Annotated in this window: 50 protein-coding genes (2 of these 50 only partly in view); 10 read left to right on the top strand and 40 right to left on the bottom strand. The window is 70.2% G+C overall.

Translation table 11 applies throughout. The features are described 5' to 3' along the window. The 9 genes from H6927_05750 to H6927_05710 all read right to left on the bottom strand — a co-directional run. Positions 1-509 carry the 5' portion of a hydroxymethylglutaryl-CoA lyase gene (locus H6927_05750; GenBank protein MCP5217600.1) on the bottom strand. It extends 400 nt beyond the left edge of the window, so the window shows 509 of its 909 coding nt (coding positions 1-509); the start codon lies at positions 507-509; the stop codon falls past the left edge of the window. A 29-nt stretch (positions 510-538) separates the two neighbouring features. Beyond that, the gene (locus H6927_05745; GenBank protein ID MCP5217599.1) at positions 539-2,575 is read right to left on the bottom strand and encodes an acetyl/propionyl/methylcrotonyl-CoA carboxylase subunit alpha; all 2,037 of its coding nucleotides are present in this window, start codon (positions 2,573-2,575) and stop codon (positions 539-541) included. 119 nt (positions 2,576-2,694) lie between these two features. Next, the gene (locus tag H6927_05740; GenBank protein ID MCP5217598.1) at positions 2,695-3,444 is read right to left on the bottom strand and encodes a DUF4126 domain-containing protein; all 750 of its coding nucleotides are present in this window, start codon (positions 3,442-3,444) and stop codon (positions 2,695-2,697) included. A 115-nt stretch (positions 3,445-3,559) separates the two neighbouring features. Then, positions 3,560-4,345, bottom strand: coding sequence for an enoyl-CoA hydratase/isomerase family protein (locus H6927_05735; GenBank protein MCP5217597.1), 786 nt, complete (start codon positions 4,343-4,345; stop codon positions 3,560-3,562). Further along, the gene (locus tag H6927_05730) at positions 4,342-4,854 is read right to left on the bottom strand and encodes a DinB family protein (GenBank protein MCP5217596.1); all 513 of its coding nucleotides are present in this window, start codon (positions 4,852-4,854) and stop codon (positions 4,342-4,344) included. The genes H6927_05735 and H6927_05730 overlap by 4 nt, the downstream gene beginning before the upstream one ends. Before the next feature lies 1 nt (position 4,855). After that, positions 4,856-5,257 (bottom strand): PIN domain nuclease, encoded by a 402-nt coding sequence (locus H6927_05725; GenBank protein ID MCP5217595.1) that lies wholly within the window; start codon positions 5,255-5,257, stop codon positions 4,856-4,858. Then, a complete protein-coding gene (locus H6927_05720; GenBank protein ID MCP5217594.1) occupies positions 5,244-5,564 on the bottom strand; it encodes a type II toxin-antitoxin system VapB family antitoxin in 321 nt (106 codons plus the stop codon). Before H6927_05720 ends, H6927_05725 begins: the two co-directional genes overlap by 14 nt. Positions 5,565-5,603: 39 nt before the next feature. Then, positions 5,604-7,226 (bottom strand): methylcrotonoyl-CoA carboxylase, encoded by a 1,623-nt coding sequence (locus H6927_05715; GenBank protein ID MCP5217593.1) that lies wholly within the window; start codon positions 7,224-7,226, stop codon positions 5,604-5,606. 52 nt (positions 7,227-7,278) lie between these two features. After that, positions 7,279-8,961 (bottom strand): AMP-binding protein, encoded by a 1,683-nt coding sequence (locus tag H6927_05710; GenBank protein ID MCP5217592.1) that lies wholly within the window; start codon positions 8,959-8,961, stop codon positions 7,279-7,281. A 128-nt stretch (positions 8,962-9,089) separates the two neighbouring features. On the opposite strand from H6927_05710, the gene H6927_05705 reads away from it, so the two are divergent. Continuing rightward, positions 9,090-10,172, top strand: coding sequence for an AraC family transcriptional regulator (locus H6927_05705; protein ID MCP5217591.1), 1,083 nt, complete (start codon positions 9,090-9,092; stop codon positions 10,170-10,172). Here H6927_05705 and thiE read toward each other — a convergent pair. The 24 genes from thiE to H6927_05585 form a co-directional block, all read right to left on the bottom strand. After that, entirely contained in the window at positions 10,139-10,828 is a 690-nt protein-coding gene (thiE, locus tag H6927_05700; GenBank protein MCP5217590.1) for a thiamine phosphate synthase, read from the bottom strand. The two genes, H6927_05705 and thiE, sit on opposite strands and share 34 nt — an antisense overlap. Before the next feature lie 20 nt (positions 10,829-10,848). Further along, positions 10,849-11,673, bottom strand: coding sequence for a hydroxyethylthiazole kinase (gene thiM, locus H6927_05695; protein ID MCP5217589.1), 825 nt, complete (start codon positions 11,671-11,673; stop codon positions 10,849-10,851). A gap of 23 nt (positions 11,674-11,696) precedes the next feature. Next, positions 11,697-11,882: a hypothetical protein gene (locus H6927_05690; protein MCP5217588.1), complete on the bottom strand. Its 186-nt coding sequence runs from the start codon at positions 11,880-11,882 to the stop codon at positions 11,697-11,699. Positions 11,883-11,913: 31 nt separating this feature from the next. Further along, positions 11,914-12,837: a UDP-3-O-acyl-N-acetylglucosamine deacetylase gene (locus H6927_05685; GenBank protein MCP5217587.1), complete on the bottom strand. Its 924-nt coding sequence runs from the start codon at positions 12,835-12,837 to the stop codon at positions 11,914-11,916. A 115-nt stretch (positions 12,838-12,952) separates the two neighbouring features. Continuing rightward, positions 12,953-14,188 carry a cell division protein FtsZ gene (gene ftsZ, locus H6927_05680; protein ID MCP5217586.1) on the bottom strand — a complete coding sequence of 412 codons (1,236 nt, stop codon included), beginning with the start codon at positions 14,186-14,188 and terminating at the stop codon, positions 12,953-12,955. Positions 14,189-14,360: 172 nt separating this feature from the next. Beyond that, positions 14,361-15,590, bottom strand: a complete 1,230-nt coding sequence (ftsA, locus tag H6927_05675; GenBank protein MCP5217585.1) for a cell division protein FtsA — start codon at positions 15,588-15,590, stop codon at positions 14,361-14,363. A 33-nt stretch (positions 15,591-15,623) separates the two neighbouring features. Beyond that, positions 15,624-16,412: an FtsQ-type POTRA domain-containing protein gene (locus H6927_05670; GenBank protein ID MCP5217584.1), complete on the bottom strand. Its 789-nt coding sequence runs from the start codon at positions 16,410-16,412 to the stop codon at positions 15,624-15,626. Beyond that, entirely contained in the window at positions 16,409-17,380 is a 972-nt protein-coding gene (locus H6927_05665; GenBank protein MCP5217583.1) for a D-alanine--D-alanine ligase, read from the bottom strand. The genes H6927_05670 and H6927_05665 overlap by 4 nt, the downstream gene beginning before the upstream one ends. A gap of 5 nt (positions 17,381-17,385) precedes the next feature. Beyond that, positions 17,386-18,810: a UDP-N-acetylmuramate--L-alanine ligase gene (locus tag H6927_05660; GenBank protein MCP5217582.1), complete on the bottom strand. Its 1,425-nt coding sequence runs from the start codon at positions 18,808-18,810 to the stop codon at positions 17,386-17,388. Further along, entirely contained in the window at positions 18,807-19,880 is a 1,074-nt protein-coding gene (gene murG / locus H6927_05655; protein MCP5217581.1) for an undecaprenyldiphospho-muramoylpentapeptide beta-N-acetylglucosaminyltransferase, read from the bottom strand. Before murG ends, H6927_05660 begins: the two co-directional genes overlap by 4 nt. Continuing rightward, positions 19,877-21,067 (bottom strand): putative lipid II flippase FtsW, encoded by a 1,191-nt coding sequence (ftsW, locus tag H6927_05650; protein MCP5217580.1) that lies wholly within the window; start codon positions 21,065-21,067, stop codon positions 19,877-19,879. Before ftsW ends, murG begins: the two co-directional genes overlap by 4 nt. Positions 21,068-21,138: 71 nt before the next feature. Then, positions 21,139-22,668, bottom strand: a complete 1,530-nt coding sequence (locus tag H6927_05645) for a UDP-N-acetylmuramoyl-L-alanine--D-glutamate ligase (GenBank protein ID MCP5217579.1) — start codon at positions 22,666-22,668, stop codon at positions 21,139-21,141. 4 nt (positions 22,669-22,672) lie between these two features. Further along, positions 22,673-23,851: a phospho-N-acetylmuramoyl-pentapeptide-transferase gene (locus H6927_05640; protein MCP5217578.1), complete on the bottom strand. Its 1,179-nt coding sequence runs from the start codon at positions 23,849-23,851 to the stop codon at positions 22,673-22,675. After that, positions 23,841-25,262 carry a UDP-N-acetylmuramoyl-tripeptide--D-alanyl-D-alanine ligase gene (gene murF, locus H6927_05635; protein MCP5217577.1) on the bottom strand — a complete coding sequence of 474 codons (1,422 nt, stop codon included), beginning with the start codon at positions 25,260-25,262 and terminating at the stop codon, positions 23,841-23,843. Before murF ends, H6927_05640 begins: the two co-directional genes overlap by 11 nt. Next, positions 25,259-26,764 carry a UDP-N-acetylmuramoyl-L-alanyl-D-glutamate--2,6-diaminopimelate ligase gene (locus tag H6927_05630; GenBank protein MCP5217576.1) on the bottom strand — a complete coding sequence of 502 codons (1,506 nt, stop codon included), beginning with the start codon at positions 26,762-26,764 and terminating at the stop codon, positions 25,259-25,261. The genes murF and H6927_05630 overlap by 4 nt, the downstream gene beginning before the upstream one ends. 1 nt (position 26,765) lies before the next feature. Then, a complete protein-coding gene (locus H6927_05625) occupies positions 26,766-28,502 on the bottom strand; it encodes a penicillin-binding protein 2 (protein MCP5217575.1) in 1,737 nt (578 codons plus the stop codon). After that, positions 28,499-28,795 (bottom strand): cell division protein FtsL, encoded by a 297-nt coding sequence (gene ftsL, locus H6927_05620; protein MCP5217574.1) that lies wholly within the window; start codon positions 28,793-28,795, stop codon positions 28,499-28,501. Before ftsL ends, H6927_05625 begins: the two co-directional genes overlap by 4 nt. Beyond that, positions 28,792-29,829 carry a 16S rRNA (cytosine(1402)-N(4))-methyltransferase RsmH gene (gene rsmH, locus H6927_05615; GenBank protein MCP5217573.1) on the bottom strand — a complete coding sequence of 346 codons (1,038 nt, stop codon included), beginning with the start codon at positions 29,827-29,829 and terminating at the stop codon, positions 28,792-28,794. Before rsmH ends, ftsL begins: the two co-directional genes overlap by 4 nt. Positions 29,830-29,839: 10 nt before the next feature. Then, positions 29,840-30,268 (bottom strand): division/cell wall cluster transcriptional repressor MraZ, encoded by a 429-nt coding sequence (mraZ, locus tag H6927_05610; protein ID MCP5217572.1) that lies wholly within the window; start codon positions 30,266-30,268, stop codon positions 29,840-29,842. Positions 30,269-30,614: 346 nt separating this feature from the next. Then, positions 30,615-31,943, bottom strand: coding sequence for an ATP-dependent protease ATPase subunit HslU (gene hslU / locus H6927_05605; GenBank protein ID MCP5217571.1), 1,329 nt, complete (start codon positions 31,941-31,943; stop codon positions 30,615-30,617). A gap of 83 nt (positions 31,944-32,026) precedes the next feature. After that, positions 32,027-32,572: an ATP-dependent protease subunit HslV gene (gene hslV / locus H6927_05600; protein MCP5217570.1), complete on the bottom strand. Its 546-nt coding sequence runs from the start codon at positions 32,570-32,572 to the stop codon at positions 32,027-32,029. A gap of 58 nt (positions 32,573-32,630) precedes the next feature. Then, on the bottom strand, positions 32,631-34,352 hold the full coding sequence (locus H6927_05595) for an STAS domain-containing protein (GenBank protein MCP5217569.1): 1,722 nt from the start codon (positions 34,350-34,352) through the stop codon (positions 32,631-32,633). 33 nt (positions 34,353-34,385) lie between these two features. After that, on the bottom strand, positions 34,386-34,880 hold the full coding sequence (gene dksA, locus H6927_05590; GenBank protein ID MCP5217568.1) for an RNA polymerase-binding protein DksA: 495 nt from the start codon (positions 34,878-34,880) through the stop codon (positions 34,386-34,388). A 408-nt stretch (positions 34,881-35,288) separates the two neighbouring features. Beyond that, positions 35,289-36,341 carry a GTP-binding protein gene (locus H6927_05585; GenBank protein ID MCP5217567.1) on the bottom strand — a complete coding sequence of 351 codons (1,053 nt, stop codon included), beginning with the start codon at positions 36,339-36,341 and terminating at the stop codon, positions 35,289-35,291. Positions 36,342-36,537: 196 nt separating this feature from the next. On the opposite strand from H6927_05585, the gene H6927_05580 reads away from it, so the two are divergent. Then, positions 36,538-37,983, top strand: a complete 1,446-nt coding sequence (locus tag H6927_05580) for an aldehyde dehydrogenase family protein (protein MCP5217566.1) — start codon at positions 36,538-36,540, stop codon at positions 37,981-37,983. Between the two features lie 40 nt (positions 37,984-38,023). Here H6927_05580 and H6927_05575 read toward each other — a convergent pair whose 3' ends face one another. From H6927_05575 to ruvA, 7 genes are all read right to left on the bottom strand, one after another. Beyond that, complete coding sequence (locus H6927_05575; protein ID MCP5217565.1) at positions 38,024-38,977, bottom strand: tyrosine recombinase XerC; 954 nt, start codon at positions 38,975-38,977, stop codon at positions 38,024-38,026. 91 nt (positions 38,978-39,068) lie between these two features. Further along, positions 39,069-39,737 carry a DUF484 family protein gene (locus tag H6927_05570; GenBank protein ID MCP5217564.1) on the bottom strand — a complete coding sequence of 223 codons (669 nt, stop codon included), beginning with the start codon at positions 39,735-39,737 and terminating at the stop codon, positions 39,069-39,071. Positions 39,738-39,762: 25 nt separating this feature from the next. Continuing rightward, positions 39,763-40,680 (bottom strand): diaminopimelate epimerase, encoded by a 918-nt coding sequence (gene dapF / locus H6927_05565; protein MCP5217563.1) that lies wholly within the window; start codon positions 40,678-40,680, stop codon positions 39,763-39,765. Between the two features lie 37 nt (positions 40,681-40,717). Next, positions 40,718-41,779, bottom strand: a complete 1,062-nt coding sequence (gene ruvB / locus H6927_05560; GenBank protein ID MCP5217562.1) for a Holliday junction branch migration DNA helicase RuvB — start codon at positions 41,777-41,779, stop codon at positions 40,718-40,720. Continuing rightward, the gene (locus H6927_05555; protein MCP5217561.1) at positions 41,776-43,227 is read right to left on the bottom strand and encodes a trypsin-like peptidase domain-containing protein; all 1,452 of its coding nucleotides are present in this window, start codon (positions 43,225-43,227) and stop codon (positions 41,776-41,778) included. Before H6927_05555 ends, ruvB begins: the two co-directional genes overlap by 4 nt. A gap of 16 nt (positions 43,228-43,243) precedes the next feature. Beyond that, on the bottom strand, positions 43,244-43,594 hold the full coding sequence (locus H6927_05550; GenBank protein MCP5217560.1) for a hypothetical protein: 351 nt from the start codon (positions 43,592-43,594) through the stop codon (positions 43,244-43,246). 31 nt (positions 43,595-43,625) lie between these two features. Then, positions 43,626-44,204 (bottom strand): Holliday junction branch migration protein RuvA, encoded by a 579-nt coding sequence (gene ruvA, locus H6927_05545; protein ID MCP5217559.1) that lies wholly within the window; start codon positions 44,202-44,204, stop codon positions 43,626-43,628. Positions 44,205-44,320: 116 nt separating this feature from the next. Between ruvA and H6927_05540 the strand changes: the two genes are divergently transcribed. From H6927_05540 to H6927_05505, 8 genes are all read left to right on the top strand, one after another. Then, entirely contained in the window at positions 44,321-45,268 is a 948-nt protein-coding gene (locus H6927_05540) for a PhoH family protein (GenBank protein MCP5217558.1), read from the top strand. A gap of 327 nt (positions 45,269-45,595) precedes the next feature. Beyond that, positions 45,596-51,514: an excinuclease ABC subunit A gene (locus H6927_05535; protein ID MCP5217557.1), complete on the top strand. Its 5,919-nt coding sequence runs from the start codon at positions 45,596-45,598 to the stop codon at positions 51,512-51,514. Between the two features lie 155 nt (positions 51,515-51,669). After that, the gene (locus tag H6927_05530) at positions 51,670-52,557 is read left to right on the top strand and encodes a c-type cytochrome (protein ID MCP5217556.1); all 888 of its coding nucleotides are present in this window, start codon (positions 51,670-51,672) and stop codon (positions 52,555-52,557) included. Between the two features lie 184 nt (positions 52,558-52,741). Further along, entirely contained in the window at positions 52,742-52,966 is a 225-nt protein-coding gene (locus tag H6927_05525) for an antitoxin MazE family protein (protein MCP5217555.1), read from the top strand. Next, entirely contained in the window at positions 52,963-53,289 is a 327-nt protein-coding gene (locus H6927_05520) for a type II toxin-antitoxin system PemK/MazF family toxin (GenBank protein MCP5217554.1), read from the top strand. Before H6927_05525 ends, H6927_05520 begins: the two co-directional genes overlap by 4 nt. Positions 53,290-53,314: 25 nt before the next feature. Beyond that, a complete protein-coding gene (locus tag H6927_05515; protein ID MCP5217553.1) occupies positions 53,315-54,430 on the top strand; it encodes a uroporphyrinogen decarboxylase in 1,116 nt (371 codons plus the stop codon). Between the two features lie 310 nt (positions 54,431-54,740). Then, positions 54,741-56,858, top strand: coding sequence for a primosomal protein N' (gene priA / locus H6927_05510; GenBank protein ID MCP5217552.1), 2,118 nt, complete (start codon positions 54,741-54,743; stop codon positions 56,856-56,858). A gap of 91 nt (positions 56,859-56,949) precedes the next feature. Continuing rightward, positions 56,950-57,045, top strand: the 5' portion of a protein-coding gene (locus H6927_05505) for a hypothetical protein (GenBank protein MCP5217551.1). It continues 285 nt past the right edge of the window; only the first 96 of its 381 coding nucleotides appear in the window; it begins with the start codon at positions 56,950-56,952; its stop codon lies beyond the right edge, outside the window.

Below are 57,045 nucleotides of genomic sequence, written 5' to 3'. Positions count from 1 at the left end.
CCGATGCCCTTCATCAAGCCGGCCAGGTAGGCCACGCGCTCGGGCGCGATGTCGCCCTCGTAGGGGCAGCCCACCGAGCAGCTCATCGAGCCGCGCACGGCCACGCCCCTGGCGTGCGCGGCCTGCACCACCGGGGCAAAGCGCTCGATGCTCTCGGCGATGGAGCAGTTGATGTTCTTCTGGCTGAAGGCTTCGCTGGCGGCGCCGAAGACGCAGATTTCATCGGGCCGGTCGAGCAGCGCCGCCTCCAGGCCCTTCGTGTTCGGCGTCAGCACCGAGTAGCGCACGCCCGCGTCGCGCGCAATGCCGCCCATCACCTCGTGGTTGTCGGCCATCTGCGGCACCCACTTGGGGCTGACATAGCTGGTGACCTCGATCTCCTTCAGGCCGGCGGCCTGCAGGCGCGCCACCAGCTCGATCTTGGCGGCGGCCGGCACGGGCTGCTTCTCGTTTTGCAGCCCGTCGCGCGGGCCGACGTCGATGATGCGGACTTGGGTGGGCAATGGCATGGCAGGCGATGGAAGTTCAAGTGTCGATGTTAGGCGCTTTGGCGATCGGCGGCCGTCGCCAGGCGCAACAGCTCGGCGCCCTCGGGCACCTGGTCGCCCGGCGCGTACAGCACCTCGCCCACCACGCCGTCCTGCGGCGCGGCAATGGTGTGCTCCATCTTCATGGCCTCCATCACCGCCAGCGGCTGGCCCTTGCTGACCTTGTCGCCGGCCTTGACGGCGATGCTGACCACCTTGCCGGGCATGGGCGCCGTCAGGCGACCGCCCTCGCCCGCGCCTTCGCCGGCACTGGCCAGCGGGTCGAGCTCGGCGATCTGCGTGGCGCCGTCGTCGCCAAAGACATGCAGCACGTCGCCGCGGCGAAACACGCGCACCACCTGGCGGCGGCCCCGGTAGCGCAGGTCGATGGGCGCATCGGACCCGCCGCCCTGCGGCATGAAGTCGAGCGCGGCGGCGGGCGCGTCGCCCACCTGCAGGCTCAGGCCATTGTCCAGATAGCGCAGCTTGGCCACCACGTCCTGGCCCTGGTAGTCGAAGTCGATGCGGCGCGAGGCCACGCCGTGCGAGCGAAAGCCGTCGCGGCGCGAGAAGGGATCGCTGGTCTGGCTGGCGCGCTCGGCCAGCACGGCGTGGGCGGCGGCGGCAGCGGCGGCCAGCTCGGCGCCCAGCGGGTCCTGGTGGAACAACCGCTCCTGCTCGCGCGCGATGAGCGCGGTGTCCAGCTGCGCCTGGCTGAAGGCCGGCGTGGCCAGCACGCGGCGCAGAAACTGCACGTTGGTCTGCACGCCCACGATGTGCGTTTGCGCCAGCGCGGCGTCCAGCAGGCCCAGCGCCTGCTCGCGCGTGTCGCCATGCACGATCAGCTTGGCGATCATCGAGTCGTAGAAGGGGCTGATGGCGTCGCCCTCGCGCACGCCGTCGTCCACGCGGGTGGGGCCGATGGCAAAGGCGGTGTGCGGCGGCTTGCGGTACACGTGCAGGGTGCCGGTGGCGGGCAGGAAGTCCTTGTCGGGGTTCTCGGCGCAGATGCGCGCCTCGATGGCGTGGCCGTGGATGCGCAGGTCGTCCTGCGTGCAGGGCAGCGGCTGGCCGGCGGCCACGCGCAGCTGCCACGCCACCAGGTCCTGCCCGGTGATGGCCTCGGTCACCGGGTGCTCGACCTGCAGGCGGGTGTTCATCTCCATGAAGTAGAACTTGATCTGCTCGGGATGAGCGTAGCCGCCCGGCTGCTCGGCGATGAACTCCACCGTGCCGGCGCCCACGTAGCCCACGGCGCGCGCGGCGGCCACGGCGGCCTCGCCCATTTGCTGGCGCAGCGCGGGCGTCATGCCGGGGGCCGGGGCTTCCTCCAGCACCTTCTGGTGGCGGCGCTGCACCGAGCAGTCGCGCTCGAACAGGTAGACGTAGTTGCCCTGCGTGTCGCCAAAGACCTGGATCTCGATGTGGCGCGGGCGCTGCACGTATTTTTCGACCAGCACGGCGTCGTTGCCAAAGCTGTTGGCCGCCTCACGCTGGCAGGACGCGAGCGCGGCGGCAAAGTCCTCGCTGCGCTCCACCGCGCGCATGCCCTTGCCGCCACCGCCCGCGCTGGCCTTGATCAGCACCGGGTAGCCGATGCGGTCGGCCTCGCGCTGCAGCAGCGCCGGGTCCTGGTCCTCGCCCTGGTAGCCGGGCACCAGCGGCACGCCGGCGGTGGCCATCAGGCGCTTGGATTCGGCCTTCAGGCCCATGGCCCGGATGGCGCTGGCCGGCGGGCCGATGAAGACCACGCCCGCATCCGCGCAGGCGCGGGCAAAGGCCTCGTTCTCGCTCAGAAAGCCATAGCCCGGGTGGATGGCCTGCGCGCCCGTGGCCTTGGCCGCGTCGATGATGCGCTGCCACTGCAGGTAGCTGTCCTTGGGCGCGTTGGCGCCGATGTGCACGGCCTCGTCGCAGGCCATGACGTGCTTGGCATGGGCGTCGGCGTCGGAATAGACGGCGACGGTGCGGATGCCCAGGCGGCGCGCGGTGGCGGCCACGCGGCAGGCGATTTCGCCGCGATTGGCGATCAGTATTTTTTTAAACATGGCGCCCTCCGCGGCTCATCGCCTGCTGCACGCTTCGCGTGCCAGGCAATTTGGCAAGCCCGCGCTGCGCGCGAACGCCGCGGTTGGCAATCAGAATCTTGGTGAACATCCCGTTTTCCTCATGGGGTTGATTGAGCCGGCACCGGCGTGCCGAAAAAAGCCTGCAGCTTGCGCCACGCCATCTTCAAGAACTTGAACAGCACCACCAGCAGCAGCACCGACACCAGCAGCATCACCGCCAGCGCCACGCCAAACGCCAGCGGGTGCTGGGTGGCCAGCCACAGCACGGCCACGCTCAGCCCGTCTTCGAAAAACGAGGCCAGCCAGTTGGAAAAAGGCTCGGGGCTGGTGTTGATGGCCGCGCGCGTGGTGGCCTTGGTGGCAAACGAGGTGGCGGCCAGCGAGCCGCCCAGCAGGCCGGCCACCAGGCCCATGGTGGCCGAGTCGGCGCCAAACACGCCGGCAGCCAGCAGCGCGCCGGCGGGGATGCGGATGACGCTGTGCACCGTGTCCCACAGGCTGTCCACCCACGGAATCTTGTCGGCAAAAAACTCCACCAGCATCATGAAGCCGCTGGCCGCCAGCACCGCCGGATGCGCCAGCAGGTGCAGGCCGGCGGGCAGCGCGATCCAGCCGGCCGCGCCCATGGCCCCGGTCAGGAACATCACCGCGTACAGCCGAAAGCCGCTGGCCCAGCCCAGCGCGGCGGCCAGCGCCACCAGGCTGGGCATGTCCATCTTGGCCGTCGCCTGGCTGACGGCATCGCCCACCTGCCCGGCGGCGCTGCCCACGGCCGCGGCGGTGGCGGCATCGGGGTGGATGCCCATGCCGTGCAGCCACTGGACGAAGGTCTGGATCAGGTCCTGCATGCGCGTGCCCCTTCAGGCAGGTCGCCCCGTCCGCCTGGCCACATCACCGAAAACTATATTTTTCATAGCATGTTGGGCTTAATTTATGCGGGCCAAAAGGTCAAAACGATCAAAATCACGAATTCAGCCACGCCGGCTTGCGCTTTTGCAGAAAGCTCTGCACGCCTTCCTTGCCCTCGTCGCTGGCGCGGATGTCGGCAATGCCCTCCACCGTGCGCTCGATCAGCAGGCGCGTGATGTCGCGCCCGGCCACGTCCTGCACCAGCTTCTTGCATTCGCGCACCGCGCCCGGGCTGGCGCTGGTGAGGGCGCGCACGATCTCGCCGACCTTGCCGTCGAGCTGCTCGGCCGGCACCACCTCGTGCACGAAGCCCATGTGCAGCGCCTCGGCAGCGCCGAAGCGCTCGGCCGTCAGGAACCAACGGTGCGCCGCGCGCGGCCCCATGGCGCGAATGACGTAGGGGCTGATGGTGGCCGGGATCAGGCCCAGCTTGACTTCGCTAAGGCAGTAGTGCGCGCTGTCCACGCTGACGGCTACGTCGCACGCCGCCACCAGGCCCATGCCGCCGGCGTACACGTCGCCCTGCACGCGCGCCACCGTGGGCTTGGGGCATTCGTAAATGGTGCGCAGCATGAAGGCCAGCTGGGCGGCGTCGGCCAGGTTTTCCTCGCGGGTGTAGTCGGCCATGCGGCGCATCCAGTTCAGGTCTGCCCCCGCGCAAAAGGCAGGGCCTTCGGCGGCCAGCACGATGGCGCGCACGTCGGCACGCTCGCCGAGCTGGACGAAGGCCTCGGACAGCCGGGCGATCACCGCGTCGTTGAAGGCGTTGCGCACCTCGGGGCGGCTGAGCGTGACGGTGGCGACGTAGCTGTCGACGTCGATGCGGATGTCGGATGTCATGGCTTGGCTTGCTCCTGCTGCAGCATGTAGATCAGATCGAGCTCGGGGCAGGGCTGGCCCATGGCCGTGAGCGCCGCCGTGATCTGGCCGCGGTGGTGTGTGCCGTGGTTGAACACGTGGGCCAGGGTGGCGGCAAAGGGCAGCGACACCGCCACGCCCCGGGTGGTGACGTAGTCCAGCGTGCCGTCCAAGCGCTCGGCGGGCCAGGTTTCGATCAGCGGCTGCCAGCGCGCGGCGCCCTCCAACAGCCGCCGCGCCAGCCGCACGCGATCGGGTTCGGCTTCGTCGTCCAGCGCCGTCCGGGGCGAAACGCCTTCCGCAAAGCGGCGGAACCACAGCAGGTGCTCGCCCACGAGCAGATGATTGAGCGTGCCGTGAATGCTCTTGAAGAACAAGCCGGCGTCACGCCGATAGTCCGCTTCGGGCAGCGCGGCCACGGCATCCAGCAGGCGCCGGGTGGCCCAGGCGTTGTAGCGCGCCAGGGTGCTGAAGTAATCCGCCCCATTCATGTCAATGCCCCCACACGCGCAGGCCGCGGTACGCAGCCAGGGCGTGAAAATCACGGTCGCTGTGCAGCAGCAGGTAGCCGTTTTCGATGCAGAACGCGGCCACCAGCACGTCGATGCTGCTGCGAATGGTGATGCCGCGCGCGCGCAACTGGCGGTAGTGCTCGGCGGCAGCCTGCGCGATGCCCTCGCCGCCGCAGGGCTCGACGCTGAGCGTGAGCAGCAGCAGGCGCGCCTGGCGTAGCGTGCGCTCGTCGCGAAAGCCGCGCAGCACCTCGTACAGCACCAGGTCAGGCACCACCAGGCGGGTGTGGCCGTCATCCAGCAGGCGGCGCAGCTCGGCCCGCGCCGCCGTGTCACGCGCGTTGAAGAAGTCGATCCAGACGCTGGAGTCAACGACCAGCACGGCGCGTTGCCTTGTTGGTGGGCGCGGGTTTGGCGCGCGTGCGGGTCACGGGATAGGTGGGCTGCGGCTCCTGCACGGTCAGCAGGCGCGCAGGCTCGCCACCCTGATCGACGGCGGGCTTGGTCCAGTCGATGGCTTCGTCGCCCTCCCACTTGAGCTTGCCTTCCCACTTGAGGATTTCGCGGTAGGCGGCCTGGCGTGCCAGCAGGCGCAGGCCCGCCTCCACCGTCTCTTTCTTGGTGGTGTAGGGGCCCGCCTGCATGGCCTTGACGAGCAAGTCGTCATCGATATCGATGTTGGTTCGCATGATGTGTATAAAATCTTATTTACGAACACATCATACACATTACATGCGGAAAACGCCAAACCGGACGTCATCGATCGGCGCGTTCTGCGCCGCCGACAGGCCCAGCGCCAGCACGCGGCGCGTGTCGGCGGGGTCGATGATGCCGTCGTCCCACAGGCGCGCGGTGGCGTAGTAAGGGTGGCCCTGGTGTTCGTACTGCTGGCGGATCGGGGCCTTGAAGGCTTCCTCTTCCTCGGCCGGCCATTGACCGCCCTTGGCCTCGATGCCGTCGCGCTTGACGGTGGCCAGCACGCTGGCAGCCTGCTCGCCGCCCATCACGCTGATGCGCGCGTTGGGCCACATCCACAGAAAGCGCGGGCTGTAGGCGCGCCCGCACATGCCGTAGTTGCCGGCGCCGAAGCTGCCGCCGATGATGATGGTGAACTTGGGCACGTTGGCCGTCGCCACGGCGGTGACCAGCTTGGCGCCATGGCGCGCGATGCCTTCGTTCTCGTACTTGCGGCCGACCATGAAGCCGGTGATGTTCTGCAAAAAGACGAGCGGGATCTTGCGCTGGCAGCACAGCTCGATGAAGTGCGCGCCCTTTTGCGCCGATTCGGAAAACAGGATGCCGTTGTTGGCCACGATGCCCACCGGCATGCCCTCGATGTGCGCGAAGCCGCACACCAGCGTGGCGCCGAAGCGCGCCTTGAATTCCTGGAACTCGCTGCCGTCGACGATGCGGGCGATGATCTCGCGCACGTCGAAGGGCTTGCGCGCATCGGTCGGGATCACGCCGTGCAGTTCCTCGGCGGCGTACCGGGGCGCCACGGGCGGCTGCAGCGCGCCGGCGCGCGTCTTGGTGTGGTTCAGGTGCGCCACCACCTCGCGCGCCAGCGCCAGCGCGTGCGTGTCGTTTTGCGCCAGGTGGTCGGCCACGCCCGACAGGCGCGTGTGCACGTCGCCGCCGCCCAGGTCCTCGCTGCTGACCACCTCGCCGGTGGCGGCCTTGACCAGCGGCGGGCCGCCCAGAAAGATGGTGCCCTGGTTCTTGACGATGATGGTCTCGTCGCTCATGGCCGGCACGTAGGCGCCGCCGGCCGTGCACGAGCCCATGACGACCGCGATCTGCGCGATGCCCTGCGCGCTCAGGTTGGCCTGGTTGTAGAAGATGCGGCCGAAGTGGTCGCGGTCGGGGAAGACCTCGTCCTGGTTGGGCAGGTTGGCGCCGCCCGAATCGACCAGGTAGATGCAGGGCAGGCGGTTCTGCTGCGCGATCTCCTGCGCGCGCAGATGCTTCTTGACCGTCATCGGGTAGTAGGTGCCGCCCTTCACCGTGGCGTCGTTGCAGACGATCATGCAGTCCACGCCCGACACGCGGCCGATGCCGGCCACCAGCCCCGCCGCCGGCGCCGCGTCCGAGCCGTCGCGGTCGGGGTACATGTGCAGCGCGGCCAGCGGCGCGATCTCCAGGAAGGGCGTGCCCGGGTCCAGCAGCATCTGCACGCGCACGCGCGGCAGCAGCTTGCCCCGGTCCATGTGCTTCTTGCGCGCAGCCTCGCCGCCGCCCTGCCCGGCCTTGGCCACCTGCGCGTTCAGGTCGGCCACCAGCGCGCGCATCGCGTCGGCGTTGGCCTGAAAGTCGGCCGAGCGGGGATTGAGCCTGGATTGAATGACGGGCATGGATGACCTTTACTATGAATTGAATAGCTTTCCGCGCTTGTTTTATGCCGGCTCAAGCCGTTTTTTGCTCGGAAATCCCAAGCTCGCGCACCATTGCCTCGCGAATCTTGAACTTCTGGATCTTGCCCGTCACCGTCATCGGAAATGCGTCGACGAACCGGATGTAGCGCGGCACCTTGTAGTGTGCGATCTTGCCCTTGCAGAAGGCGCGCACCTCGTCTTCGTCCAGCGACTGGCCCGGCTTGGCGATGATCCAGGCACACAGCTCCTCGCCGTACTTCGCATCGGGCAGGCCCACCACCTGCACGTCCTGCACCTTGGGGTGGCGGTACAGAAACTCCTCGATCTCGCGCGGATAGACGTTCTCGCCGCCGCGGATCACCATGTCCTTGATGCGGCCGACGATGTTGACGTAGCCGCCCTCGTCCATGGTGGCCAGGTCGCCCGTGTGCATCCAGCCCTCGGCGTCGATGGCCTCCGCCGTGCGCGCCGGGTCTTCCCAATAGCCCTGCATCACCGAATAGCCCTTGGTGCAGAACTCGCCGCGTTCGCCCACCGGCACGATCCGGCCGCTGTCGGGGTCGATGATCTTGATCTCCAGGTGCGGCTGCACCAGCCCGACGGTGGACACGCGCTTGTCCAGCGGGGTGTCGGTGCTGCTCTGGCAACTGACGGGCGAGGTCTCGGTCATGCCGTAGGCGATGGTCACCTCGCCCATGTTCATCTCGGACTGCACGCGCTTCATCACCTCGATCGGGCAGGGGCTGCCGGCCATGATGCCGGTGCGCAGGCTGGAAAGGTCGAACTCCTTGAAGCGCGGGTGGTCCAGCTCGGCGATGAACATGGTGGGCACGCCGTGCAGGCCGGTGCATTTTTCGTCCTGCACCGTCTGCAGCACCGACAGCGGCTCGAACGCGTCGTTGGGGTAGACGATGCAGGCGCCGTGCGTCAGCACCGCCAGGTTGCCCAGCACCATGCCGAAGCAGTGGTACAGCGGTACGGGGATGCACAGGCGGTCGCGCTCGGTCAGCCGCATCGCCTCGCCGATGAAGAATCCGTTGTTCAGGATGTTGCGGTGCGTCAGCGTGGCGCCCTTGGGAAAGCCGGTGGTGCCGCTGGTGAACTGGATGTTGATGGCGTCCCGGTTGTGCAGCAGGCGCGCCACCTGCGGCAGGCGCGCGTCTTGCGGGTCGCCGGTCTTCATCAGATCGGAAAAGCGCATGAAGCCCGGCTCCTCCGCGCCCTCGCCCGCCACGTCGATCCAGATCGCGTGCTGCAGCTGCGGCAGGGCCTGCGCGGCACGCAGCTCGCGCAGCATGCCCAGGTAGTCGCTGGTCTTGAAGCGCGGCATGGTGACCAGCGCCTTGCAGCCCACCTTGTTGAGCGCGTATTCCACCTCGGCCGTGCGGTAGGCCGGGTTGATGTTGACCAGCACCAGCCCCGCCTTGGCGGTGGCCAGCTGCATCAGCACCCATTCGGCGTTGTTGTGCGACCAGATGCCGATGCGGTCGCCCGGCGCCAGGCCCAGCCCCAGCAGCGCGCTGGCCAGGCGATGGGCCTCGGCCTGCAGCGCGCGGTAGGTGTAGCGGCGCTGCTGGTGCACGGCCACCAGCGCCTCGCGCTCGGGGTGGCGCGCCACCATGTCGTCGAAGAAGGCGCCGATGGTCTGCTCGATCAGCGCCGGGCTGGTCGCGCCCTGGGCGTAACTCTGGGTGAAGGTTTTCTGGGTACTCATGATGCTTGTCTCCACTCGGCTTGGCGCGCGCGGTTCATCGTACGCGCGACTTGCGCAGGTCGGCCGCAGCTTACGCCGCCCAGGCCGCGGGTGAAATGACAAAATGGTTGCAAATCCAGCCATCGTTCATGACGTCACTCCATCGATCGGGGGCCACGCCCGGCACCGCGGCACACGCCGGCACGCCCATGGCATTCGTCCAGGCCATCGTTCAAGCCTACGTGCAGCGCGGCCTGAGTGCCGATGGCGCCCTGGCCAAGGCACAAATCACGACACCTGTCGGGACACGCGAGGCCACCGAGGCCGAGTGCGTCAGCGCCCTGCAGTTCGAGCGCCTGTGCTTTGCCGCCATGCAGGAACTGGACGACGAGGCGCCGGGGTGGTTTCACCGCCGCCTGCCCTGGGGCAGCTACGGCATGCTGGCGCGCGCCTCGCAGGGCGCGCCCACGCTGGGCGTGGCGCTGGCGCGCTGGTGCCGCCACCATGGCCTGCTGACCTGCGACGTGCAGTTGCGCCTGGCGGTGGCCGGCGAGCGCGCCAGCGTGCAATTGGCCGACCGGCTGCCGGCCACGGCGCCGCGCGAGTTCGCCCTGCTCTCGCTGCTGCGCAACGTGCATGGCCTGGCCTGCTGGTGGATCGACTCGCGCATTCCGCTGCAGTCGGCCGAGTTTCCCTTTGCCGCGCCGCCGCACGCCGCGGTCTACGCCACGCTGTTTCCCGGCCCGGTCGTGTTCGACGCGCCCGCGGCCGCCCTGCGTTTCGACGCCCGCTACCTCGACCTGCCGCTGCGCCGCGACAGCGCCGCGCTCGACCAGATGCTGCATCGCGCCCTGCCGTTGATGGTGCGCCCTTACCGGCGTGACCGCCTGCTGGCGCTGCGGGTACGCCAGCTGCTGCAGGCCGACCTGGCGCACACCGCCGAGTCGCTGGCGGCCGCGCTGGCGCTGTCGCCCCGCAGCCTGCACCGGCAGCTGGCGACCGAGGGCGTGGCCTTGCAGGCCATCAAGGACGAACAGCGCCGGGCGCGCGCCGTCGAGCTGCTGCAGCGCAGCCAGCGCCCCATCAAGCAGATCGCCCTTGAAGTGGGCTTTGGCAGCGACAAGAGCTTTGCCCGCGCCTTCCGGCTCTGGACCGGGCAGACGCCCGAGGCCTGCCGCCACGGCAGCCGCGTCGAATCTCAGGGCAACGCGCCACCCGCGAACGCCGCGTAGAGCGCGCTGGCCGTCGCCTGCGGATCGGCCGCGCAGCAAATGGCCGACACCACGCACACCCCGGCCACCCCGCTGCCGCGCAACAGGGCCGCGCGCGCCACGTCGATGCCGCCGATGGCGACACTGGGCAAGCCGGCCTGCGCGGCCAGGGCGCGCACACCGTCCAGGCCCAGGCCCGCGCCGGCGTCCGGCTTGGTGGCCGTATCGAAGGCGGGCGAGAGGCCAATCAGATCGACCCCTCCGCAGGCCCGCGCCGCCGCGCACTGCGCCGCGGTGGCGGCCGACAGGCCGAGCAGCGGCCCCGGGCCCAGAACCCGCCGCACCTCGGCCACCGGCCAATCACCCTGGCCGACGTGGATGTGCACGTCCCGGCCTTCGTCCAGCAGTTGCCGCGCCACCGCCACCCGGTCGTTGACGACCACCGGCACGCGCCGCCCGCTGCCGCGCGTGGCGGCCTGCACGGCCGCCAGCACCTGCCGCGTGAGCTGCGCGAAGGCCGCGTCGTCCAACGCCTTGTCGCGCACCTGCACGATGCCCGCGCCACCGGCCACCGCCGCCGCCACCGTCTGCGCCACCGTGCGGCCGGCACGCGCGCACAGGCCGGTGTCGGTGACGAAATACAGGCGGGGATCGATCCCGCTCCAGCGCGCGTCCATGGCCGGGTGCGCCTTGCTGCTCAGATCGTCAGCGCCTCAACCTGCACGTCGACGCGCGCCAGGTCGCTGGCGCGCAGCGCATGCAGCGCATCGACAAACGCCACCTGGAAGCTGCCCGGCCCCGCCGCCTGCGCGCCGGCCGCCGCCACCGTAGCCGCCCAGTCTCCCGCCCGCCGTTCGCCGCCCAGGGCGCGGCCCGCCGCCAGGTAGGCCACGACCAGCGCGCCCAGCGAGCAGCCCATGCCGACCACCTTGGGCATCAGCGCATGGCCGCCGCCGATGCGGGCGATGCGCACCTGCGCGCCATCCACGGCCACCACCGCGTCGCGCGCGCCCGACACGGCCACCACGCCGCCCGTGGCCTGCGCCAGGCGGATGGCCGCCGGCAGCACGGCATCGACCTCGTCGGTCGAGTCCACGCCACGGCCCCCGGCACCGGCACCCGCCAGTGCCGCGATCTCCGACGCATTGCCGCGCACCACCGTGGGCCGCGCCGCGGCGGCCTGCCGGATCTTGAGGGTGCGAAAGGCCACCACACCCACGCTCACCGGGTCCAGCACCCAGGGCTTGCCCGTCTCGCCGGCCACGCTGATCGCGGCATCCGCCGCCAGCAGCTGGTGGTTGCTGGCGGTGCCCAGGTTGATGAGGATGCCGTCGGCCACGCCGGCGAACTGCGCCGCATCGGCCTCGTGGTCGATCATGGCCGGCGCGGCGCCCGCCGCCAGCAGCACGTTGGCGCTGAACTGCTGCACCACCGTGTTAGTGATGGCCTGCACCAGCGGCGCCGAGGCAAGCAGACGGGCGTGCAGGGCCGGCAAATCGAGCGGGAAAGGGGTCGAGTTCATGTCAAAAAAAGGATAGGCGCCGGTCACGTGCGTGGCCACAGCTGCTGCACGAACAACACGGCAAAAAAGCCGAAGACCACCAGCAAGGTCCATTTCAGGATCAGCCAGCCGCGCTGGCGATGCCGCTGCTGGCCCGTGAGGGCGAACAGCCCGTAGCTGACGGCGGCGGCCAGCAGGGCCAACAGGACCAAGAAGCGAAACAGCGCCACGGCAGTTCAGGCCGGCCGATGCGCGCGCGCCCTACCAGGCCCGCGCCAGCTCGGCAAAGCCCGCCGGCGCCTGGCGCGCGTGCTCGAAACTGACCAGCTCCCAGGCATCGGCCTGCGCCAGCAGGGCGCGCAGCAACTGGTTGTTGAGCGCGTGGCCGGATCGAAAGGCGCTGTAGGCCGCCAGCATGGGGTGGCCGATGCAGTACAGGTCGCCAATGGCATCCAGGATTTTGTGCTTGGCGAACTCCTCCGCATAGCGCAGGCCGTCGGCGTTGAGCACCTTGGTGTCGTCCATCACGATGGCATTGTCCAGCCCGCCGCCCAGCGCCAGGCCGTTGGCGCGCATGGTCTCGACGTCGCGCGAGAAGGCGAAGGTGCGCGCGCGCGCGATGTCGCGGCTGTACCGACCCGAGCCCATGTCGAACGCGACGCGCTGGCCGGTGGCGTCCACCGCCGGGTGGTGAAACTCGATCTCGAAGCTGAGCGTGAAGCCGTGGTGCGGCGTGAGAAGCGCCCACTTGAGCTGCTCGCCCTCGCCCTCGCGCACCTCGATGGCCTTAAGCACCCGCAGGAATTTCTTGGGCGCCTTCTGCAGCTCGATGCCCGCGCTTTGCAGCAGGTAGACGAAGGACGAGGCCGAGCCGTCGAGGATCGGCACCTCCTCGGCGGTGATGTCGATGTACAGGTTGTCCAGGCCCAGGCCGGCGCAGGCCGACATCAGGTGCTCGATGGTGCGCACCTTGGCGTCGCCGCGGGAGATGGTGGAGGCCAGGCGCGTGTCGGTCACCGACTGCGCATTGACGGGGATGTCGACGGGCTGGGGCAGATCGACACGGCGAAACACGATGCCGGTGTCGGGCGGCGCGGGGCGCAGCGTCAGCTCCACCCGCTCCCCGCTGTGCAGGCCCACGCCCACCGCGCGGGTCAGGGCCTTGAGGGTGCGTTGGGCGAGCATAGAGGGCTTATTTTAGTTTTGTAGCCCAGCGCGTGCTGGATGGCTCCGAAGGCCGCGGAGCAGGCCATGCGTGTGGCCCCTGGCCGGGGTTTCCCCGGCCAGAGGGCGAGCCCAATCAATCTGCCTGCTTGCGCAGGAAGGCCGGGATCTCCACGTCGTCCATGCCGCCCGAGGACAGGGCATCGACGCGCGCCGCGGCGTGGCTGCGGTCCATGGTGCGCGGCGAGGTCCACACGCGCGGCACGATGGCCGGGTCGTAGCCCGCCTGGCCACCGGCCATGCGCGTGCCGGTCGGCGCGGCGGCCATGCCAGCCATCGTGAAGGGCACGTTGTCGGTGCCGGTGCGCAGGCCGCCCTGCACCACGGTGATCGGCTGGCGCCGGCCGGCGCCATGGCGCGACAGGCCCGTCGCCACCACCGTCACGCGCAAATCGTCGCCCAGCGCGTCGTCGTAGGCGGCGCCGTAGACCACGTGGGCATCGGGCGAGGCGTACTCGCGAATGGTGCGCATGGCCGCCTGCGACTCGCTCAGCTTGAAGCTGCCCTTGGCCGCGGTCATCAGCACCAGCACGCCCTTGGCGCCCGACAGGTCGATGCCCTCCAGCAGCGGGCAGGCCAGGGCCTGCTCGGCGGCGATGCGGGCGCGGTCGGGGCCGCTGGCGGTGGCCGTGCCCATCATGGCCTTGCCGGGCTCGCCCATCACGGTGCGCACGTCCTCGAAGTCGACGTTGATGTGGCCGTAGTCGTTGATGATCTCGGCGATGCCGCCGACGGCGTTCTTGAGCACGTCGTTGGCCTGGGCGAAGGCCTCGTCCTGGGTGATGTCGTCGCCCAGCACCTCGAGCAGCTTGTCGTTGAGCACGACGATCAGCGAATCGACGTTGGACTCCAGCTCGGCCAGGCCGGCCTCGGCGTTGGTCATGCGCCGGCCGCCCTCCCAGTCGAAAGGCTTGGTGACCACGCCCACGGTGAGGATGCCCATGTCCTTGGCGATGCGCGCGATGACGGGCGCCGCGCCGGTGCCGGTGCCGCCGCCCATGCCGGCGGTGATGAACAGCATGTGCGCGCCGCGGATGGCCTGGCGGATGTCGTCGGCCGCGGCCTCGGCGGCCTCGCGCCCCTTGTCGGGCTTGCTGCCCGCGCCCAGGCCGGTGGCGCCCAGCTGGATGATGGACTGCGCCAGCACGCGCGACAGCGCCTGAGCATCGGTGTTGGCGCAGATGAACTCCACGCCCTGCACGTGGCGCTCGATCATGTGGTCGACGGCGTTGCCGCCGCCGCCGCCGACGCCGATGACCTTGATCTGGGTGCCCGAGTTGAAGCTCTCGGTTTCAATCATCTCGATGCTCATGATGTACTCCTTAACGTGCCTGCAGTTGCCTTGGAAAAACGATTTTTTTGAATAAAACTGATAGATGCCTAGCGAACCCCTGGGTGCGCCGCCCCTCACGAGGGCGGCACCGTACTCGGCCAGGGCGGGGGAATGGGGGGCACCAGGGCGCCGTGCTTGGGTCGGTGCATGGTCAGAAGTTCCCCACGATGAATTCCTTGATGCGGCCCAGGGCCGACTTCATGGTGCCGGCCTTTTGCGCCACCTTGAAGCCGCGCAGGCGCGCCAGCCGCGCCTCCTCCAGCAGGCCCATGACGGTGGCCGAGCGCGGCTGGGCCACCATGTCGGACAGCGCGCGCGAATACTTGGGCGCGCCGCGGCGCACGGGCTTGAGGAAGATGTCCTCGCCCAGCTCGACCATGCCGGGCATCACCGAGCTGCCGCCGGTGATGACCACGCCGGAGGACAGCACCTCCTCGAAGCCCGAGTCGCGGATCACCTGCTGCACGAGCTGGAAGATCTCTTCCACGCGCGGCTCGATCACGCCGGCCAGCGCCTGCTTGGACAGCAGGCGCGGCGTGCGGTCGCCCAGGCCCGGCACCTCGACCTGGGTGTCGGCCTCGGCCAGCAGCTGCTTGGCGCAGCCGTGGGCCACCTTGATGTCCTCGGCGTCCATGGTGGGCGTGCGCAGCGCCATGGCGATGTCGCTGGTGATCAGGTCGCCCGCGATCGGCACCACCGCGGTGTGGCGGATGGAGCCGCCGGTGAAGATGGCCACGTCGGTGGTGCCGGCGCCGATGTCCACGCACACCACGCCCAGCTCGCGCTCGTCGTCGGTCAGCACGGCGTGGCTGGAGGCCAGCGGGTTGAGCAGCAGCTGGTCCACCTCCAGCCCGCAGCGGCGCACGCACTTGACGATGTTCTCGGCCGCGCTCTGCGCGCCGGTGACGATGTGCACCTTGGCCTCCAGGCGCATGCCGCTCATGCCCACGGGCTCGCGCACGTCCTGGCCGTCGATGATGAATTCCTGCGGCTCGACCAGCAGCAGGCGCTGGTCGCTGGAGATGTTGATGGTCTTGGCGGCATCGACCACGTGCATCACGTCCGAGGGCGAGACCTCCTTGCTGCGCACCGCCACCATGCCGCTGGAGTTGAACCCGCGAATGTGGCTGCCGGTGATGCCGGTGTAGACGCGGCCGATCTTGCAGTCGGCCATCAACTCGGCCTCCTTCAGGGCCTGCTGGATGCTGGCGACGGTGGCGTCGATGTTGACCACCACGCCGCGCTTGAGCCCATGGCTGGGCGCGCTGCCCAGGCCCGCCAGGCGCAGATCGCCGCCGGGCAGCACCTCGGCCACCACCACCATGATCTTGGCGGTGCCGATGTCCAGCCCGACGATCAAATCCTTGAACTCTTTTGCCATTGTTCTACCTGTCGTTGCCCGTTTGCCGCCGTCTCAACGTTTCGCGCGTGGGTCGGCCGCCTGCATCGTGGTGACGCCGCGCAGGCGCAGCGCGTACCCTCCCACGTGGCGCAGGTCGGCCGTCTCGATGTCCGCCACCGTGCGCTGGTGGCGCGCCGCCACCTCCCGGGCCGTGGTGGCGAACTGGGTCAGGCGCTCCGCCAGCACCGGCTCATCGCCCTGGCCCAGCTCGATGGCCGCGCCGCTGGCCAGGGTGGCGTGCCAGTGGCCGCGCGGCTCCAGCTCCAGGCTGTCGATCGTGGTGTCCAGCGGCGCCACCAGGGGCCCCAGCGCGCGGTACATGGCCAGCACCGCGGGCGCCTGGCCCTCGGGGCCCAGCAGCGTCGGCAGGTCCGAGTCGGCGCCGTCGAAGTCGGCCACCTCGAACACCTTGCCCTGCCCGTCGACCAGGTGCGTGTCGCCCTCGCCCCATTGCGCCACCGGCACGTATTCGTGCAGTTGCACCGCCAGGTGGTTGGGGAACTCGCGCCGCACGGTGGCCTGGCGCACCCAGGGCACCTGCTGGAACGCCGCCTGGACGGCGCCCAGGTCGAGCGTGAAGAAGTTGCCCGACAGGCGCGGCTCCACGCTGGCGCGCAGGCTGGCGCGGCTGACGTGCTGGGTGTCGCCCGTCACCGTGATCTGGCCGATGGTGAACATGGGGCTGCGCAGCACCCACCACAGGCCCGCGGCCACGCCGGCCAGCAGCAGGCCGGACACCAGCACCGCGGTGGTGAAGTTCATCAGCCGCACGTCGAACGGCAGCGCCAGGGACGAGCTCATCGCTCCCCTCCCGCCGGGTAGTCCAGCCCGGCGTCGGCCAGCACCTGCAGGCACAGCTCGGGGTAGCCGATGCCCGCCGCCTTGGCCGCCATCGGCACCAGCGAATGGCCGGTCATGCCGGGCGAGGTGTTGAGCTCCAGCAGCCAGGGTTTGCGCGTGGCGGCGTCGATCATCACGTCCAGGCGGCCCCAGCCGCGGCAGCCCAGCACGCGGTAGGCCTTGAGCACCAGCGCCTGGATGGCCGCCTCCTCGCCGGGCGGCAAATCACAGGGCACGCGGTATTCGGTGACGTCGGTGAAGTACTTGTTTTGATAGTCGTAGTTGCCCTCGGGCGCCACGATATGGATCACCGGCAGGGCCCGCGCGCCCTCGCCCGTGCCCAGGATGGAGCAGGTCACCTCGTCGCCGGCGATGAACTGCTCGCACAGGACGTCGGCGTCCAGCCGGGCGGCGGTGGCCACGGCCGCTGACATCTGCTCGGCGCGCGTCACCTTGGTCAGCCCGATCGAGGAGCCCTCGCGCGAGGGCTTGACGATCAGCGGCAGGCCCAGCTCGGCCACCACGGCCTGCAGGCGCGCGGCATCGTGCTGGCCGCGGTGCAGCAGCACGTGGCGCGGCGTGGGCAGGCCCTCGGCCAGCCACGCGCGCTTGGTCATGATCTTGTCGATGGCCAGGCTGGAGGCCAGCACGCCGGCGCCGGTGTAGGGGATGCCCAGCAGCTCCAGCGCGCCCTGCACCGTGCCATCCTCGCCGTAGCGGCCGTGCAGCGCGATGAAGCAGCGCGCGAAGCCATCGCGCCTCAGCTCATCCATCGAGCGTTCGGCCGGATCGAAGGCGTGGGCATCGACGCCGCGCGCGCGCAAGGCCGCCAGAACACCCTGGCCGGACATCAGCGAAACCTCGCGTTCCGCCGAGCGTCCACCCATCAGCACGGCCACTTTTCCAAACTGAAGGTCGGGTTGCTGCATGGTCATCACGATGAGCCCCGATTATGCTCAGATTTTTGTAGCAAATCAACGACTTTCGCCGAAATGCCACCAATCGATCCCGCGCCCATGCACATCACCACGTCGCCATCGCGCGCCTGCGCGATCAGCTGCGCGGGCAGCTCCGCCACGTCCTCCACGAAAACGGGTTCCACCTGGCCGGCCACGCGCAGCGCGCGCGCCAGCGCGCGGCCGTCGGCCGCCACGATCGGCTCCTCGCCAGCGGCGTAGACCTCGGTCAGCAAGACCGCGTCGGCACGGCCGATGACCTTGACGAAGTCGTCGAAGCAATCGCGCGTGCGGGTGTAGCGGTGCGGCTGGAAGGCCAGCACCAGGCGGCGGCCCGGAAAGGCGCCGCGCGCGGCCGCCAGCGTGGCGGCCATCTCGGCCGGGTGGTGGCCGTAGTCGTCGATCAGGGTGAAGCGCCCGCCGCCCACGGCCGGCAGCTCGCCATAACGCTGGAAGCGCCGGCCCACGCCCTTGAACTCGGCCAGCGCCTTCTGCACCGCCGCGTCGGGAATGTTCAGCTCGACGGCCACCGCGATGGCCGACAGGGCGTTGAGCACGTTGTGCTCGCCCGCCAGGTTCAGCACCACCGGCAGGTCGGGCAGCCGCACGCCGTTGCGCCGCTGCACCGTGAAGTGCATCTGCCCGGCCATCGCGCGCACGTCCACCGCGCGCACCTGGGCGTCCTCGCCGAAGCCGTAGGTGGTGATGGGGCTGGTGACCTGCTCGACGATGGCGCGCACCGCCGGGCTCTCCAGGCACAGGATGGCGGTGCCGTAGAAGGGCAGGCGCCCGAGAAAGTCGACGAAGGCCTTTTCCAGCCGGCCGAAGTCGTGCCCGTAGGTCTCCATGTGGTCGGCGTCGATGTTGGTCACCACCGCCAGCACCGGCGAGAGGTTGAGGAAGGACGCGTCCGACTCGTCGGCCTCCACCACGATGTAGTCGCCCGCGCCCAGGCGGGCGTTGGTGCCGGCGCTGTTCAGGCGCCCGCCGATGACGAAGGTAGGGTCCAGCCCCGCCTCGGCCAGCACGCTGGCCACCAGGCTGGTGGTGGTCGTCTTGCCGTGCGTGCCGGCAATGGCGATGCCCTGCTTCAGGCGCATCAGCTCGGCCAGCATGATGGCGCGCGGCACCACCGGGATGCGGCGCGCGCGCGCGGCCAGCACCTCGGGGTTGTCGGCCTTGACCGCGGTGGAGGTGACCACCGCGTCGGCGCCGGCCACGTGCTCGGCGGCGTGGCCGACGAAGTTCTGGATGCCCAGGCCGGCCAGGCGGCGCAGCATGGCGCCATCGGCCAGGTCGGAGCCGGAGACCACGTAGCCCAGGTTGTGCAGCACCTCGGCGATGCCGCTCATGCCCGAGCCGCCGATGCCGACGAAGTGGATGTGGCGGATGGCGTGCTTCATGCGGCCAGCTCCTCGCATGCGGCCACGATCTCGCGCGTGGCCGTCAGTTTTTGCATGGTTTTGGCCTTCAGCGCGCGCTGCAACAGCGCGGGGCGCTCCATTTTTTGTAGTACTTCCATCAATCGCTCAACGGTCAGGTCGGCCTGCTGGACCAGCCAGCCGGCGTCCTGGTCGACCAGGAAACGGGCGTTGGCGCTCTGGTGGTCGTCCACCGCGTGCGGAAAGGGCACGAACAGCGCGGCGGCGCCCACGGCGGCGATCTCGCTGACGGTGGTGGCGCCGGCGCGGCAAATGACCAAATCGGCCTCGGCGTAGGCGCGGGCCATGTCGTCGATGAAGGGCCGCAAGTCGGCCTCGACGCCGGCGGCCTGGTAGTTGGCGCGCAGCGCGTCGATCTGCTTGGCGCCGCTTTGGTGGGTGACGATCGGGCGCTGTTCAGCCGGCAGCCGGGCCAGCGCCTGGGGCACCACGGTGTTGAGCGCCTGCGCGCCCAGGCTGCCGCCCACCACCAGCAGGCGCAGCGGCCCGCTGCGGCCGGCAAAGCGCGCCGCCGGATCGGGCACCTGGGTGAACTCGGCGCGCAGCGGGTTGCCCACCCACTGCACACGCCGGGCCTTGGCCAGCACGCCGGGAAACGCGGTGAACACGCGGTCGGCCAGGCCAGCCAGCACCTTGTTGGCCAGGCCCGGCACCGAGTTCTGCTCGTGCAGTACCAACGGCCGGCCCAGCGCCACGCCCATCAGCGCGCCCGGAAAGGTGATGTAGCCGCCCAGCCCCACCAGCACGTCGGGCCGCACGCGGCGCACCACCTGGATGCTTTGCCCGAACGCCCGCAGCAGGCGCAGCGGCAGCAAGGCCAGCGTCAGCAGGCCCTTGCCGCGCACACCGCCGAAGTCGATGGCCTCGAAGGCAAAGCCGCGCGGTGGCACCAGCTGCTGCTCCATGCTGCCCGGCGCGCCCAGCCAGTGCACGCGCCAGCCCCGCTCGCGCAGTGCATCGGCCACGGCCAGGCCCGGGAAGATGTGGCCACCCGTGCCGCCCGCCATCACCAAGGCGCAATGCTGGCTCATGCGCGGCCTCCACGCATGAGCTGGCGGTTTTCGGCATCCACCCGCATCACGATGGCGATCGCCACCAGGTTGGCCATGATGGCCGAGCCGCCGTAGCTCATGAAGGGCAGCGTCAGCCCCTTGGTGGGCAGCGCGCCCAGGTTGACGCCGATGTTGATGAAGGCCTGGAAACCCAGCCACAGGCCCACGCCCTGCGCCACCAGGCCGGAGAACACGCGGTCCAGCGCGATGGCCTGCCGCCCGATGCCCATGATGCGGCGGGTGAGCCAGAAGAACAGGAAGATCACGCAGGTCAGGCCCACCAGGCCGAACTCCTCGCCGATGACCGACAGCAGGAAGTCGGTGTGCGCCTCGGGCAGCCAGTGCAGCTTCTCGATGCTGCCGCCCAGGCCGACGCCGAAGACCTCGCCGCGGCCGATGGCGATCAGCGCGTGCGACAGCTGGTAGCCCTTGCCCAGCGCGTGGTCCTCGCTGAACGGGTCGAGGTAGGCGAAGATGCGTGCGCGCCGCCATGGCGAGGTCCAGATCATGGCGGCGAAGGCGGCCACCAGGATGGTGGCGATGACGAAGAACATGCGCGCGTTGACGCCGCCCAGGAACAGGATGCCCATGGCGATCACCGCGATCACCATGAAGGCGCCCATGTCCGGCTGCGCCAGCAGCAGCGAGCCGACCACGCCGATGGCCACCGCCATCGGCAGCACGGCGCGGAAAAAGCGCTCCTTGACCTCCATCTTGCGCACCATGTAGTCGGCGGCGTAGAGCAGGATGGCGATCTTGGCCAGCTCCGAGGGCTGGAAGTTGATCGGCCCGAAGCCGATCCAGCGGCGCGCGCCGTTGACCACGCTGCCGACGTGCGGGATCAGCACCGCGATCAGCAGCGCCAGCGAGACCAGGAACAGCGGCCGCGCCATCTTCTCCCACCAGTCCATGCGCACCTGGAACGCCACCAGCGCCGCCACCAGCGACAGCGCGATCCACATGGTGTGGCGCCCCACGAAGTGATAGGGCGAATAGCGGGCGAAGCGCGGGTTGTCGGGCAGCGCGATGCTGGCCGAATACACCATCACGATGCCGAAGGCCAGCAGCGCCACGCACACCCAGATCAGGGCCTGGTCAAAACCGAGCACGCGCGAGGGCGTGCTGGTGGTACGCGCGAACTCGCTGCCGCCGATGCGCACCGGCAGCGCGCCTTCGCGCGCCGCCTCGGCGCGGCGCCGCCTGCCGCCGGCCAGGCCCGCCAGCTTGCCGACCGCGCTCACGGGATCACCTCCAGCTCGACGCCGGCGTCGTGCGCCATGGCCGTGACGGCGGCGCGGAACACCTCGGCGCGGTGCGCGTAGTCGCGGAACATGTCCAGGCTGGCGCAGGCCGGCGACAGCAGCACCGCGTCGCCCGGCTGCGCGCGCTCACGCGCCTGGGCCACGGCGTCCTCCAGCGTCGCGGCCGACGCCTGCGGCACCCCGGTGCCCTGCAGCGCCTGGCCGATGGCCGGGCCGTCGCGCCCGATCAGGACCGCGGCGCGGGCAAAGCGCGCCACCGGCTCGGCCAGCGGCGCGAAGTCCTGCCCCTTGCCGTCGCCGCCCAGGATCACCACCACGCGGCGCTCGGCGCCCAGGCCCTGCAGCGCGGCCACGGTGGCGCCCACGTTGGTGCCCTTGCTGTCGTCGAAATACTCCACGCCGTCCAGCACGCCGATCGACTCGACGCGGTGCGGCTCGCCGCGGTACTCGCGCAGGCCGTAGAGCATCGGGCCCAGCGCGCAGCCGCCGCTGACGGCCAGCGCCAGCGCGGCCAGCGCATTGACCGCGTTGTGCCGGCCGCGGATGCGCAGGGCGCCTTCCGGCATCAGGCGCTGCAGATGCAGCTCGGGCTCGGCGTCGTCCTTGCGCCGGCGCTGGGTTTCGTCGGCCTCCAGCGCCCGCACCAGCCAGGCCATGCCACCGACCAGCTCGATGCCGAAGTCGCCGGGCGCCGCCGGCATGCCGGCGCCAAAACCCAGCACACCGCGGGCCGGCGGGCGCGGCCCCTTCGCCGCCTTGGCTGCGGGCGCCGGGCGCATGGCGGCCACCCGCGGATCGTCGCGGTTGAGCACCATCGTTGCCGCGGCGCCGAACACCTTGGCCTTGGCCGCTGCGTAGGCCGCCATGTCGCCATGCCAGTCCAGATGGTCTTGCGTGATGTTGAGCACCGTCGCCGCCGTCGGCTCGAAGCCGTGCGCGGCGTCGAGCTGAAAGCTCGACAGCTCCAGCACCCAGACCTCGGGCAGCGCCTGCGCGTCGATGCGCTCCTGCAGGGTGTCCAGCAGGCTGGGGCCGATGTTGCCGGCCACCGCCACGCTCTTGCCGGCGCGCTGCACCAGCTGGCCGGTGAGCGCGGTCACCGTGGTCTTGCCGTTGGTGCCGGTCACGGCCAGCACCACCGGGGCGTAGTCCTGCTCGGCGCGCAGCTGCGCCAACCCCTGGGTGAACAGGTCCAGCTCGCCGCCCACCGGCAGCGCGCGCTCCTGCGCCGCCGCCATCAGGCCCGCCAGGCTGGCCGGCGCCAGGCCCGGGCTGCGGTAGACCGCGCGCAGCGAGGCGTCGTCCAGCAGCGCCGCCGTCAGTGGCCCGGCAACGAAACGGGCCTCGGGCACCGCCTGGTGCAGCAGGGCGAGCTGCGGCGGCTGGGCGCGCGTGTCGGCCACCGTCACGCGCGCGCCCTGGCGCGCGCACCAGCGCGCCATCGCCAGACCGGACTGGCCCAGGCCCAGGATGAGCACGTGCAGATCGGTGAACAGGCCGGTCATCGCATCACCTCAGCTTCAGCGACGACAGGCCCACCAGGCACAGCAGCATGGTGATGATCCAGAAGCGCACCACCACCTGGGTCTCGGCCCAGCCGCTTTTCTCGAAGTGGTGGTGCAGCGGCGCCATCTTGAGCAGGCGCCGGCCTTCGCCGTAGCGGCGCTTGGTGAACTTGAACCAGCTCACCTGGGCCATGACCGAGATCGCCTCGACCACGAAGATGCCGCCCATGATGGCCAGCACGATCTCCTGGCGCACGATGACGGCGATGGTGCCCAGGGCGCCGCCCAGCGCCAGCGCGCCCACGTCGCCCATGAACACCTGCGCCGGATGCGCGTTGAACCACAAGAAAGCCAGCCCGGCGCCGGCCATGGCGGCGCAGAAGATCAGCAGCTCGCCCGTGCCCGGAATGTGCGGGAACAGCAGGTACTTGGCGTAGAACGCGTTGCCCGTGACGTAGGCGAACACGCCCAGCGCCGAGCCCACCATGATCACCGGCATGATGGCCAGGCCGTCCAGCCCGTCGGTCAGGTTGACCGCGTTGCTGGAGCCGACGATGACCAGGTAGCTCAGGATCACGAAGCCCAGCACGCCCAGCGGGTAGCTGACCTCCTTGAAGAAGGGCAGCAGCAGGCCCGCGGCGTGCGGCAGGTCGACCGAGAAGCCCGAGCCGACCCATTGCGTGAACAGCTCCCAGGCGCGCACGTTGGTGCCCTCGGAGATGCTGAACACCAGCGAGAACGCCGCCAGCAGCCCGATGAGCGACTGCCAGAAATACTTCTCGCGCGAGCGCATGCCCTCCGGGTCCTTGCGCACCACCTTGCGCCAGTCGTCCACCCAGCCGATGGCGCCGAAGCCCAGGGTCACCAGCATCACGATCCAGATAAAGCGGTTGGACCAGTCGGCCCACAGCAGCACCGACACGGCAATCGCGATCAGGATCAGCACGCCGCCCATGGTGGGCGTGCCGCTCTTGACCAGGTGCGTCTGCATGGCGTATTCGCGCACCGGCTGGCCGATCTTCAGCGCGGTCAGCTTGCGGATCACCCACGGCCCCGCCACGATGCCGATCAGCAGCGCCGTCATGGCCGCCATCACGGCGCGAAACGTCAGGTACTGGAAGACCCGGAAGAACCCCAGCTCGGGCGACATCTTCTGCAGCCAGGCGGCCAGTTCAAGCAGCATGGGTGCCCTCCGGGGTCGACTCGCCGGCCTGCGCGAGGGCCTGGACCACGCGCTCCATGCGCATGAAGCGCGAGCCCTTGACGGCCACGCTGGCGCAGGTGTTGAGATGCGTGCGCACGGCCGCCTGCAGGCGCTCGATGTCGTCGAAATGGCTGCCGCCAAAGGCCATGGCCGCGTGGATGGCCAGCGCGCCATGCGCCAGCAGATGCTCGATGCCGCGCGCGCGCGCATAGGCGCCCACCTCGGCATGAAAAGCCGGCCCCTGCGTGCCCACCTCGCCCATGTCGCCCAGCACCAGAAGGCGCGGGCCGGGCAGCTCGGCCAGCACGTCGATCAGCGCGCGCACCGAATCCGGGTTGGCGTTGTAGGTGTCGTCGATCAGCGTGAGCGCGCGGCCGCGCCAGCGCAGCAGCACGGTGCGCGAGCGCCCGCGCACCGGCCGGAAGTCGCTCAGGCCCTGCGCCAGCGCCGCCAGCGGCGCCCCCGCGGCCTGCGCGCAGGCCAGCGCCGCCAGGGCATTGCGCAGGTTGTGGGGGCCGGCCACGTGCAGATCGAAGGCGAGCGCGCCGGCCGGCGTGGCGGCGCCCGCCTGCCAATGATCCAGCTGCCAGCGGGCCTGCTGCAGGAACACCTGCGCGCCCTGGTTTTGCTCGCCAAACAGGAGCTGCGTGCGCGCGCCGGACAAGGCCTGCCACACGCTGGTGTAGGGATCTCCCGCCGGAAAAACGGCCACGCCGCCCGCGCCCAGCTGCGCCAGCACCGCGCCGTTCTCGCGCGCCACCGCCTCGACCGTGGCCATGAACTCCTGGTGCTCGCGCTGCGCGTTGTTGACCAGGGCCACCGTCGGCTCGGCGATGGCGGCCAGCTGGGCGATCTCGCCCGGGTGGTTCATGCCCAGCTCGACCACCGCCACGCGGTGCTGCGGGCGCAGGCGCAGCAGGGTCAGCGGCAGACCGATGTCGTTGTTGAAATTGCCCTCGGTGGCCAGCGCCGCGTCGCCCTGCCAGGCGCGCAGCATGGCGGCGATCATCTGCGTGACGGTGGTCTTGCCGTTGCTGCCGGTGACGGCGATCAAAGGCCCCGCAAAGCGCCGGCGCCAGGCCCGCGCCAGCTCGCCCAGGGCCACCCGCGCGTCGGGCACCAGGATGCCGGGCAGGCCGCTGGCGGCCAGTGGCGCCTGGGCCGTGGCGTCGCACAGCACGGCGGCGGCGCCCTTGGCCGCGGCCTCGCCCAAAAATTGCGTGGCGTCGAAGTGCTCGCCCTTCAGGGCCACGAACAGGTCGCCGGCCCGCAGGCTGCGCGTGTCGCTGTGCACGCGCGCGATGCGCACCGCGCCGTCGCCCAGCACGCGCGCCTGCGACAGGCCGCGCGCGGCGTCCTGCAGGGACCACTGCATGGATGTTTCGCTCATGCAGCCGCTCCTTGGGCCAACCACGCGTCCAGGGCCTGGCGCGCCTGCGCCTGATCGGAGAACGGCGTCTTGACGCCACCCGCGTCCTGGTAGTCCTCGTGGCCCTTGCCGGCAATCAGCACCACGTCGCGCGCGTCGGCCTGCGCCACCGCGGTGGCGATGGCGCGGGCACGGTCGGGTTCGACCAGCACCGCGGCGCCACGCTGCACGCCGCGCAGGATGTCGTCGATGATGGCCTGGGGCGGCTCCAGGCGCGGGTTGTCGCTGGTCACCACCACGCGGTCGGCGCCGGCCTGCACGGCCGCGCCCATCAGCGGGCGCTTGCCGGGGTCGCGGTTGCCGCCGCAGCCGAACACGCAGCACAGGCGGCCGCCGCGCTCGGCGGCCAGCGGGCGCAGCGCGGCCAGGGCCTTGTCCAGCGCGTCGGGCGTGTGCGCGTAGTCGACCACGACCAACGGCGCCGCCCGCCCACGGCCGGCCTCGATGCGCTCCATGCGGCCGGGCACGGCGGGCAGGTCGGCGCAGACGTGGGCCGCGTCCGCCAGCGGCACGCCCAGCGCACGCAGGGCGGCCAGCACGCCCAGCATGTTGGAGACGTTGTATTCACCCACCAGGGCGGTGTCCAGCACCTGCGTTTGCGCGCCCTCGCACAGCGTCCAGCGCAGGCCGTGCGCGCCGTAGCGCACATCCTGCGCCTGCAGGCGTGCCGGCTGGTGCAGCGACACCGTCCACACCTCCAGCCCGCGCGCGCGGGTGTGCAGCGCCAGTTGCGCGCCGCGCGGGTCGTCGATGTTGACGACCGCCGCCTGCAGGCCGGACCAGTCGAACAGCACCGCCTTGGCCGCCCAGTAGGCGTCCATGCTGCCGTGGTAGTCCAGGTGGTCCTGCGTGAGGTTGGTGAACATGGCCACGCGGATGGCGGTGCCGTCCAGCCGGTGCTCGGCAATGCCGATGGACGAGGCTTCCATCACGCAGGACTTGACGCCGCCGTCGGCGAACTCGCGCAGGCTGCGCTGCAGCAGCACCGGGTCGGGCGTGGTCAGGCCGGTGGTGCTCAGGCGGTCCGGCCGGCCCACGCCCAAAGTGCCCACCAGCGCACTCGGGGAAAACGCCGAAAGCTCTAATTTTGATAGTGCCCAGGCCAGCCACCAGGCCGACGAGGTCTTGCCGTTGGTGCCGGTGACGGCCACCACCGACACGTCTCGCGAGGGCTCGCCATAGTAGGCCGCGGCAATCGGCCCGCTGGCGGCCTTGAGCGCTGCGTAGCTGGCCACGGCGGGCTGGTCGAAGCCAAAGGGCTCGGCGCCCTCGCGCTCCACCAGGCAGGCCGTGGCGCCCTGCGCCAGCGCCGCGCCGACGAAGCGCCGGCCGTCGGTGGCCGCGCCCGGCCAGGCGATGAAGCCGTCGCCCGGCGCGACCTGGCGGCTGTCGGTGTGCAGGCGCCCGCGCACGTGCTGGTGCAGCCAGCGCGCGGCGTCCTGGGGCGTGTGCAGCGGCGTCATGTCAGAAGGACTCCTCGACCTTCTGCGTCAGGATCTCGGGCTTGACCGCCATGTCCGGCGGCACGCCCTTGATGCGCAGGGTCTGCTGCACCACGTCGCTGAACACCGGCGCCGCCACCGTGCCGCCGAAGTAGGTGCCGTTGCTGGGCTCGTCGACCATCACGCCGACGATGATGCGCGGCTGCTCGATCGGCGCGATGCCGACGAACCAGGCGCGGTACTTGTGCGCGGCGTAACCCTTGCCCTGCTGCTTGCGCGCGGTGCCGGTCTTGCCGCCCACCGAGTAGCCCACCGTCTGCGCAAGCTGGCCGGTGCCGCCGGGGCCGGTCACCAGGTGCAGCATCTTGCGCACATCGCTCGCGGTCTTGGCCGAGAACACCCGCATGCCCGCCGCCGGCTGGCCCTCGGTGCTGCGCAGCAGGGTGGCCGGGATGACGGTGCCGTCGTGCGCCAGCGCGGTGTACGAATGCACCATCTGGAACAGAGAGCCGGACAGGCCGTAGCCGTAGGCCATGGTGGCCTGCTCGACCGGCTTCCAGCTCTTCCACGGACGCAGGCGGCCGGTGGCCGCGCCCGGAAAGTCCAGCTCGGGCTTGCGTCCGTAGCCCAGCGCCGTGTAGACGTTCCACATCTCCTTGGGGCTGAGTCGCTGCGCGATCTTCAGCGCACCGATGTTGCTGGACTTCTGGATCACGCCTTCCACCGTCAACGTGCCGTAGTTGTGCGTGTCGCGCACCGTGTAGCGGTCGAGCTGGTAGCTGCCCGGCGAGGTGTTGATCAGGGTCTGCGGCGTGACGCGGCCCAGCTCCAGCGCGGTGGCCACGGTGATGGGCTTCATCACCGAGCCCGGCTCGAAGGTGTCCGTCAGCGCGATGTTGCGCAGCTGCGCGCCCGACAGGTGGCGGCGGTCGTCCGGCGCATAGCTGGGGTAGTTGGCCAGCGCCAGCACCTCGCCGGTCACCGAGTCGAGCACCACCACGCTGCCGGACTTGGCCTTGTGGGCCACCACCGCGTCGCGCACCTTCTGGTAGGCGAAGAACTGGATCTTGGAGTCGATCGACAGCTGGATGTCCTGGCCGTCGACGGGCGGCACCTCCTCGCCCACCTCCTCGACCACGCGGCCCAGCCGGTCCTTGATGACGCGGCGCGAGCCCTCGCGGCCGGCCAGGCGCCGGTCGAACGAGCGCTCGACGCCCTCCAGGCCCTTGTTCTCGACGTCGGTGAAGCCGATCACGTGCGCCGCCGCCTCGCCCTCGGGGTACACGCGCTTGTATTCCTTGCGCTGGTGGATGCCGGCGATCTTCAGGTCGGCGATCTGCTGGGCCACCGACTGGTCGACCTGCCGCTTGATCCACACGAAGCTGCGATCTTCCTCGCCCAGCTTGTGCTGCAAGTCCTTCAGCGGCATGTTCAGCAGCTTGGCCAGCTGACGCAGCTCGCCCTCGTCGGCCTTGACGTCTTCCGGGATGGCCCAGATGCTGGGCGCCACCACGCTGGAGGCCAGCAGCAGGCCGTTGCGGTCGAAGATGCGGCCGCGGCTGGCGGGCAGCTCGAGCGTGCGCAGCACGCGCTGATCGCCCTGCTTCTGGAAGAAGGCATTGCCGAACACCTGCACGTAGGCCGCCCGCCCCGTCAGGCCCAGGAAGGCCACGGCCAGCCCGGCGACGATGAACTTGCTGCGCCACACCGGCGTGCGCGAGGCCAGCAGGGGGCTGGAGGTGTAGCGGATGCTCTTCATGGCCGGCTCCCCGCCGGCGCCGGCCGCGCGGCGCCCGGCGTGACGTACTCGGTGATGGCCGGCGTCACCGGACGCATGGCCAGCTTGTCGTGCGCCAGCCGCTCCACGCGCAGCGACGTGGCCTGGGCGCGCTTTTCGACTTCCAGCTGGCGCCGCTGCGTGGCCAGGGTGCGGGCCTCGGCACGGGCACGCTCGATCTGCATCACGAGCTGGCGCGATTCGTACTGCACCTTGACCAGGTACATGGCCGAGAACATCAGGGCGGCCAAAAGGACGATGGACAGCCTCGTCATGATGAAACGGAGCCCCCACGCTTCGCCGCTGCGCGTGCTGCGCTGCCCCCCAAGGGGGCGCTCACCGCCTTGGGGCGGCCCGGCGGCGGCTCGTGGCCGCCCCCACGCTTGCCCACTGCGCTGACGGCCACATCGGTGCGCTCGGCCACCCGCATGATGGCGCTGCGCGCGCGCGGGTTGGCGGCCACCTCGGCGGCGCCCGGGCGCACGCGGCCCAGCGCGCGCAGCAGCGTGGGCGCCGGCTCGGCAAAGGGCGCGCGGCGGTCGACCTCGGCGTGCGCGTGGCGGGCGATGAACTGCTTGGCGATGCGGTCTTCCAGCGAATGGAAGCTGATCACCACCAGGCGGCCGTCGGGTTGCAGCACGTGCAGACTCGCTTCTAGCGCCTGCCGGAGCTCTTCAAGCTCGGCGTTGACGAAAATCCGAACAGCCTGGAAGGTGCGCGTCGCAGGGTGCTGACCCGGCTCGCGAGTGCGGACCGCGCCGGCGACGAGCTCGGCGAATTCCAGGGTGCGGGCCACGGGATGACCCGCTTGCCGACGCGCGACAATCGCCTTTGCAATGGCGACAGCAAACCGTTCTTCGCCGTAGTCACGAATCACCTCCGCGATCTGCTGCTGGGATGCCACCGCCAGCCAGTCGGCCGCGCTCTGGCCCCGCGAGGGGTCCATGCGCATGTCCAGCGGGCCGTCGGCACGAAAAGAAAAACCCCGCTCGGGGTTGTCGATTTGCGGCGAGCTGATCCCCAAGTCCAGCAAGACCCCGGCCACGCTCGCCGGGGGCAGCTCGCCCAGCGCCGCGAAACCCTGGTGGCGCATCTCCAGGCGCGGGTCCCCCATGCGGGCGGCTTCGGCCACCGCCTCCGGGTCCTTGTCGAAAGCAATCAGGCGCCCACCGGGCGCCAGTTGCTGCAGGATGCGCCGCGCGTGCCCGCCGCGCCCGAAGGTCGCGTCCACGTAGCAGCCCCGCGGGTCCGAAACCAGGGCTTCGACGGCTTCGTTCAGCAGGACGGTGGTGTGCGACCATGTGTTCACCGCCCAGCCTTCAAAACGCAAAGTCCTCGAACACCGCCGGCATCGGCTCCTGCATCGCCTCGGCCTCCTTGGCTTCGTAGGCAGCCTTGTCCCACAGCTCGAAGTGATCGCCCATGCCCAGCAGCATGGTCTCGCGCACCAGGCCGGCGGCCGCGCGCAGCTCGGGCGACACCAGCACGCGGCCGGTGCCGTCCATGTCCACGTCCATCGCGTTGCCCAGGAAGATGCGCTTCCACCACTGGGCCGACATGGGCAGCTGGGCGATGCGCTCGCGAAATTTCTCCCACTCCGGGCGCGGAAACACCATCAGGCAGCCGTGCGGGTGCTTGGTGATCGTCAGCTGGCCCTGGGCCGTGGCGAGCAGGACGTCACGATGCCGGGTCGGCACGGACAGCCGCCCCTTGGCATCCAGACTCAGCGATGAAGCCCCTTGAAACACGCGATTTCCCTGCCGTGACAATCCAAACACGGTGGTGATGGCACTTCTCACCACTTAATTGCACTTTTTTGCACTGTAGCAGGAATATCCGACCCGGGACAAGGGGCCAACACTTTTTTTCAATGAAATCAAGACCTTAGCTGGTATTTTGACCAGAACTTGAAGACAAAATTTCTTTTAAATTAGAGACTTACACAAGACAATGGAAGTCATTTCCCGCCGCGTAACAACGCCGGCGCCGGCCAACCCGCAGAGCACCCACGTGAATTAGTTCACAGCAGGTCGTCTGCAGTTCGCAGAAAACAGCCAGCAGCCGCTGGGCTGCCAGCTGTTGGCGGCCGACTTTTCAGAGGATGTAGCGCGACAAATCCTCGTCGCGGCTGATGCCGGCCAGGCGCTGATCGACGTAGGCGGCGTCGATGTGCACCTGCTGGCCCTGCAGGCGCGTGGCGTCGAAGCTGACCTCGTCCAGCAGGCGCTCCATCACGGTGGACAGGCGGCGCGCGCCGATGTTCTCGGTGCTCTCGTTGACGTCGCAGGCGATCTGCGCCAGGCGGGCGATGCCGTCGTCGCTGAACCGCAGCGTCACGCCCTCGGTGGCCAGCAGCGCCTGGTACTGGCGCACCAGGCTGGCGTCGGTCTGCGTGAGGATGGCCTTGAAGTCGTCCACCGACAGCGAGTCGAGCTCGACGCGGATCGGCAGGCGGCCCTGCAGCTCGGGGATCAGGTCGCTCGGCTTGGCCAGGTGGAAGGCGCCCGAGGCGATGAACAGGATGTGGTCGGTCTTGACCATGCCGTACTTGGTGTTGACGGTGGTGCCCTCCACCAGCGGCAGCAGGTCGCGCTGCACGCCCTGGCGTGACACGTCGGCGCTGCCGCTGCCCTCGCCGCGCGAGGCGACCTTGTCGATCTCGTCGATGAAGACGATGCCGTTCTGCTCCATGTTCTGCAGCGCCTGCACGCGGATCTCGTCCTCGTTGACCAGCTTGCCGGCCTCTTCGTCGACCAGCAGCTTCATGGCTTCGGCGATCTTCACGCGGCGCATCTTGCGCCGGCCGGCGTTCATGTTGCCCAGCATGCCCTTGAGCTGCTCGGCCATGTCCTCCATGCCGGGCGGGCCCATGATCTCCATGGTGGGCGCGGGCTGCTGCAGCTCCAGCTCGATTTCCTTGTCGTCCAGCGCGTGCTCGCGCAGCTTCTTGCGGAAGGCCTGGCGCGCCGCGCCGTCGGTGGCCGGCGCATTGCTGCCGTCGGCGTTGCGCGCGGGCGGCAGCAGCACGTCGAGGATGCGGTCTTCGGCCAGGTCCTCGGCGCGCGTGCGGTGCTGGCGCATGGCCTGCTCGCGCGCCTGCTTGACGGCCATCTCGGCCAGGTCGCGGATGATGGAGTCGACGTCCTTGCCGACGTAGCCCACCTCGGTGAACTTGGTGGCCTCGACCTTGATGAAGGGCGCATTGGCCAGGCGCGCCAGACGGCGCGCGATCTCGGTCTTGCCCACGCCAGTGGGGCCGATCATCAGGATGTTCTTGGGCGTGATCTCGGCGCGCAGCTTCTCGTCGACCTGCTGGCGGCGCCAGCGGTTGCGCAGCGCAATGGCCACGGCGCGCTTGGCCGCCTGCTGGCCAACGATGTGGCGGTCGAGTTCGGAGACGATCTCCTGGGGGGTCATGGACATGGCGGTGCTCAACCGGAATCCTCAATCAAAAAGGGCTCTGGCCCGGACGGGGCAAGCGCAACAAGCTATCAAATCGGAAGTATTTACAGGACTTCGACGGTGTGGGTCATGTTGGTGTAGATGCACAGCTCCCCGGCGATCTCGAGCGACTTCTTGACGATCTGCTCGGCCGGCAAATCGGTGTGGTCCAGCAGCGCCTTGGCGGCGGCCTGCGCGTAGGCACCGCCCGAGCCGATGGCCACCAGGCCGTGCTCGGGCTCCAGCACGTCGCCGTTGCCGGTGATGATGAGCGAGGCCTCGCGGTCGGCCACCGCCAGCATGGCCTCCAGGCGGCGCAGCACGCGGTCGGTGCGCCAGTCCTTGGTCAGCTCGATGGCCGCGCGGGTGAGGTGGCCCTGATGCTTGTCCAGCTTGGCCTCGAAGCGCTCGAACAGGGTGAAGGCGTCGGCCGTGGCGCCGGCAAAACCGGCCAGCACGCGCCCGTGGTAGAGCTTGCGCACCTTGCGCGCCGAGCCCTTGACGACGATGTTGCCCAGCGTGACCTGCCCGTCGCCGCCGATGGCCACCTGCCAGCCCTCGGGGGTCTGGCGGCGGACGCTGATGATGGTGGTGCCGTGAAAGGGTTCCATCCGCATCACGTGGGGACGGGCGGCACCGATTGCAAGGGCGCCGGCGCAGGGGACGGATTCAGTCAACGCGCCGCAGCACGCGCGCCGCGTCGGAGATGCCGATCACCCCGAAGAACGCCGCCACCAGACGGTTGACGTGCTTGAACACCACCTGCCGCCCCTGGCCCTGCTGCTGCACGGCCCAGTTGAGCAGATCGCCGGCGGCGCCGAAGTCCACCCGCTGCAGGTGGCGGCAGTTGAACTCGATGCCGCGGGTGCGCGCCGAGAGGCTGAGCGGCTGCAGGGCGTGCGCGGCGTCACCCAGGATTTCGCCTTCCAGCGGCAGGCGGACGACGTCCGGGGCCGCCGCGTCGGCCGCGCCCAGGCCCATGACGTCGGACAGCGGCAGCTCGCTGTGCGCGCTGGCGGCCGACGAGGCGTCGTCCTTATCGTTGTCGGGTGGCGGCAGGGTGTGGCCGCTTTCGGTCATCGGTGCGCACTCGCAGCGCGGGTCTTCCCATGCCGGCGGCGACATCTCGTAGGTGACGCAGTAGTTGAGCGCCACCAGTTCGAACTCGTCGGGTTCGCTCATCACCCGCAGCAGCGCCAGCCGGACCGCCCACCACTGGGGGTCGGCGGCACGCTGCTCGGGCGGAGTCTGCTCGGCCAGCACGGCCAGCAACTGCTCGGCGCCCAGAAAGCGCAGGCGCACCGGCGTGCCGGCCCAGCGCTGCAGCACCTCCAGCAGCAGCGGCAGCGCCTGCGGGTCGATGGATTTGACGCGGCGCCAGTCGATGCGCCAGGGCTGCGCCTGGCGCGCCATGGAGGCATTGAGCGCCGCGACGGACTGCATTCCCAGCACGGACGGCGCGCTCCAGTGCACCGGCTGGGCCTCGTCGCGCGGTGTTGCGGCGGCGCCGGCCTGCGGCGTGATCGGCATGGCGGCCGAGCCGGGGCTGGCCACCAGCTCGAACTGGGGCGCCGAGCGGCCGAAGCGGCTGACGAAGGCAATGGCCGCGCCGTCGAACTTGTCGGGCTCGCCAGCGGCGCGGTAGAGGTCGAACAGGGTGAGCCAGGTTTCCAGGTCGTTGCTGTGGCTGCCGCCCTCGCCCAGCAGCTCCAGCAGGCTGACCTCGGCGCCCGCGGCGTCGCCGTTGGCAAAGCGGATGGCCACCTCCTCGACCTCGGGGCCGACGACCACCGGCTCGGACTCGTCGGCCAGGGACGGGGACGGCGCCGGATCGGCCCATGGGTCGGCGGCGGCGGGCGCGTGCGGCGCGGCCTCGCCGCGCGAGACCTCGGCGGCGGCGCCGGACAGCGGCACCTCGACCGCGGTGGCGCCGAAGCCGATGCTGCCTGCCGTCCGCTCGCCCAGCTGGACCGGGCGGGTCTTGTCGTAGGCGCGGGGGTTTTCGGCGGTGGCGGCCGGCTCGTCGCGATCGAGCCAGGCGCGCGACATCTGCTCCTCGATCCGGTCGATCTTCTCGAGCGTGCGCTCGGGCTCGTGCGGGTGCGCAGACTCGACGCTGGAGATGAACGAGGTGGGCGACACCGCGCCGCCATGGGCGCCGGCAAGCTGGCGCCGGCGCGCCTTGCGCAGCATGTCGAACTCGCGGTTGCGCACGAAGTCGTTGCGCCGCTTGCGCTCAATCATCTCCTTGAGCGCGGCGCTCGATTCGCTGGCGTCCAGCGGGCCGCCGACCTTGTTCAGGTCAGCCCAGTCGGTGGTCGGGCTGGTGATGAACTTGACCACCTTGGACAAAAAGCGCCCGCCCGACTTGGGACCTTGCTCCTCGTTCATGGGTTGGTGGCCTCCCGGACGGCGTGCGTCGGCTCAGTCGCCGAACATCTTCTGCTTGAGCTCGCGGCGCTGCTGCGCCTCCAGCGACAGCGTGGCGGTGGGCCGTGCCAGCAGGCGCGGCACGCCGATGGGCTCGCCGGTCTCGTCGCAGTAGCCATAGTCGCCGGCGTCGATGCGGGCGATCGACTGCTCGATCTTTTTCAGCAGCTTGCGCTCGCGGTCGCGCGTGCGCAGCTCCAGCGCATGCTCTTCCTCGATGGTGGCGCGGTCGGCCGGGTCGGGCACCACCACGGTGTCCTTGCGCAGGTTGTCCGTGGTCACGTCGGCGTTGAGCAGGATGTCGTTCTTGAGCTGCGTCAGCTTGAGGCGGAAGAAGGCCAGCTGCTTGTCGTTCATGTACTCGTCATCGGGCATGGCGATGACTTCGGCGTCGGACAGCTGGTCGGGCTTCTTGGTCTTCCAGTTGTTGGCCAGTTTGGGGTCCTTCTTGATCACGATCGGCGCGGGAGCTACGGCAGCAATGGGCATGGGCAATATCTTGGGCTTGGCGGCCGGGGGCACGGCCGACGGGGAAGTCGGTTTGCGGGCCGCGGACGTCTGCGAACGGGCGGGCGCGGCCTTTTTCGTGGCGGCCTGGGTGGCGCGCGCACCCGCCTTGGGCGCCGCCTTGCCAGGCAGGGCCTTGGCCTTGGCGGGGGCTTGGGTCGGTGTCTTGGCAGCCGCGGGTTTCACGTTGTTCGCCTCCTGTAAAACAAACAAGGTGCGGCACGCCGCCACCTTCAACCGCTAACGCGGCGGATGAAGGGGGGTCGTCTTCATCCGCGAAACCCTGTTATAGACCTTCTCGGGCGCTTGAGCCAGCGCGGTGCCGGTCCAGCCGGAGGCGCACTCAAAGGCGGCGATTGTATCGGCCTTGCCGGATCGCCTGGAATGGGGTCATGCCAGGCACTGCTCCAGCCCCTGCTCGAGGATGTCGCGCGGCAGGTCGATGCCGATGAACACCATCTTGCTGATGCGCGGCTCACCCTCGCCCCAGGCCGGCCCCAGGTCGCTGCCCATGAGCTGGTGCACGCCCTGGAAGATCACCTTGCGCTCGGTGCCCTTCATCGACAGCACGCCCTTGTAGCGCAGCATGCGCGGGCCATAGATGTTGACCATGGCGCCCAGGAAGTCCTCCAGCCGCGCCGGGTCGAACGCGCGCTCGGAGCGGAACACGAAGCTCTTGACGTCGTCATCGTCGTGGTGGTGGTGCGCGTGGCCGTGCTCGTGCTGGTGCGAGGGGTGGTCGCAGTGCTCGTGCTCATGGTCGTGATGGTGGTGCGCGTGCTCGTCCTCCTTGAGGAATTCGGGGTCGATGTCGAGCTTGGCGTTCAGGTTGAAGCCGCGCAGATCCAGCACCTCGCCCAGCGCCACCTCGCCGAAATGCACCACGCGCTGCGGCGCGCGCGGGTTCATGTGCTTCAGGCGGTGCTGCAGCGCGGCCAGTTCGTCGGCGCCGACCAGGTCGGCCTTGCTGATGAAGATCTGGTCGGCAAAGCCCACCTGGCGCTGCGCCTCCAGCCGGTCGTTCAGCTGCTGGGCGGCGTGCTTGGCGTCCACCAGGGTGATGATCGAGTCGAGCAGAAAGCTCTCGGCGATCTCGTCGTCCATGAAGAAGGTCTGCGCCACCGGGCCCGGGTCGGCCAGGCCGGTGGTCTCGATGACGACGCGCTCGAAGTCCAGCAGGCCCTTGCGCTTCTTGGCCGCCAGCAGCTGCAGCGTGGCGCGCAGGTCCTCGCGGATGGTGCAGCACACGCAGCCGTTGCTCATCTGGATGATCTGCTCGCCGTCGTCGTGCACCAGGATCTCGTTGTCGATGTTCTCCTCGCCGAACTCGTTCTCGATCACGGCGATCTTCTGGCCGTGCGCCTCGCTCAGCACGCGCTGCAGCAGCGTGGTCTTGCCGGAGCCGAGAAAGCCGGTGAGGATGGTGGCGGGGATGAGGGCCATGCTTGAGTCCAGATAAGGCAGGTGCCCGACCGTCGGGCAACGGGCCAGTTTAGCCAAACCACGCCAACCCTGCGCGCCATCATGCCGTTGGCGGCAACCCGGACTTGCCAGTCATGGCAGACTGTCGGGTTGACATGCGACGCGGCGGGCCGACGCACCGCCCTCCTCCCATCCCCGTTTTCCCGGAGCTATCCCCATGAAAGAGCACCTGCAGTTCTACATCGACGGCCAGTGGGTCGACCCTGCCAGCGCGCGCAGCCTGGACGTCATCAACCCCTCCAACGAGGAGGTCGTCTCGCGCATCAGCCTGGGATCAAAGGCCGACGTGGACCAGGCCGTGCAGGCCGCGCGGCGCGCGTTCGAGAGCTTCTCGCGCACCACGCGCGAGGAGCGCGTCGCCCTGCTGGAGAAGGTGCTGGACGTGTACAAGCGCCGCGCCGACGAGGTGGCGCAGGCCATTTCGCTGGAGATGGGCGCGCCGCTGTGGCTGTCCAAGGCCGCGCAAGCGGCCATGGGCGTGGCGCACCTGAAGACCACCCTGGGCGTGCTGAAAAACTTCGCGTTCGAGACCGTGCAGGGCACCACCGCCACGCTGTACGAGCCGGTGGGCGTGGTGGGCATGATCACGCCCTGGAACTGGCCCATCAACCAGATCATGTGCAAGGTGGCGCCCGCGCTGGCGGCCGGCTGCACGGTGATCCTCAAGCCGTCCGAGATCGCGCCGCTCAGCGGCATCCTGCTGGCCGAGATCATGCACGAGGCCGGCGTGCCGCACGGCGTGTTCAACCTCGTCAACGGCGACGGCCCGGGCGTGGGCGAGGCCATGTCGGTGCACCCCGGCATCGACATGATGACCTTCACCGGCTCCACCCGCGCCGGCATCGCCGTGGCCAAGGCCGCGGCCGACACCGTCAAGCGTGTGGCGCAGGAGCTGGGCGGCAAGTCGGCCAACATCGTGCTGGATGACGCCGACATCGAAAAAGCCGTCAAGCAGGGCGTGCAGGCCTGCTTCACCAACTCGGGCCAGAGCTGCAACGCGCCCACGCGCATGTTCGTGCCGCGCGCCAAGCACGCCCAGGCCATGGCCGTGGCCAAGGCGGTAGCCGAGCGCACCCAGGTGGCCGACGCCATGGCCACCGAGGGCATGGCCATGGGCCCGGTGGTCAGCCAGGCGCAGTTCAGCAAGATCCAGGGCCTGATCCAGAAGGGCATCGACGAAGGCGCCACCCTGGTGGCCGGCGGCACCGGCCGGCCCGAGGGCCTGAGCAAGGGCTATTTCGTCAAGCCCACGGTGTTTGCCGACGTGAAGAACGACATGACCATCGCGCGCGAGGAAATCTTCGGCCCGGTGCTGGTGATGATCCCCTACGACAGCGAGGAAGACGCCATCCGCATGGCCAACGACTCGCCCTACGGCCTGTCGGGCTACGTGCAGTCGGGCAGCCTGGAGCACGCGCGCCAGGTCGCCGCCCGCCTGCGCACCGGCATGGTGCACCTGAACGGCGCCGGCCCCGACGTGGGCGCGCCCTTTGGCGGCTACAAGCAGTCGGGTAACGGCCGCGAGTGGGGCGAGCACGGCTTCCGCGAGTTCCTGGAAGTCAAGGCCGTGATGGGCTACGAGCCCAAGCCGGCCAAGGCCTGACGCCAGGCCGGCGATCGCGTCGACCACGGGCTGCGCGCGGTCAATCCTTCTTGCGGTGTGCCCGCGGGTGCGCCGCGTCGTAGGCCTTGGCCAGGTGCTGGAAGTCCAGCCGCGTGTAGACCTGCGTGGTGCCGATGCTGGCGTGGCCCAGCAGCTCCTGCACGGCGCGCAAATCGCCGCTGGACTGCAGCAGGTGGCTGGCGAACGAGTGGCGCAGCATGTGCGGGTGCACGGGGGTGGCCAGGCCCGCCTGCAGGCTGCGCCGGCGCAGGCGCTGCCAGATGGACTGGGCCGTGAGGCGCGTGCCGTGGCGGCCGATGAACAGGGCGCCGGCGGCATCGTCGTGGGCGGCCACCGTGCCGCGCACGGCCAGCCAGCGCTGCAGGGCCTGCACGGCGGCAGCGCCCAGCGGCACGGTGCGGCGCTTGCTGCCCTTGCCCTGCACCTCCACCTCGGCCGCATCCAGCGCGATCCAGCCGCGGCCGGCGCGCCGCGCGGCGTCGCTGGCGGCGGCGTCCAGACCCACCACCTCGCCCACGCGCAGGCCGCTGCCGTACAGCAGTTCGACCATGGCGGCGTCGCGCGCCTCCAGCCAGGGGTCGGCGTCATCGCGCTCGGCGTGCCAATCGGCCAGCCGCACGGCGTCGTCCACGCCCAGCGCCTTGGGCAAGGGGCGCGGCTGGCGCGGCGCGCGCACGTCCTGCACCGGGTTGGCGGCCATGCGGCCCTCGCGCCCCAGCCAGGCGTAAAAGCCGCGCCAACCCGACAGGATGAGCGCGATGCCGCGCCCGCTGCGCCCGCCGGCGTGCATCTGCGCCACCCAGCGGCGCACGTGGGCGGGCTGCACGGCCAGCAGGCCGACGCCGGCGGCGGCGGCAAAGGTGCTCAGCTTTTCAAGGTCCAGGCCGTAGAGCGCGACGGTGCGCGCGGCCAGCCGCCGCTCGACGCGCACGTGCTCCAGGTAGCGCTCGACGAGCGCCGCGCCGGCGGGCATTTCGCCGGGAGGTGGAGCGCTGTCGTTGCTCATCGATTGATAGCTTCTCGCGCTTGATCCACGCCGGCCAGAGCCCGATTCGACTTGAAAATCACATGCTGCGCAGGCGCGACAGCGAGGCGCTGGCCAGCTCGCCGATGCGCTCCAGGAAGTCGGTGGCCATGCCGGCCTCGTAGCGCGCCGCGTCGGGCGAGGCCAGCACCAGCAGGCCGAAGGCGGGCGCGCTGGCGTTGGGGCGCAGCGGCAGCAGCACCAGCGAGGCGGCGGCCTGCGGGTCTTCCAGCCACTGCACGGCCTCGAAGCCGGCGTTGACGCCGCAGTAGGGCGCGGTCAGCGACGAGGCCAGGCTCCTGACGTCGTCGTTGGCGCCGAGCGCGAAGGGCTCCTGCGCGTAGACCTCGGCCACGTCCCACAGGCGCAGGGCGGCCTGCGGCACGTTGAACTGGGCGCAGATCTCGCTGACCAGCACCACCGGCAGGTCGACCGCGCGGTGCACCAGAAACAGCTGGCGCGACCAGCGCTGCAGCTTGTCGCCGATCAGCATGTTCTCGTTGCCGTGGCGCATCAGCTCCATCAGGCGCTGCTCCAGCACCTTGATCTTCTCGCGCAGCATCTCGGCCTGGCGCTCCTGCAGGCTGACGGCGCGCCCGCCATGCGGGCTGGTCAGCTGCACGGCGGTCAGCAGCTCGGCATGGCGCTCGAAGAAGTCGGGCGTCTGGATCAGGAATTCGGCGATGTCTTGCTCGGTGATGGGGTTCATGGCGATGCGGGCCGCGCGGGCCGGGTCAGAAAAGCTCGTCGGGCAGCTCGATGCTGCCTTCGAACACGGTCTCGGCGGGGCCCGTCAGCCGCACCGGGTCGGCGTGGCCGCCGGCCCATTCGATGGTCAGCAGGCCGCCGTGCATGGCCACGTCGACGCGCGCGTCCAGCAGGCCCAGGCGAATGCCCGCCACCACGGCGGCGCAGGCGCCGGTGCCGCAGGCCAGGGTCTCGCCGGCACCGCGCTCGTACACGCGCAGGCGGACGTGCGCGCGATCGACGACCTGCATGAAGCCGGCGTTGACGCGGCGCGGGAAGGCCGGGTGGCGCTCCACCAGCGGGCCCTGGCTGAGCACGGGCGCCAGCGCCACGTCGTCCACCAGGGCGACGGCGTGCGGGTTGCCCATGGACACCAATGCTACTTGAATGATAGCTGACTGGGCTTGTTCGGTGCCGGCCACAGCCTGATCGGGCATCAAACTCAGCGGCCACATGCGCCACGGCCCGTCGGCCCGCGGCGCGGGCACCGGCGTGAGGCCGGTGGGGTCGAAGGGCAGCGCCGCCAGATCGAACACGGGCGCGCCCATGTCCACCGTGACGCGGCCGTCCTCGGCCTCGGTCAGCTCGATCACGCCGCGCTGGACCTTGACGCGGATGCGGCGCTTGTCCGTCAGCCCGCGCCCGCGCACGTGGCGCACGAAGCAGCGCGCGCCGTTGCCGCAGTGCTCCACCTCGCCGCCGTCGGCGTTGTGGATGACGTACTCGAAGTCCACGTCGGCGCTGGGCGCTGGGCGCACGCTGAGGATTTGGTCGGCGCCGATGCCCAGGTGGCGGTCGGCCAGCCGGCGGTAGTGCGCGGGCGACAGGCCCAGCAGGCCGCGGGTTTCGTCCAGCACGACGAAGTCGTTGCCGGCGCCGTGCATCTTGGTGAAGGGAATGCGCATGGCGCGATTATCCGGCCGGCCGGTGGCGCGCGCCGCCTCAAAACAGCGCGCCGCCGGCCTGCGGCGGCACCACGCCCAGATGCCGGTACGCCGCCAGCGTGGCCACGCGCCCGCGCGGGGTGCGCTGCAGGTAGCCCTGCTGGATCAGGTAGGGCTCGATCACGTCCTCGATGGTGCCGGCCTCCTCGCCGATGCTGGCGGCGATGTTGTCCAGCCCCACCGGGCCGCCGTCGAAGCGGTGGATCACGGCCTCCAGCAGCTTGCGGTCCATCAGGTCGAAGCCTTCCGGGTCCACGTCCAGCATGGCCAGGGCGTCGTGCGCTATCTTTTTCGATATGCGGCCATCGCCCTTCACGTCCGCGTAGTCGCGCACGCGGCGCAGCAGGCGGTTGGCGATGCGCGGCGTGCCGCGGCTGCGGCGGGCGATCTCGAACGCGCCCTCGGCATCGGTCTCGACGTCGAGCAGCCCGGCCGAGCGGGTGACGATGCGCGCCAGCTCCTCGGGTGTGTAGAACTCCAGCCGCGCCACGATGCCGAAGCGGTCGCGCAGCGGGTTGGTCAGCATGCCGGCGCGGGTGGTGGCGCCCACCAGGGTGAAGGGCTGCACGTCGAGCTTGATGGAGCGCGCCGCCGGGCCTTCGCCGATCAGGATGTCGATCTGGTAGTCCTCCAGCGCGGGATAGAGGATTTCCTCGACCACGGGCGACAGGCGGTGGATCTCGTCGATGAACAGGACGTCGTTTTTTTCCAGGCTGGTCAGCAGGGCGGCCAGGTCCTTGGGCTTTTCCAGCACCGGGCCGCTGGTCTGGCGCAGCTGCACGCCCAGCTCGTGCGCGATGATGTGGCTGAGCGTGGTCTTGCCCAGGCCGGGCGGGCCGAACAGCAGCACGTGGTCCAGCGCCTCGCCGCGCTTCCTGGCCGCGCCGATGAAGATCTCCAGCTGCTCGCGCGCCTTGGCCTGGCCGACGTAGTCGTGCAGCAGCTTGGGGCGCAGCGCGCGCTCCAGCGCCTCCTCGCGCGCCGAGGCGGCCGCGCCCGACACCACGCGCGGCGCCGGCTGGCCGGCCGGTGGGGCGAAGTCGTCGACCGTGATGCTCACTGCGTCAGCCAGTTGCCCAGGCCGCGGTAGTAGGCGCGGTTGAAGCGGCCGAAGAAGTCGGCGCCGCCGGGGTTCTGGCAACTGGCGCTGCCGCCGTGCAGCGCGCCCACCACGTAGCGCGTGCTGCCCAGCTGCGTCCAGATGGCCGCGCCGCTGCTGCCGGGCTCGGTGGTGCCCCGCGTCCAGCCGATCTGCCACAGGGTGCCGGCGTCGGCGCTGGCGCTGGTGCAGGTGTTCTCGCCGCAGCTGGCGTAGCCGGTGACGGCGCCCACGCTGTCCTTCTGCAGGTCGCCCTCGGGGTGGTGGATGGCGACCACGCTGGCCCCCACGCCCACGCCGTCGCCAAAGTAGGAGCCGGCGTACACCACGTTGGCCGGCGGCGCGCTGTTGAGCTGCAGCAGCGTGCTGTCCACGCCCGAATCGGTGAACAGCAGCTTGGCGCCGTCGGTGCGGCGCGTGGACGCCGGGTCGATCTTGGGCGAGCCGTTGCACGCCGCGGCGCGGAAGAACCAGTAGGTGACGAGGCTGGCGGCGCTGGCGTCGTCGTCGATGCAGTGCGCCGCCGTCAGCAGGCGGGGCGTGCGGCTGCCGCGCGTGTCGTTCAGCAGCGTGCCGGTGCACAGGTAGGTGCCGCCGTCCCTGGTGAACAGCAGTTGCGCCACCGAGCGGCTTTCGGCGTCCAGCGCGGGGGTGCACATCACGTCCAGGTTGCAGCTGCCGGAGATGCCGATGTCGCTTTCGGTCTTGCCGGCGGCCAGGGCCTGCTCCACCGTCTGGCTCAGGTGCGACAGCTGGGGCACGGCCAGCTGCAACTGGGCGGGGCTGGCGCCGGGCGGCAGCTGCAGCTCCAGCGTGCCGACGGCGCCCGGCGTGTCGGGGCCCCACAGCACGGGGGCGGCCCCCGCGGCGCCGGGCTGGGCCTGCGCCGGGACCGCCTGCTCGACCACGGGCGAGCCGGGCGCGCCATAAAAGCGCAGCTTGGCGCCGGCCGGCGCCTGCCCGATGCGCACGCCCAGGCGCAGGGCCTGGGCGCCGGGCGAGTCGAAGGCCAGCGCCGCCACCTGGCTGCCGTCGGGCAGGCGGTGCCATTGCAGGCGCGCGGCCAGTGCGGCCGCGTCGGCGGTGGCGGCCACGGCGCGGTTGACGCCGATCTGCAGCGGGGCGTTCTTGCCATCGCCGGCGCTCAGCTTGGGCGCCGCCAGCGGCCCCAGCTCCACCCGGGGCACCACGGCGCCCGGCGGCAGGCGGCTGGCTGCGGCGGCCGGCGCGGCCACGGCGGCCTTGCTGGGCAGGGTGGCGGTGTCCAGCGGCTCGATGCGGTCGGTGACCGGAGGCGGTGACGGCGGGTTGGGCGTGGGCGGCGGGCTGTCCGAGCCGCCGCCGCAGGCGGCCAGTCCGAGGGCGAGGGCGCAGGACAGCGCCAGGGCGGTGCAACGTAAAGAAGTCATGCGAAAGGTTCCCGGGTCAGCCACAGTTCACGCGGACGATACGGCCCGCGGCATCCACCACCACGTTCAGGCGTCCGGCCATGTATTCCTTGGTCACCATGCTGTCGGGCCGCAGCATGCGGGCGCGGTCGGCGCCGGCGGCGGCCAGCGCCTGGGCCAGCGTGTCGGGGCCCCAGGCGCCGCCCACCAGGAACTGGGCGGCCTCGGCGCGGCACTGGTTGCGCGGCGGCTGGCCGCTGTCGATCTGGGCCGCGCCGGGCGGCGGCGCGGCGGCGGGCGCGGGGTCGGTCGCGCCCACGCCGCTGCAGGCCGCAAGGGTCAGCAGCGAACCCAGGGCGAGCGGCGCGGTCAAGTTGGTCCATGGCATGGGGCAGTCCTCCGGTCGTTGGCACCGCACTTTATCGGCTCAGGGTCTTCAGGGCCAGCTTGATGCCTTCGCTGACCCCCACGTCGGCAGGCAGGGCCTTGAGCGCCACCTGGGTGTCGCGCTCGGTGTAGCCCAGGGCCATCAGGGCCTGCACGATGTCGCTCTGGGCGTCGGACACGGGCGCCGCAGCGCTGCCCGGCCCCAGGTCGGCGCCCAGCTTGCCCTTCAGCTCCAGCAGCAGGCGCTCGGCGGTCTTCTTGCCGATGCCGGGCACCTTGACCAGGCGCCCCGGCTCCTGCGCCGTCACGGCCTGCGCCAGCCCGGCCACGCCCAGGCCCGAGAGCACGGACAGCGCGGTGCGCGGCCCCACGCCGGCGATCTTGATCAACTCGCGGAAGGCCTGGCGCTCGGCCGGCGTGGCAAAGCCGTAGAGCAGCTGCGCGTCCTCGCGCACGATGAACTGGGTGAGCAGGCTCACGGGCTGGCCGAGCGCGGGCAGGTTGTAGAAGGTGCTCATGGGCACCTGCACCTCGTAGCCCACGCCGTGGCAGTCCAGCAGCACCTCGGGCGGATTCTTTTCCAGCAGGGTACCCGTCAATTGGCCGATCATTCGTTCCTGTCCGTTTCCGCGCTCGCCCCAGGGCGTGGCGATTGCAGCGGGCATTATCGGCGCGCCCGCCGAGGGCACGCGGCCGGACGGCTGCCGCGATGCGAGACAATGCGGTGGTGATTCTTCGCCACGCCTTCACCCCGCTGTCCAACACCCGCCTGGCGCACCTGTGCGGCCCCATGGACGAACATCTGCGCACCATCGAGGGGGGGCTGCAGGTGGCCATCTCGCACCGGCAGGAGCAGTTCAAGATCGACGGCGCCAAGAAGCACGCCGAGCGCGCGCTGGCGGTGCTGCAGGCGCTGTACGAGATCGCCGCGCGCCCCATCCGCGCCGACACCGTGCAGCTGATGCTGGCCGGCGACGAGCGCGCCGGCCTGGAGGCGGCCGACGGCAGCCGCCTGCTGAGCACGCGCCGCGCCGACCTGAAGGCGCGCACGCCCAGCCAGAGCGTGTACCTGGACAACATCGCCGGGCACGACATCACCTTCGGCATCGGCCCGGCCGGCACCGGCAAGACCTTTCTGGCCGTGGCCTGCGCGGTCGACGCGCTGGAGCGCCAGGCGGTGCAGCGCATCCTGCTGACGCGCCCGGCGGTGGAGGCCGGCGAGCGCCTGGGCTTTCTGCCGGGCGACCTGACGCAGAAGGTGGACCCCTACCTGCGCCCGCTGTACGACGCGCTGTACGACCTGATGGGCTTCGACCGCGTGGCCAAGGCCTTCGAGCGCGCGCAGCTGGAGATCGCGCCGCTGGCCTTCATGCGCGGGCGCACGCTCAACCACGCCTTCGTCATCCTGGACGAGGCGCAGAACACCACGCCCGAGCAGATGAAGATGTTCCTGACCCGCATCGGCTTCGGCAGCAAGTGCGTGGTGACGGGCGACGTGAGCCAGATCGACCTGCCCAAGGGCACCACCAGCGGGCTGATCGACGCCGAGCGGGTCCTGAAGCGCGTCAAGGGCCTGGCCTTCACGCGTTTCACCAGCCGCGACGTGGTGCGCCACCCGCTGGTGGCCCGCATCGTCGATGCCTACGACGCACAGCGCAAGACTAGGGCCTGTTAACGCTATGAAAGGGGTCGCGTTGCCTCGCCAAGGGGCTGGATGCAAGGCGCCCGTGCGCAGCAAGGCTGGAGCCTTGCAAGCGCGGGCAACGCCGCAGACGGCCCCTTGGCGAGACAACCCGAAGGGAAGCTCATGACAGCCCGCCCCTCGGCGTTGCGCTTCTTGTGCGTGCCGACGCACGCACGGCGGCGCGCGCCTTGATGGGCAGGCTGTCATGAGCTTCGCGACCCCTTTCATAGCGTTAACAGGCCCTAGCACTTGACCCTGCGGCCAGGATGCCGCCCCCGCCTCTCTAGAATCTTCGGGCCCTCTCTGAATGGACCCGACATGACGCACGGCCTGATCCGCATCCGCGGCGCCCGACAGCACAACCTCAAGAACCTGGATCTGGACCTGCGCACCGGCGAGCTGACGGTGGTGACGGGCGTCAGCGGCTCGGGCAAGTCCAGCCTGGTGTTCGACACGCTGTACGCCGAGGGCCAGCGCCGCTACGTCGAGACCTTCAGCGCCTATGCGCGCCAGTTTCTCGACCGCATGGACAAGCCGGCGGTGGACAAGATCGAGGGCGTGCCGCCGGCCATTGCCATCGACCAGACCAACCCCGTGCGCAACTCGCGCTCCACGGTCGGCACGATGACGGAGCTGAACGACCACCTGAAGCTGCTGCTGGCGCGCGCCGGCCAGCTGTTCGACCGCCAGACCGCGCTGGCGGTGCGGCACGACACGCCCGAGAGCATTTACGCCGAACTGCTGGCGCGCAGTGCGGCTGCCAGCGATCCGCGCTTGATCATCACCTTTGCCGTCGAGCTGCCTGCCAGCGCGACCGCCGCCGATGTGGAGCAATGGCTGTCGGCGGCGGGTTTCACGCGCGTGCAGGCTGAGCACGTCGAGGGGGATCGCAAGATTCTGGACGTGGTGGCCGATCGCTTTCGCATCGCCAGCACCGAGAAAGCCCGCGCCATCGAGGCCATCGAGCTGGCCCTGCTGCGCGGCGGCGGACGCACGAGCGTTTACGTCTTGCCGGAAGAAGGCGATGTGGACTTGTGGAAATTTTCGACGGGCCTGCACTGCCCCGAAAGCAACATCCGCTATGGTGATCCGCTGCCCTCGATGTTCAGCTTCAACTCGGCGGTGGGCGCCTGCGAGAGCTGCCGCGGCTTCGGACGCGTGATCGGGGTGGACTGGGGCCTGGTGATCCCGGACGAAAAGCTGACGCTGCGTGCCGGCGCCATCAAGCCGATCCAGACCCCGGCCTGGCGCGAATGCCAGGACGATTTGATGCGCCACGCCGAAAGCGCGGGCATCCCGCGCGACACGGCCTGGAGCAAGCTCACGCCCGAGCAGAAGCACTGGGTGATCGAAGGCACGCCCAGCTACAAGGAAGGCAACTGGAACAAGCAGTGGTACGGCATCCGGCGCTTCTTTGCCTATCTGGAAAGCAAGGCCTACAAGATGCACATCCGCGTGCTCTTGTCCAAGTACCGCAGCTACACCAGCTGCCCCAGCTGCGGCGGCGCGCGGCTGAAGACCGAATCGCTGCTGTGGCGGGTGGGCACGAAGGACGATGCCGATGCGGTGCTGGAGCCGGCGCGGCGCTTCATGCCGCAGGGCGTGGCGTGGACGCGCGCGCAACTGGAGGCGCTGCCGGGGCTGTGCCTGCACGATTTGATGCTGCTGCCCATCGACCGGCTGCGGCGGTTCTTTGATCGGCTGGAGCACAGCAGCCCCTCTCCTCAGAGGGGCGAGGGAGCCAGAAACGCCGACGCCATGGCCCTCAAGCTCATCCTGGACGAAATCCAGACCCGCCTGAAGTACCTGGTCGACGTCGGCATCGGCTACCTCACGCTCGACCGCCAGAGCCGCACGCTCAGCGGCGGCGAGGTGCAGCGCATCAACCTCACCACCGCGCTGGGCACGTCCCTGGTCAACACCCTGTTCGTGCTGGACGAGCCCAGCATCGGCCTGCACCCGCGCGACATGGACCGGATCACCCAGGCCATGCAGCGCCTGAAGACGGCGGGCAACACCCTGGTGGTGGTCGAGCACGACCCAGCCGTCATGCTGGCCGCCGACCGCGTGCTCGACTTCGGCCCCGGCCCCGGCGCGGCTGGCGGGCGCATCGTGTTCGACGGCACGCCGGCCGAGCTGCGCGCCGCCGACACGCTGACCGGCCAGTACCTGGGCGGGCGCAAGTCCATCGGCCTGGGCTTTTCGCGCGGGGTGCAGGAATCGACCCCGCGCCTGATCCTGGAGGGCGTGCGCGAGCACAACCTCAAGGGCATCGACGTGGCCTTTCCGCTGCAGCGCCTGGTCACGGTGACGGGCGTGTCGGGCTCGGGCAAGTCCACGCTGATCCAGGACGTGCTGGCGCCCGCGCTGCTGCGCCACTTCGGCCAGGCCACCGAGGCACCCGGGGCGCACGATCGCCTGCTGGGCGCCGAGCAACTGAGCGGCGTGGTGTTCGTCGACCAGTCGCCCATCGGCAAGACGGCGCGCTCCAACCCCGCCAGCTACGTCGGCGCCTGGGACGCCATCCGCAAACTGTTTGCCGACGCGCCGCTGGCGCGCCAGCGCAGCTACAGCGCGGCCAAGTTCAGCTTCAACTCGGGCGACGGGCGCTGCCCCACCTGCGGCGGCTCGGGCTTCGAGCATGTGGAGATGCAGTTTCTCAGCGACGTGTACCTGCGCTGCCCCGACTGCAACGGCCAGCGCTACCGCCCCGAAATCCTGGAGGTGCACATCGACCGCCCCCTCCACAAATCGGGGTCAGATCCCCATTTGGAGCAAGCCGCCGACGCGCTGGCCGCCGTTGGCGAGGGGCAGAAATGGTCATCTGACCCCCATTTGAAAACCCGGCACCTGAACGTGGCCGACGTGCTGGATCTGACCGTGGCCGAGGCGGTGCAGGTGTTTGCGCGCGACCGCGAGGTGCTGCGCGCGCTGCAGCCCATCGTGGACGTGGGACTGGACTACGTGCGGCTGGGCCAGCCCGTGCCCACCCTGAGCGGCGGCGAAGCACAGCGCCTGAAGCTGGCGGGGCACCTGGCCGAGGCCGCCCGCATGCAGACCACCAGCCGCCAGCCCGCGGCACGCAAGGGCCAGTTGCTCCTATTTGACGAGCCGACCACCGGCCTGCACTTCGAGGACATCGCCAAGCTGATGCGCGCGCTGCGCAAGCTGCTGGACGCCGGCCACAGCCTGATCGTGATCGAGCACAACCTCGACGTCATGCGTGCCAGCGACTGGCTGATCGACCTGGGGCCCGAAGGCGGCGACGCTGGCGGGCAGGTGGTGGCGCAGGGCACGCCGCAGGACGTGGCGCAGCACCCCAGCTCGCACACCGGGGCGGCGCTGCGGGAGTACGAGGCGGCCCTGGGCGGCGGCGCACAGGCGGCGCACGAAGCCAGCCCGCTATACAAACAGAAGCTGCTCGCGCTTGCTGCACACGGGCCAGCGGCCGAAAACATCCAGATCGTGCGCGCCCGCGAGCACAACCTGAAGAACCTCAGCGTGCAGGTGCCGCGCGGCCAGTTCAGCGTGGTCACGGGCGTGTCGGGCTCGGGCAAGTCCACGCTGGCCTTCGACATCCTGTTCAACGAAGGGCAGCGGCGCTACCTCGAATCGCTCAACGCCTACGCCCGCTCCATCGTGCAGCCGGCCGGCCGGCCCGACGTGGACGCGGTGCACGGCATTCCGCCCACGGTGGCCATCGAGCAGCGCCTGTCGCGCGGCGGGCGCAAGAGCACCGTGGGCACCGTGACCGAGGTGTGGCACTTTCTGCGCCTGCTGTACGTCAAGCTGGGCGTGCAGCACTGCGTGCACGACGGCGCCAAGGTCGAGCCGCAAACGCCCGAGCGCATCGCCGCGCAGATCATGACGCGCTACCGCGGCCAGACCATCGGCCTGCTGGCGCCGCTGGTGGTGGCGCGCAAGGGCGTGTACACCGAGCTGGCCGACTGGGCGCGTCCGCGCGGCTTCACGCACCTGCGGGTGGACGGCGAGTTTCTGCCCACCACCGGCTTTCCGCGCATCGACCGCTTCAAGGAGCACACCATCGAGCTGCCGGTGATGAGCCTGCCCGTCACCCCCGGCAACGAGGCGCAGCTGCGCGAGTCGCTCACCCGCGCGCTGGAGCACGGCAAGGGTGTGGTGCACGTGCTGCACGACATCGCCGGCCTGCGCCACGCCGTGGAGGCGGGGCAGTCCACCGCCCGCATCGGGCAGGTCGAGGTGTTCTCCACCCAGCGCGCCTGCCCGGTGTGCAGCACCTCGTATGCCGAGCTGGACCCGCGCCTGTTCTCGTACAACAGCAAGCACGGCTGGTGCCCCGACTGCGTGGGCACGGGCGTCAAGCTGACGCGCGAGCAGCGCAAGGCGCTGGACGACTCGGTGCTGGCCGCCGACGAGAAAGGCCGCGAGCAGACCTTTGCCGAAGTCGAAGTCGAAGACCTGACCGAGCAGCCCTGCCCCACCTGCCAGGGCACGCGGCTGAACGCGGTGGCGCGGGCGGTACGGCTGCCGCTTGAGCGTGAACAGCCCGACGGCATCTCCATCACCCAGTTGGCCCGCCTGTCCGTCGAAGACCTGCACCAGTGGTTCAACACGCTTGAACTGCAGGGCCGCGCCGCCGACATCGCGCGTGATTTGCTGCCCGAGATCGAAGGCCGCCTGCAGTTTCTCGAGCAGGTCGGTCTGGGCTACCTCACGCTCGACCGCGGCGCGCCCACCCTGTCGGGCGGCGAGGCGCAGCGCATCCGCCTGGCCGCGCAGCTGGGCAGCAACCTGCAGGGCGTGTGCTACGTGCTGGACGAGCCCACCATCGGCCTGCACCCGCGCGACAACGCCATCCTGCTGCACGCGCTGAAAGAGCTGAGCGACAAGGGCAACACCCTGGTGGTGGTCGAGCACGACGTGGACACCATCCGCGCCGCCCAGCACCTGATCGACATCGGCCCCGGCGCCGGCCTGCGCGGCGGCCGCCTGGTGGCCGAGGGCACGGCGGCCGACCTGCAGGCCGCGCCCGACTCAGCCACCGGCCGCTACCTGGGCCACGCCATGCGCCACCCCATGCAGGCGCGGCGCGCGGTGGCACGCCCTGGCGCGGACGGCGATGGCGCGACGGGCTGGCTCAAGGTGAGCGGCGCCAACCTGCACAACCTGCAAGACGTCGATGCCGCCATGCCCCTGGGCCGGCTGGTGGCCGTCACCGGCGTGTCGGGCTCGGGCAAATCGACCCTGGCGCGCGACGTGCTGCTGGCCAACGTGCAGCGCTTCGTACGCCCCAGTTCCAAAGACAAATCGGCCTCTGGCCCGGACAAGACCAGCGCAAGCAGCTATCAAATCAATAGTCATGGCCTGATCGGCTGCAGCGCCATCGAAGGCTTCGGCGCCATCGACCGCGTGCTCGAGGTGGACCAGACGCCCATCGGCAAGACCCCTCGCTCCTGCCCCGCCACCTACATCGGATTCTGGGACGCCATCCGCAAGCTGTACGCCGACACGCTGGAGGCCAAGGCGCGCGGCTACGCGCCCGGGCGTTTCAGCTTCAACACCGGCGCCGGCCGCTGCCCCAGCTGCGAAGGCCAGGGCATGCGCACCATCGCCATGAGCTTTCTGCCCGATGTGAAAGTGCCCTGCGAGGCCTGCCACGGCGCGCGCTTCAACCCCGAGACCCTGGCCGTCACCTGGCGCGGCAAGAGCATCGGCGACGTGCTGCGCATGGAGGTCGATCAGGCGGTGGATTTCTTCGCCTCCATGCCCGCCATCGCCCACCCGCTGCAGCTGCTGCAGGACGTGGGCCTGGGCTACCTCACCCTGGGCCAGCCCAGCCCCACGCTCAGCGGCGGCGAGGCGCAGCGCATCAAGCTCGTCACCGAGCTGAGCAAGGTGCGCGACGACATCGGCCGGCGCGGCCAGAAGGCCCCGCACACCCTGTACGTGCTGGACGAGCCCACCGTCGGCCTGCACATGCAGGACGTGGAAAAGCTCATCCGCGTTCTGCACCGCCTGGTCGACGGCGGGCACAGCGTGCTGGTGATCGAGCACGACCTGGACCTGATCGCCGAGGCCGACTGGATCATCGACCTGGGCCCCGAAGGCGGCGCCGGGGGCGGGCGCATCGTGGCCGCCGGCACGCCCGAGGACGTGGTGCGCGCCGGCACGCACACGGGCGTGGCGCTGGGGCCCGTGCTGGCCGCAAGCGGGGCCACTATCATGCAAGCGCCACAACGGACATCGCGGCCATGAACCAGCCACCCACTTCCTCCGCACCCCGGGTCGAGCACAGCCCGCACCAGGCCCCATCGGCCAACGATGAAACCCATGCCCTGCTCTGGTTTGCCGGCCTGGTGGTCCTGCTCCTGCTGATCGCGCTGGCCGTGTTCGGCGTCAAGATCATCGAGATGATGCGCCCCGCGCCCGACGCCGCCGCGCCCACCCGGGTGCCGGTGGCTGCGCCCGCCGCGCCCGCCACGCCTGCCGCCACCGCGCGAGCGGTCGGCTTTCAGCCGCCGGCGGACGACACCATCCCGCACACGCCCATGGGCGACATGATCCGCAAGGGCCAGCAGATCTTCATGCACACGGGCGCCAACGCCAAGGCCTTCGTCGGCAACAGCCTCAACTGCGTCAACTGCCACCTGGACGCCGGGCGCCGGGCCCATTCGGCGCCCATGTGGGGCGCCTACCTGCTCTACCCGGCCTACCGCGGCAAGACCAAGCACGTGGACACGTTTGCCGAGCGCCTGCGCGGCTGCTTCATGTACAGCATGAACGGCAAGGCGCCGCCCTTGGGCGACGAGGTGCTGGTGGCGCTGGAGTCCTACGCCTACTGGATGGCCACCGGCGCCCCGGTGGGCGAGCGCCTGCCCGGCGCGGGCCTGCCCACGCTCGCCCAGCCGGCGCAGCCACCCGACATCGGGCGCGGGCAAAAGGTCTTCGAAGCGCACTGCGCGCAGTGCCACGGCGCCGACGGCCAGGGCCAGCGCACCGGCGACACCCAGACCTTTCCGCCGCTGTGGGGCGCGCAGTCCTTCAACTGGGGCGCGGGCATGGCCAACGTCAATACCGCCGCCGCCTTCATCCAGGCCAACATGCCGCTCGGCCAGGGCGGCTCCCTGACCGAGCAACAGGCCTGGGACGTGGCCACCTTCATCGACAGCCACGAGCGCCCGCAGGACCCACGCTTCACCGGCGACGTGGCGCAGACCCGCGCGCAGTTTCATGACAGCGCGTATTCGCTGTACGGCACGCAAGTGGACGGCCAGTTGCTGGGGCAAGGCACGCACTGACGCGCGAGCGCCATGGACCTGGGCCGGTCCTTCCAACAAGGCCGCCGCCCAGACCCAAGCGCTGCATGAAGCGCTGACACTGGAGCAGAACGGGCGCAGGCACCAACGCACCTGAAACCCCGCACCACTTGCGCGTTACATGCAACATCTATACCATGTTGCATGCAACGAAAAGGAGCCCGCCATGACAGCCGCTCAAGTCAACGCCCGCGTGCAAAAGCACCGTGACGCCCTGCGCCAGGCCGGCCTGCGCCCGGTGCAGCTGTGGGTGCCCGACACGCGCCGCCCCGACTTCGCGCAGGAATGCCAGCGCCAATGCCTGCGGGTTGCCCAGGCCGATGGTGCCGACCCCGCCTTGCAGGCTTTCATGGATGCGGCACTGACTGACGTGCAAGGCTGGACGGATTGATGCGCGGCGACCTGGTGACCATTGCCTTGCAGGGTGACTTTGGCAAGCCCCGGCCCGCGCTGGTCATCCAGGCAGACTGGTTTGCGGCGCACGCCAGCGTGACCGTGCTGCCCGTCACCAGCGCCCTGGTGGAGGCACCGCTGCTGCGGATCACCGTGCAACCCAGCCCCGACAACGGCTTGCAAAAGCCCTCGCAAGTCATGGTGGACAAGGCCATGACGGTACAACGTAACAAGCTTGGCCCCGCCTTTGGCCGCATCGACGCCGATACGCTGGTGGAGGTGGAGCGCTGCCTGGCCGTATTCTTGGGCTTGGGGAAATGAGCCAGGTGCCTGAGACAATCGCCCCATGACTTTCGCCCCCCTGAAAAACGACACCTTCCTGCGCGCCTGCCTGGGCCAGGCCACCGCTTACACCCCCGTCTGGCTGATGCGCCAGGCCGGGCGCTACCTGCCCGAGTACTGCGCCACCCGCGCCAAGGCGGGCAGCTTCATGGGGCTGGCCACCAACGTGGACTACGCCACCGAAGTCACGCTGCAGCCCCTGGAGCGCTATCCGCTGGACGCCGCCATTCTTTTCAGCGACATCCTCACCGTGCCCGACGCCATGGGCCTGGGTCTGTCGTTCCAGCAGGGCGAAGGCCCAAAATTTGAGCGCGTGATACGCGACGAAGCAGCGGTGGCGCAACTGGCCGTGCCCGACATGGACAGGCTGCGCTACGTATTCGACGCCGTCGCCAACATCCGCCAGGCGCTGGCCGGCCGCGTGCCGCTGATCGGCTTTTCGGGCAGCCCCTGGACGCTGGCCTGCTACATGGCCGAGGGCGGCTCCAGCAGCGACTACCGCCACGTCAAGACGCTGATGTACGCCCGGCCCGATTTGATGCACCGCATCCTGGCCATCAACGCCGACAGCGTGGCCGCCTACCTCAACGCGCAGATCGACGCCGGCGCGCAGGCGGTAATGATCTTCGACAGCTGGGGCGGCGTGCTGGCCGATGGGGCTTTCCAGCAATTCAGCCTGGCCTACACCGCGCGGGTGCTGGGCCAGCTCAAGCGCACGGGCGCCGACGGGCAGGTGGTGCCGCGCATCGTCTTCACCAAGGGCGGCGGGCTGTGGCTGCATGACATGCGCGCGCTGGCCTGCGACGTGCTGGGGCTGGACTGGACGATGGATCTGGGCCGCGCCCGCGCCATCCTGCAAGAAGGCAGCGGCCCGCGCCCCACGGCCCTGCAGGGCAACATCGACCCCAACGTGCTGTTTGCCCCGCCTGCGGCCATCCGTGCCGAGGCGCGCCGCGTGCTGGAGCATTTTGGCGCGCCGCACGCCGACGCCGCACGCCCCGGCGTGGGCCACGTCTTCAACCTGGGCCACGGCATCAGCCAGTTCACCCCGCCCGAGCACGTGGCGCACCTGGTGGACGAGGTGCATGCGCACTCGCGCCGGCTGCGCGCGGCGGCCTGAACAAACAAGTCACAGATCAAACGCCTGGCAGCCAAAACGGGGCTTGACAAAATTGACTTATGCACAAATCCGCCGCATCGGGTCTTGCGCCGAACCCATCGGCCCGAAGCAAATGCAAGTGCTTGATTTTTAACAAGTTCGATTCTTGCCGCCTGGATGGGCAACCCGTTGAAAGCCTTGTCCGACAAGGGCTCGCGGCGGCTTTCCGAAGGTTTTCAACAAAATTATCCACAGCTTCTGGGCATGACTTTGGAAGCGTTTTCGAATCAAGCACTTAGAGCGTGTTCATGAACTGCCCACGGGGCCTGCCATGACGCACTGGCTGGCCGTGGCCGTGCCCACCCCGGCGCACAGCCGGGTGGCCGGCCTGCTGACCTACCGCAGCGACCAGCCCCTGCCCGCCGGCAGCCTGGTGCGCGTGCCGCTGGGCCAGCGCGAGCTGCTGGGCGTGGTGTGGGACGGCGCCCTGCCGCCGCCCGACGAGCCCCTGGCCAGCCAGACGCGGGCCGTCACCGCCGCGCTGGACGGCGTGCCTCCGCTGGGCGAGCCCTGGCTGCGCCTGATCGCCTTCACCGCGCGCTACTACCAGCGCGCACTGGGCGAGGTGGCGCTGGCCGCGCTGCCGCCGCAGCTGCGCAGCCTGAGCGCCGTGCAGATGGCGCGGCGCCTCAAGCGCGCCGCCGGCACGCCCGCCGACGCCGCCTCGGTCACTATCGAAACGAGAGCGCTTACCGCAGATCAGACCCGCGCCCTGGCCCAGATCGATCAAAACCCCGGCCCCTTCCTGCTGTTCGGCGCCACCGGCAGCGGCAAGACCGAGGTCTACATGCAGGCCGCGCAGGCCGCCCTGGCGCGCGACGCCGCGGCCCAGGTGCTGGTGCTGGTGCCCGAGATCAACCTCACGCCCCAGCTGCTGGCGCGCTTTGCCGAGCGCTTTGGCCACGCCTCCATCGCCTGCCTGCACAGCGGCCTGACGCCCGCGCAGCGCCTGCAGGCCTGGCTGGCGGCGCACACCGGCCAGGCGCGCATCGTGCTGGGCACGCGCGTGGCGGTGCTGGCCTCCATCCCGCAGCTGGCGCTGGTCGTGGTGGACGAGGAGCACGACCCCAGCTACAAGCAGCAGGAAGGCGCGCGCTACTCGGCGCGCGACCTGGCGCTGGTGCGCGGCCAGCACAGCGGCGCCAAGGTCATCCTCGGCTCGGCCACGCCTTCGCTGGAAAGCTGGCATGCCAGCACCCCGGTGGCCGACGGCGGTGCCGGGCGCTACCAGCTTCTCACCATGGCGCACCGCGTGGGCGCAACCGACGGGCATGCCGGCCTGCCGCGCGTGCTGCGCGTGGACATGGGCCGCCAGCCCAAGGGCACGCTGATCGCCCCGCCGCTGCTGGCCGCCATCGGCGAGCGCGTGGCACGCGGCGAGCAGGCGCTGCTGCTGCTCAACCGCCGCGGCTGGGCGCCCGTGCTGCACTGCGCCGACTGCGGCTGGAAAAGCGAGTGCCCGCACTGCAGCGCGTATCGCGTGTTCCACAAGATCGACCGCACGCTGCGCTGCCACCACTGCGGCCTGACCGAACGCGTGCCGCGTGCCTGCCCCGACTGCGGCAACCTCGACATCGGCACCCAGGGCCGCGGCACCGAGCAACTGGAAGACCACGTCGCCACCCTGCTGGCCGACGTGCGCCGGCCTGATGGCACGCCCGCGCGCATCGCCCGCATCGACGCCGACTCCACCCGCGGCAAGGGCCGGCTCGAACAGGCCCTGGCCGCCGTGCACGGCGGCGACGTGGACGTGCTGGTGGGCACGCAGATGATCGCCAAGGGGCACGACTTTCGGCGCGTCACCCTGGTGGCCGCCATCAACCCCGATGCGGCGCTGTTCTCCAGCGACTTCCGCGCCCCCGAGCGCCTGTTCGCCCTGCTCATGCAGTCGGCCGGCCGCGCCGGGCGCGATGCCGCCGCAGCGGCCGACAGCCAGATGTGGGTGCAGACCCAGCACCCGCAGCACCCTTTGTTTGCCGCACTCAAGGCGCACGACTACCCGGGCTTTGCCGCGCAGCAGCTGGCCGAGCGCCAGCAGGCCGGCTTTCCGCCCTTCACCCACCTGGCCCTGCTGCGCGCCGAAGCGCGCAGCCAGGACGCCGCGCAGGCCCTGCTGGGCGCGCTGGCGGCGCAGGCCCAGGCGGCGGGAGCGGCCGACGCCGCGCTGGCCGCCGCCCTGCCCCACGTCAGCTGGTACCCGGCGGTGCCGCTGGCGGTGCAGCGCGTGGCCGGCGTCGAGCGCGCGCAGATGCTGCTGGAGAGCGCCCACCGCCCGGCGCTGCAGCGCGTGCTGGCCGCTTGCGCGCCCCTGCTGCAGGCCCTGCGCGCCACGCCCGAGCACCGCGCCATCGTGCGCTGGGCGATCGACGTCGATCCGCAGGAACTTTAGCCGCCGGCGGCGAACCCACAGACATCGGGCGCCGACCGATGGCCGCCATGGATGCCGCTGGCGCCCGCTCACTCAGGAAAGGAGTTCGACCATGAACCTTCGACCCACCCTGCTGGCGCTGTGCGGCGCCCTGGCCCTGCCCGCCCTGGCGCAGATGACGCCGGCGCAGACCAACCTGGACCCCGCC

This window comes from Burkholderiaceae bacterium (genome assembly GCA_024235995.1).
Lineage (GTDB): Bacteria > Pseudomonadota > Gammaproteobacteria > Burkholderiales > Burkholderiaceae_C > Ottowia.
The sequence above is the reverse complement of the archived record's forward strand: the minus strand, read 5'-3'. Positions and strand labels throughout refer to the sequence as shown.

What these genes read in the sequence shown, in the direction of transcription:
- hslU (MCP5217571.1), bottom strand. Translation starts at nt 31,943, where the DNA reads ATGTCCATGACCCCCCAGGAGATCGTCTCCGAACTCGACCGCCACATC.
- H6927_05730 (MCP5217596.1), bottom strand. Translation starts at nt 4,854, where the DNA reads ATGAATGGGGCGGATTACTTCAGCACCCTGGCGCGCTACAACGCCTGG.
- ftsA (MCP5217585.1), bottom strand. Translation starts at nt 15,590, where the DNA reads ATGGCAAAAGAGTTCAAGGATTTGATCGTCGGGCTGGACATCGGCACC.
- H6927_05735 (MCP5217597.1), bottom strand. Translation starts at nt 4,345, where the DNA reads ATGACATCCGACATCCGCATCGACGTCGACAGCTACGTCGCCACCGTC.
- H6927_05575 (MCP5217565.1), bottom strand. Translation starts at nt 38,977, where the DNA reads ATGCCCGCCGGCGCGGCGCTCGTCGAGCGCTACCTGGAGCACGTGCGC.
- H6927_05710 (MCP5217592.1), bottom strand. Translation starts at nt 8,961, where the DNA reads ATGAGTACCCAGAAAACCTTCACCCAGAGTTACGCCCAGGGCGCGACC.
- H6927_05570 (MCP5217564.1), bottom strand. Translation starts at nt 39,737, where the DNA reads ATGAACCCCATCACCGAGCAAGACATCGCCGAATTCCTGATCCAGACG.
- ftsL (MCP5217574.1), bottom strand. Translation starts at nt 28,795, where the DNA reads ATGACGAGGCTGTCCATCGTCCTTTTGGCCGCCCTGATGTTCTCGGCC.
- H6927_05720 (MCP5217594.1), bottom strand. Translation starts at nt 5,564, where the DNA reads ATGCGAACCAACATCGATATCGATGACGACTTGCTCGTCAAGGCCATG.
- priA (MCP5217552.1), top strand. Translation starts at nt 54,741, where the DNA reads ATGACGCACTGGCTGGCCGTGGCCGTGCCCACCCCGGCGCACAGCCGG.
- H6927_05550 (MCP5217560.1), bottom strand. Translation starts at nt 43,594, where the DNA reads ATGCCATGGACCAACTTGACCGCGCCGCTCGCCCTGGGTTCGCTGCTG.
- H6927_05530 (MCP5217556.1), top strand. Translation starts at nt 51,670, where the DNA reads ATGATGCGCCCCGCGCCCGACGCCGCCGCGCCCACCCGGGTGCCGGTG.
- H6927_05580 (MCP5217566.1), top strand. Translation starts at nt 36,538, where the DNA reads ATGAAAGAGCACCTGCAGTTCTACATCGACGGCCAGTGGGTCGACCCT.
- H6927_05585 (MCP5217567.1), bottom strand. Translation starts at nt 36,341, where the DNA reads ATGGCCCTCATCCCCGCCACCATCCTCACCGGCTTTCTCGGCTCCGGC.
- thiE (MCP5217590.1), bottom strand. Translation starts at nt 10,828, where the DNA reads ATGGACGCGCGCTGGAGCGGGATCGATCCCCGCCTGTATTTCGTCACC.
- H6927_05525 (MCP5217555.1), top strand. Translation starts at nt 52,742, where the DNA reads ATGACAGCCGCTCAAGTCAACGCCCGCGTGCAAAAGCACCGTGACGCC.
- H6927_05630 (MCP5217576.1), bottom strand. Translation starts at nt 26,764, where the DNA reads ATGACGCCGCTGCACACGCCCCAGGACGCCGCGCGCTGGCTGCACCAG.
- dapF (MCP5217563.1), bottom strand. Translation starts at nt 40,680, where the DNA reads ATGCGCATTCCCTTCACCAAGATGCACGGCGCCGGCAACGACTTCGTC.
- H6927_05555 (MCP5217561.1), bottom strand. Translation starts at nt 43,227, where the DNA reads ATGACTTCTTTACGTTGCACCGCCCTGGCGCTGTCCTGCGCCCTCGCC.
- H6927_05740 (MCP5217598.1), bottom strand. Translation starts at nt 3,444, where the DNA reads ATGCAGGACCTGATCCAGACCTTCGTCCAGTGGCTGCACGGCATGGGC.
- H6927_05670 (MCP5217584.1), bottom strand. Translation starts at nt 16,412, where the DNA reads ATGAGCTCGTCCCTGGCGCTGCCGTTCGACGTGCGGCTGATGAACTTC.
- H6927_05665 (MCP5217583.1), bottom strand. Translation starts at nt 17,380, where the DNA reads ATGCAGCAACCCGACCTTCAGTTTGGAAAAGTGGCCGTGCTGATGGGT.
- murF (MCP5217577.1), bottom strand. Translation starts at nt 25,262, where the DNA reads ATGAGCGAAACATCCATGCAGTGGTCCCTGCAGGACGCCGCGCGCGGC.
- H6927_05745 (MCP5217599.1), bottom strand. Translation starts at nt 2,575, where the DNA reads ATGTTTAAAAAAATACTGATCGCCAATCGCGGCGAAATCGCCTGCCGC.
- H6927_05715 (MCP5217593.1), bottom strand. Translation starts at nt 7,226, where the DNA reads ATGCCCGTCATTCAATCCAGGCTCAATCCCCGCTCGGCCGACTTTCAG.
- H6927_05660 (MCP5217582.1), bottom strand. Translation starts at nt 18,810, where the DNA reads ATGAAGCACGCCATCCGCCACATCCACTTCGTCGGCATCGGCGGCTCG.
- H6927_05645 (MCP5217579.1), bottom strand. Translation starts at nt 22,668, where the DNA reads ATGACCGGCCTGTTCACCGATCTGCACGTGCTCATCCTGGGCCTGGGC.
- H6927_05515 (MCP5217553.1), top strand. Translation starts at nt 53,315, where the DNA reads ATGACTTTCGCCCCCCTGAAAAACGACACCTTCCTGCGCGCCTGCCTG.
- ftsZ (MCP5217586.1), bottom strand. Translation starts at nt 14,188, where the DNA reads ATGAGCATCGAGATGATTGAAACCGAGAGCTTCAACTCGGGCACCCAG.
- dksA (MCP5217568.1), bottom strand. Translation starts at nt 34,880, where the DNA reads ATGCCCATTGCTGCCGTAGCTCCCGCGCCGATCGTGATCAAGAAGGAC.
- murG (MCP5217581.1), bottom strand. Translation starts at nt 19,880, where the DNA reads ATGAGCCAGCATTGCGCCTTGGTGATGGCGGGCGGCACGGGTGGCCAC.
- hslV (MCP5217570.1), bottom strand. Translation starts at nt 32,572, where the DNA reads ATGGAACCCTTTCACGGCACCACCATCATCAGCGTCCGCCGCCAGACC.
- H6927_05595 (MCP5217569.1), bottom strand. Translation starts at nt 34,352, where the DNA reads ATGAACGAGGAGCAAGGTCCCAAGTCGGGCGGGCGCTTTTTGTCCAAG.
- ruvA (MCP5217559.1), bottom strand. Translation starts at nt 44,204, where the DNA reads ATGATCGGCCAATTGACGGGTACCCTGCTGGAAAAGAATCCGCCCGAG.
- H6927_05535 (MCP5217557.1), top strand. Translation starts at nt 45,596, where the DNA reads ATGACGCACGGCCTGATCCGCATCCGCGGCGCCCGACAGCACAACCTC.
- H6927_05685 (MCP5217587.1), bottom strand. Translation starts at nt 12,837, where the DNA reads ATGCTCGCCCAACGCACCCTCAAGGCCCTGACCCGCGCGGTGGGCGTG.
- H6927_05640 (MCP5217578.1), bottom strand. Translation starts at nt 23,851, where the DNA reads ATGCTGCTTGAACTGGCCGCCTGGCTGCAGAAGATGTCGCCCGAGCTG.
- H6927_05705 (MCP5217591.1), top strand. Translation starts at nt 9,090, where the DNA reads ATGACGTCACTCCATCGATCGGGGGCCACGCCCGGCACCGCGGCACAC.
- H6927_05625 (MCP5217575.1), bottom strand. Translation starts at nt 28,502, where the DNA reads ATGAAGAGCATCCGCTACACCTCCAGCCCCCTGCTGGCCTCGCGCACG.
- thiM (MCP5217589.1), bottom strand. Translation starts at nt 11,673, where the DNA reads ATGAACTCGACCCCTTTCCCGCTCGATTTGCCGGCCCTGCACGCCCGT.